Annotated in this window: 38 protein-coding genes (2 of these 38 only partly in view); 27 read left to right on the forward strand and 11 right to left on the reverse strand. The window is 69.8% G+C overall.

Features of this window, described 5'->3' with window-relative positions:
* The 4 genes from SSPS47_RS28790 to SSPS47_RS28805 form a co-directional block, all read left to right on the forward strand.
* Positions 1–151, forward strand: the end of a protein-coding gene (locus tag SSPS47_RS28790; RefSeq protein WP_164253489.1) for a PhzA/PhzB family protein. It extends 311 nt beyond the left edge of the window; the window shows 151 of its 462 coding nt (coding positions 312–462); its start codon lies off the left edge, out of view; its stop codon occupies positions 149–151.
* A 45-nt stretch (positions 152–196) separates the two neighbouring features.
* The gene (locus SSPS47_RS28795; protein ID WP_164253490.1) at positions 197–1,369 is read left to right on the forward strand and encodes a 3-deoxy-7-phosphoheptulonate synthase; all 1,173 of its coding nucleotides are present in this window, start codon (positions 197–199) and stop codon (positions 1,367–1,369) included.
* A gap of 115 nt (positions 1,370–1,484) precedes the next feature.
* Positions 1,485–2,108, forward strand: a complete 624-nt coding sequence (locus tag SSPS47_RS28800) for an isochorismatase family protein (protein WP_164253491.1) — start codon at positions 1,485–1,487, stop codon at positions 2,106–2,108.
* Positions 2,105–4,084, forward strand: a complete 1,980-nt coding sequence (locus tag SSPS47_RS28805; RefSeq protein ID WP_164253492.1) for an anthranilate synthase family protein — start codon at positions 2,105–2,107, stop codon at positions 4,082–4,084. Before SSPS47_RS28800 ends, SSPS47_RS28805 begins: the two co-directional genes overlap by 4 nt.
* A 77-nt stretch (positions 4,085–4,161) precedes the next feature.
* Here the strand turns inward: SSPS47_RS28805 and SSPS47_RS28810 are convergent, their stop codons facing one another.
* Positions 4,162–5,079, reverse strand: a complete 918-nt coding sequence (locus SSPS47_RS28810) for an aromatic prenyltransferase (RefSeq protein WP_164253493.1) — start codon at positions 5,077–5,079, stop codon at positions 4,162–4,164.
* A gap of 165 nt (positions 5,080–5,244) precedes the next feature.
* Positions 5,245–6,894 carry a prenyltransferase/squalene oxidase repeat-containing protein gene (locus SSPS47_RS28815; RefSeq protein WP_164253494.1) on the reverse strand — a complete coding sequence of 550 codons (1,650 nt, stop codon included), beginning with the start codon at positions 6,892–6,894 and terminating at the stop codon, positions 5,245–5,247.
* Between the two features lie 539 nt (positions 6,895–7,433).
* On the opposite strand from SSPS47_RS28815, the gene SSPS47_RS28820 reads away from it, so the two are divergent.
* The 4 genes from SSPS47_RS28820 (at position 7,434) to SSPS47_RS28835 (ending at position 11,054) form a co-directional block, all read left to right on the forward strand.
* Complete coding sequence (locus tag SSPS47_RS28820) at positions 7,434–8,753, forward strand: alpha/beta fold hydrolase (RefSeq protein WP_164253495.1); 1,320 nt, start codon at positions 7,434–7,436, stop codon at positions 8,751–8,753.
* Between the two features lie 261 nt (positions 8,754–9,014).
* Positions 9,015–9,647, forward strand: coding sequence for an MBL fold metallo-hydrolase (locus SSPS47_RS28825; RefSeq protein ID WP_147874934.1), 633 nt, complete (start codon positions 9,015–9,017; stop codon positions 9,645–9,647).
* Positions 9,648–9,722: 75 nt separating this feature from the next.
* Positions 9,723–10,502 carry an exodeoxyribonuclease III gene (locus SSPS47_RS28830; protein WP_147874933.1) on the forward strand — a complete coding sequence of 260 codons (780 nt, stop codon included), beginning with the start codon at positions 9,723–9,725 and terminating at the stop codon, positions 10,500–10,502.
* Positions 10,503–10,613: 111 nt separating this feature from the next.
* Positions 10,614–11,054, forward strand: a complete 441-nt coding sequence (locus SSPS47_RS28835) for a DUF6278 family protein (RefSeq protein WP_164253496.1) — start codon at positions 10,614–10,616, stop codon at positions 11,052–11,054.
* A 479-nt stretch (positions 11,055–11,533) separates the two neighbouring features.
* Here the strand turns inward: SSPS47_RS28835 and SSPS47_RS28840 are convergent, their stop codons facing one another.
* Together SSPS47_RS28840 and SSPS47_RS28845 are read right to left on the reverse strand one after the other, a co-directional pair.
* Positions 11,534–11,707 (reverse strand): hypothetical protein, encoded by a 174-nt coding sequence (locus SSPS47_RS28840; protein ID WP_164253497.1) that lies wholly within the window; start codon positions 11,705–11,707, stop codon positions 11,534–11,536.
* Positions 11,708–11,747: 40 nt separating this feature from the next.
* Positions 11,748–12,491, reverse strand: coding sequence for a hypothetical protein (locus SSPS47_RS28845; RefSeq protein WP_147874931.1), 744 nt, complete (start codon positions 12,489–12,491; stop codon positions 11,748–11,750).
* A gap of 203 nt (positions 12,492–12,694) precedes the next feature.
* Between SSPS47_RS28845 and ggt the strand changes: the two genes are divergently transcribed.
* Complete coding sequence (ggt, locus tag SSPS47_RS28850; protein ID WP_164253498.1) at positions 12,695–14,524, forward strand: gamma-glutamyltransferase; 1,830 nt, start codon at positions 12,695–12,697, stop codon at positions 14,522–14,524.
* 69 nt (positions 14,525–14,593) lie between these two features.
* On the opposite strand, the gene map is transcribed toward ggt, so the two are convergent.
* The gene (gene map, locus SSPS47_RS28855) at positions 14,594–15,361 is read right to left on the reverse strand and encodes a type I methionyl aminopeptidase (RefSeq protein ID WP_164253499.1); all 768 of its coding nucleotides are present in this window, start codon (positions 15,359–15,361) and stop codon (positions 14,594–14,596) included.
* Between the two features lie 42 nt (positions 15,362–15,403).
* On the opposite strand from map, the gene SSPS47_RS28860 reads away from it, so the two are divergent.
* The 7 genes from SSPS47_RS28860 to SSPS47_RS28890 all read left to right on the forward strand — a co-directional run bounded on the left by SSPS47_RS28860 (position 15,404) and on the right by SSPS47_RS28890 (position 22,929).
* Positions 15,404–15,655 (forward strand): helix-turn-helix transcriptional regulator, encoded by a 252-nt coding sequence (locus SSPS47_RS28860; RefSeq protein ID WP_147874928.1) that lies wholly within the window; start codon positions 15,404–15,406, stop codon positions 15,653–15,655.
* Between the two features lie 90 nt (positions 15,656–15,745).
* The gene (locus SSPS47_RS28865) at positions 15,746–16,126 is read left to right on the forward strand and encodes a PPOX class F420-dependent oxidoreductase (protein ID WP_164253500.1); all 381 of its coding nucleotides are present in this window, start codon (positions 15,746–15,748) and stop codon (positions 16,124–16,126) included.
* 283 nt (positions 16,127–16,409) lie between these two features.
* Positions 16,410–17,981, forward strand: coding sequence for a hypothetical protein (locus SSPS47_RS28870; RefSeq protein WP_239065099.1), 1,572 nt, complete (start codon positions 16,410–16,412; stop codon positions 17,979–17,981).
* A gap of 255 nt (positions 17,982–18,236) precedes the next feature.
* A complete protein-coding gene (locus SSPS47_RS28875) occupies positions 18,237–19,079 on the forward strand; it encodes a nitrilase-related carbon-nitrogen hydrolase (RefSeq protein ID WP_164253502.1) in 843 nt (280 codons plus the stop codon).
* A gap of 86 nt (positions 19,080–19,165) precedes the next feature.
* A complete protein-coding gene (locus SSPS47_RS28880) occupies positions 19,166–20,437 on the forward strand; it encodes an aspartate aminotransferase family protein (protein WP_164255128.1) in 1,272 nt (423 codons plus the stop codon).
* A 69-nt stretch (positions 20,438–20,506) separates the two neighbouring features.
* Positions 20,507–21,910, forward strand: coding sequence for a dihydropyrimidinase (gene hydA, locus SSPS47_RS28885; RefSeq protein WP_164253503.1), 1,404 nt, complete (start codon positions 20,507–20,509; stop codon positions 21,908–21,910).
* A gap of 20 nt (positions 21,911–21,930) precedes the next feature.
* On the forward strand, positions 21,931–22,929 hold the full coding sequence (locus tag SSPS47_RS28890) for a TIGR03842 family LLM class F420-dependent oxidoreductase (RefSeq protein WP_164253504.1): 999 nt from the start codon (positions 21,931–21,933) through the stop codon (positions 22,927–22,929).
* A gap of 96 nt (positions 22,930–23,025) precedes the next feature.
* Here the strand turns inward: SSPS47_RS28890 and SSPS47_RS28895 are convergent, their stop codons facing one another.
* The 3 genes from SSPS47_RS28895 to SSPS47_RS28905 form a co-directional block, all read right to left on the reverse strand.
* Positions 23,026–24,078, reverse strand: a complete 1,053-nt coding sequence (locus SSPS47_RS28895) for a biotin/lipoate A/B protein ligase family protein (RefSeq protein ID WP_164253505.1) — start codon at positions 24,076–24,078, stop codon at positions 23,026–23,028.
* Between the two features lie 110 nt (positions 24,079–24,188).
* Positions 24,189–24,857, reverse strand: coding sequence for a permease prefix domain 1-containing protein (locus SSPS47_RS28900; protein WP_164255130.1), 669 nt, complete (start codon positions 24,855–24,857; stop codon positions 24,189–24,191).
* Between the two features lie 41 nt (positions 24,858–24,898).
* Complete coding sequence (locus SSPS47_RS28905) at positions 24,899–25,249, reverse strand: helix-turn-helix transcriptional regulator (protein WP_164253506.1); 351 nt, start codon at positions 25,247–25,249, stop codon at positions 24,899–24,901.
* Positions 25,250–25,333: 84 nt separating this feature from the next.
* Between SSPS47_RS28905 and SSPS47_RS28910 the strand changes: the two genes are divergently transcribed.
* Positions 25,334–25,792, forward strand: a complete 459-nt coding sequence (locus SSPS47_RS28910) for a DUF2269 family protein (protein ID WP_164255132.1) — start codon at positions 25,334–25,336, stop codon at positions 25,790–25,792.
* A gap of 1,161 nt (positions 25,793–26,953) precedes the next feature.
* Here SSPS47_RS28910 and SSPS47_RS28915 read toward each other — a convergent pair.
* Entirely contained in the window at positions 26,954–27,931 is a 978-nt protein-coding gene (locus SSPS47_RS28915) for a hypothetical protein (RefSeq protein WP_164253507.1), read from the reverse strand.
* 223 nt (positions 27,932–28,154) lie between these two features.
* On the opposite strand from SSPS47_RS28915, the gene SSPS47_RS28920 reads away from it, so the two are divergent.
* Genes SSPS47_RS28920 through SSPS47_RS28945 form a run of 6 tightly spaced genes read left to right on the forward strand, consistent with a single transcriptional unit; the run spans position 28,155 to position 34,888 of the window.
* Entirely contained in the window at positions 28,155–28,874 is a 720-nt protein-coding gene (locus tag SSPS47_RS28920; protein WP_164253508.1) for a class I SAM-dependent methyltransferase, read from the forward strand.
* Positions 28,875–28,902: 28 nt separating this feature from the next.
* Positions 28,903–30,351 (forward strand): class I adenylate-forming enzyme family protein, encoded by a 1,449-nt coding sequence (locus SSPS47_RS28925; RefSeq protein ID WP_164253509.1) that lies wholly within the window; start codon positions 28,903–28,905, stop codon positions 30,349–30,351.
* 53 nt (positions 30,352–30,404) lie between these two features.
* Positions 30,405–31,208 (forward strand): alpha/beta hydrolase, encoded by an 804-nt coding sequence (locus tag SSPS47_RS28930; RefSeq protein WP_164253510.1) that lies wholly within the window; start codon positions 30,405–30,407, stop codon positions 31,206–31,208.
* 2 nt (positions 31,209–31,210) lie between these two features.
* Positions 31,211–32,239 carry a hypothetical protein gene (locus tag SSPS47_RS28935; RefSeq protein WP_164253511.1) on the forward strand — a complete coding sequence of 343 codons (1,029 nt, stop codon included), beginning with the start codon at positions 31,211–31,213 and terminating at the stop codon, positions 32,237–32,239.
* Positions 32,236–33,459, forward strand: a complete 1,224-nt coding sequence (locus SSPS47_RS28940) for an AMP-binding protein (RefSeq protein WP_164253512.1) — start codon at positions 32,236–32,238, stop codon at positions 33,457–33,459. The genes SSPS47_RS28935 and SSPS47_RS28940 overlap by 4 nt, the downstream gene beginning before the upstream one ends.
* Complete coding sequence (locus SSPS47_RS28945) at positions 33,449–34,888, forward strand: DHA2 family efflux MFS transporter permease subunit (protein ID WP_164253513.1); 1,440 nt, start codon at positions 33,449–33,451, stop codon at positions 34,886–34,888. The genes SSPS47_RS28940 and SSPS47_RS28945 overlap by 11 nt, the downstream gene beginning before the upstream one ends.
* Positions 34,889–34,981: 93 nt before the next feature.
* Here SSPS47_RS28945 and SSPS47_RS28950 read toward each other — a convergent pair whose 3' ends face one another.
* The gene (locus tag SSPS47_RS28950; protein ID WP_164253514.1) at positions 34,982–35,542 is read right to left on the reverse strand and encodes a TIGR00730 family Rossman fold protein; all 561 of its coding nucleotides are present in this window, start codon (positions 35,540–35,542) and stop codon (positions 34,982–34,984) included.
* A gap of 125 nt (positions 35,543–35,667) precedes the next feature.
* Positions 35,668–38,874 carry an amino acid adenylation domain-containing protein gene (locus SSPS47_RS28955; protein ID WP_275405176.1) on the reverse strand — a complete coding sequence of 1,069 codons (3,207 nt, stop codon included), beginning with the start codon at positions 38,872–38,874 and terminating at the stop codon, positions 35,668–35,670.
* A 217-nt stretch (positions 38,875–39,091) separates the two neighbouring features.
* Between SSPS47_RS28955 and SSPS47_RS28960 the strand changes: the two genes are divergently transcribed.
* The 4 genes from SSPS47_RS28960 to SSPS47_RS28975 all read left to right on the forward strand — a co-directional run.
* Positions 39,092–43,624 carry a non-ribosomal peptide synthetase gene (locus SSPS47_RS28960; protein ID WP_164253516.1) on the forward strand — a complete coding sequence of 1,511 codons (4,533 nt, stop codon included), beginning with the start codon at positions 39,092–39,094 and terminating at the stop codon, positions 43,622–43,624.
* A gap of 4 nt (positions 43,625–43,628) precedes the next feature.
* Complete coding sequence (locus SSPS47_RS28965; protein WP_164253517.1) at positions 43,629–46,163, forward strand: AMP-binding protein; 2,535 nt, start codon at positions 43,629–43,631, stop codon at positions 46,161–46,163.
* A 134-nt stretch (positions 46,164–46,297) separates the two neighbouring features.
* Positions 46,298–54,556, forward strand: coding sequence for a non-ribosomal peptide synthetase (locus SSPS47_RS28970; RefSeq protein ID WP_164253518.1), 8,259 nt, complete (start codon positions 46,298–46,300; stop codon positions 54,554–54,556).
* Positions 54,556–57,671 carry the 5' portion of a non-ribosomal peptide synthetase gene (locus tag SSPS47_RS28975; RefSeq protein ID WP_164253519.1) on the forward strand. The gene runs 892 nt beyond the window's last position, so only the first 3,116 of its 4,008 coding nucleotides appear in the window; the start codon lies at positions 54,556–54,558; the stop codon falls past the right edge of the window. Before SSPS47_RS28970 ends, SSPS47_RS28975 begins: the two co-directional genes overlap by 1 nt.

Here is a 57,671-nt window from a genome sequence, read left to right on the forward strand (position 1 = left end):
GGACGGTCACTACCGCAACCACTTCCTGCACTCGTTCCTGTTCGAGAACGGCAAGATCAAGCAGCAGCGCGAATTCATGAACCCCTGCCAGCAGTTCCGGGCGCTGGGCATCGAGGTCCCGGCGGTCCGCCGGGAGGGCATCCCGACCTGATGCCCGCCGTCCGACCGTAGATCCTCGACCACGCAGGGGGAGAACGTGCGTACCGAAGTCCAGGACATCCTCGCTTCACCAGCTCTCCAGCAGCCCCGGTGGGAGGACGCCGGCCCGGTACGACGGGTACGGGAGACCCTCGCCGCCTCTCCGCCCCTGGTCACCGCCGACGGCGCGGCACGGCTGCGGCGCCTGCTGGCCGACGTGGCCACGGGCGGGGCGCATCTCCTCCAGGCCGGCGACTGCGCCGAGGACCCGGCGGAGTCGACGCCGTACCACGTCCGGCGCAAGACCGCCCTGCTGGACGTGCTCGCCGACACCGTGGCCGCGGTCACCGGGGCACCGGTCCTCCGGGTCGGACGGCTGGCCGGCCAGTTCGCCAAACCCCGCTCCAAACCGGTGGAGGAGGTGGGCGGCATCACCCTCCCCGTCTTCCGCGGTCACATGGTCAACCGGCCGGAGCCGGACCCCGAACACCGGCGACCGGACCCGCGGGGCATCCTCCGCTGCTACCGGGCCGCCCAGGATGTGGTGCGGGAGCTGGCCGCCGTCAACGCCGGCCGCCCGGACGCCGAACACGTGTGGACGAGCCACGAGGCGCTGCTCTTCGACTTCGAGGCACCGATGCTCAGGCCCGTCGACGACGGCGGGCTGTACCTCGGCTCGGCGCACCTGCCGTGGATCGGTGAGCGGACGCGCCGGCCGGACGGCGTCCATGTCCGCATGCTCGCCGGCATCGTCAACCCGGTCGCCTGCAAGGTCGGTCCGGGCACCACGACCGAGGACATCACGGCGCTCGCCGCCCGGCTCGATCCGCTGCGGCTGCCCGGCCGGCTCGTCCTGATCGCACGCATGGGCACCGGATTCGTGTCGAGCCGACTGCCCCCGCTGGTGGCGGCCGTACGGGCGGGCGGACACCCCGCGGTCTGGCTCTGCGACCCCATGCACGGCAACACCATCACCAGTCCCGGCGGATACAAGACCCGGCTGCTGGACGCGATGACCGCCGAGGTGCACGGCTTCGGTGACGCCATGGCGGCGGCCGACGGCGTCAACGGCGGCCTGCACCTGGAAGTGACCCCGGACGACGTCACCGAGTGCGCCGCCGATGTCTCGGGGCTCGGCACGGTGGGCGAGAGGCACACCAGCTTCTGCGACCCCCGGCTCAATCCGGGCCAGGCACTGCACCTCGTCTCGGCGTGGACCAAGACGCTCTGAGCGACACCGCCGTGGTGCCGGACGCCCCGAAGTGCCCGCACGGCGCCGCCCGTTCCCCTCCGCATCCCGTTCCCCCCACCGCCTTTGAAGCCCCCTGCTCGAAAGGAGCCGACCGGTGCTTGGCATACCTGTCATCGCCCCGTACGTCCTGCCGACGGCGGACAGCCTGCCGGCCAACGTGGCCGGCTGGAAACCGGACCCCGAGCGCGCGGCGCTGGTGGTCCACGACATGCAGCGCTTCTTCCTCCGCCCGGTGCCCGAGCCACTGCGCTCCCAACTCATCGACAACGCCGTGCTGTTACGCAAACGGTCCGCCGAACTCGGCGTCCCGGTCGCCTACTCGGCGCAGCCCGGCGGGATGACACAGCAGGAGCGCGGACTGCTCCGGGACTTCTGGGGCCCGGGCATGCTCACCGCCGCCGGGGACCGGGAGGTCGTGCCGGAACTCGCCCCCGCCGACGGCGACTGGCTGCTGGTCAAGCGGCGTTACAGTGCCTTCTTCCGGTCCGACCTGCTGGAGAGGATGCGGGCCGCGAACCGGGACCAGCTCGTGCTGTGCGGCGTCTATGCCCACATCGGCGTACTGGCCACCGCGATCGACGCGTACAGCCACGACATCCAGGTGTTCCTGGCCGCCGACGCCGTCGCCGACTTCTGCGCCGAACGGCACCGTACCGCCCTGGAGTTCGTGGCCCAGCGGTGCGGCATGGTCGTCCCGAGCGCGGAGGTGTTCGGATGAACGCCCGTCACGGCGAGCGGCGGGTCCCGGACCCCGGCACCACCGGCGTACCGGCCGGGCGGGGCGAACCCGGTCTGCTCGACCGGGTGCTGGCCGGACCCACACCGCCCGACTTCGCTCTGCTGCACCGGCCGGAGACGGGCACCCCGGGCACGGTCGACCTCCTGCTGGGCGACGTCACGCACCCCGCCTCGCTGGACCGGCTGCCGCTGCCGGATCCCATGCGCCCGCCGGCCGCCACGACACACGGCGCGCTGGTTCTGGTGCCCTACCGGCAGCTCGCCGAACGGGGTTTCGCCGCCCCGGACGACGGGGCGCCCCTCATCGCCCTCACCGTCACGGAGCAGGCCGTCCTGCCGTTGGCGCAGACCCTGACCCGGCTGCCCGGCACCCCGGTCGCCCTCTCCGGGCAGCGCTTCGACCTGTCCGACGACGAGTACGCCGAGGTGGTGAGGCGCGTCGTGGCCGAGGAGATCGGCACCGGCGAGGGCGCCAACTTCGTCATCAAGCGCACGCTCCTGGCCGACCTCGGCGGCGATTCGGCGCACACCGCGCTGGCCGTCTTCCGGCGGCTCGTCGCGCTGGAGCCCAGCGCCTACTGGACGTTCGTCATCCATGTGAACGGCCGGACGTTCGTCGGGGCCACCCCGGAGCGCCACATCTCGGTGCGTGAGGGCCACGCCGTGATGAACCCCATCAGCGGCACCTACCGCTACCCGCCCGGCGGATCGACCCTGGACGGCCTCACCGCGTTCCTCGGTGACCGCAAGGAGACCGACGAGCTGTACATGGTGCTCGACGAGGAGCTGAAGACGATGTCCCGGATCTGCGAGGACGGCGGCCGGCTCACCGGCCCCGCCCTCAAGGAGATGGCGCGGCTCGCCCACACCGAGTACTTCATCGAGGGACGTACCCGCCGGGACGTACGGGAGATCCTGCGCGAGACCCTGTTCGCGCCGACCGTCATGGGCGGTCCGGTGGAGAGCGCGGCCCGGGTCATCGCCCGCCACGAGCCCGGGGGGCGCGGCTACTACAGCGGAGTCGCCGCGCTGATCAGCGACGAGCCGTCGGGCGGGCGTTCGATGGACTCGGCCATACTGATCCGCACCGCCGACATCGCTCGAGACGGTCGTCTGTCACTCGCCGTCGGAGCGACCTTGGTGCGCCATTCGTCGCCGGCGGCGGAAGCGGCGGAGACCCGGGCCAAGGCGGCCGGGCTGCTCGACGCCCTGGGCGCGGGTCCCGGTTCGGATCCGCTCGCGGGGCCGGCCCCCGTCGTCGCCCGCCGCTTCGCGGATCATCCGGTGGTACGGGACGCCCTGCGCGCCCGTAACACCGGCATCGCCGACTTCTGGCTGGCGTCCACGGCCTCCCGGCCGCTGAGCGTGCCCGAGCTGGAGGGGCTGAAGATCCTGGTGGTCGACGCCGAGGACGCGTTCACCGCCATGATGGTGCAGCAGCTGGAAGCACTCGGGCCCACCGCGGAGGTGCTGCGCTACGACCAGCCGTACGCCCTCGACGGGTACGACCTCGTCATCATGGGGCCCGGCCCGGGTGACCCCCTCGCCGTCGACGATCCGAAGATCGCGGCGCTGGACGCGGCCGTGGAGAGGCTGCTGGCCGACCGTATCCCCTTCCTGGCGGTCTGCCTGAGCCACCAGGTGCTCAGCCGCAGGCTCGGCTTCGACCTGTCGCGGCGGGCCGAGCCCAACCAGGGCGTGCAGCGCTCCATCGACCTCTTCGGCCGGCCCGAACGGGTCGGCTACTACAACACCTTCGCCGCCGTCAGCCGCACCGGCCACCGCGATGTGCCGGGGGTGGGACCGGTACGGGTCAGCGGGGACCCGGACACCGGAGAGGTGGACATGCTCCGCGGTCCGCACTTCGCCTCCTTCCAGTTCCACGCCGAGTCGGTGCTGACCGTCGACGGGCCCCGGCTGTTCGCCGACGCGCTGCGGGGCGTGCTCGACAGCTGAGGCACAGGACGCAGGGGACGCGCACCCTCGCTCCCGCGAGTGGTGCGCGTCCCCTGCGTCCTGTGCCCGGCGCCGCTCTAGTCCTCCAGAGCGTCGAACGCCTTCACCAACTTCCGCTGGTGATCGCTGATCTGGTAGTACGAGCCGAGCTTGATGTATTCCTTGGTGGGCGAAACAGCGAGACCGTAAATGAGCGTACGACTCTCTCCGGCGTACGCGTACGGCGCGTTGTTCGCGTACTTCGAGAACAGGGCGACATCCGATTCGACCCGGGTGGGTGCCAGCGTCGGATCCGTGCTTATCACGGCGAAGCAGATCCGCTCGATCCTCGACGAATCCCAGCTGAGGGTCGGATAGACCGCGAACGACTTCTTCACGAATTCCAGCCCCTCCTCGCTCGGCTCCCGCAGCCCCATCTCGCGGAGCATCGACCGGACCGTCTCCGGTTCGAGGGAGTCCGCGGGAATGTCACCGCAGTACAGATTCACCTGTTTGCGCTGGTAGTCGATCGAAATTCCCTGCACCTTGTCCAGACCGTACCGGGCGAAGAGTTCGGCGTTCTCCGCGACGGCCGGCGGCATGGACGGTACGGCGACGAGCTTCGACAGATCCAGCAAGTCGTTGATGGGGAAGGCCGCGTAGGTCTTCTTGAAGCCGCCGGAGACCTCGCCGTCGACGCCGTACATGGCGACGGGGCACCGCTCCCCGGTGTCCGAGAGCAAGGAGGCGATGGGATGGTCCGTCTCCGTCGGGATGCCCGTCGACGGACCGAAGGCGTACGGATCGACGTCCCCCGAAGGGATCGTGAAGCTGAAGTCGAGCTCCGCGGAGTGGTCGCCGCCGGACATCGAGAAGACGATCACCGAATCGGCGAGTGCCTCCTTGTACGCGGTCAGGATCGGCAGGATCTTCTCTCGTGCGCAGGTCAGGTCTAGCAGCCCAGCGGCTCTCTCCATGGCCGAGTAGACGCGTTCGACGTCAGCGGCTCCGGACATTGAATCCCCCACATGTCGGTCTTGGATGTCTGGTTCGATCGGGCCGGTCGGCCGCCGGTGCACGAGGAACATCGCCGTGGCGGTCCCGGCGCTCGACGTTTCCCAGTCTGGCTCCGCACCTTGGCCCCCACTGTGGCGCGAGTTGGCGCCTACTTGGCGGCGCGCTCAAGCCACCCCCTGGAGCCGGGCCGCCGCGCCCTGGACCCGGGAACGGACGTGGCCGAAGGCCAGGAGCACGGGAATGTCGGTGAGGACGGGCAGATGGTAGGAGAACGGACGGGGGCCGACCATGTCGGGCGGGCCGCCGTAGCCGCCGTCCGCCTGCTGCCGTGCCAGCAGCCAGGACAGGGCGCGCCCGACGGGGCGGGCCTCGGCCCCGTAGCACAGCGTGATCAGCCCGTAGGCCGTGCTGATGTCGTCGCTGGGATCACCGGGCTGCATGCCCCAGCCGCCGTCGTTGTTCTGCGTTTCGTACACCGAGCGCTCGATCCGCTCGGCCACACCGGCCGTACGGCGGTCGCGCGGGTCCGCGGTGCACGCGGCGAGACGCGCGCGGAACATCGTGTGCAGGCGGCTGCGGCTCCACCCCGGCTCGAAACCGCCGTCGGGCAACTGGCTGTCGGCGAGGAACGCCAGGGCGCGCTCCCGCGCGGGTGCGGTGGAGGGATGCGGGGCGAGCGCGTTGACGGCCGCGGCCGTCATGCACGGCTCGGAGGTGGCGCCGGCGACGTACGTCGGGAAGCCGCCGTCGGCGCCCTGGACGGCCAGCAGCGCGTCCACGCCGCGCCGCACGGTGCCGCCGAAGGCGACCGGATCGATCTCCTGGAGGAGTTCCAGGATGCACGAGGTGCAGTCGACATCGTTCTGCGCCACATCGGGGCCGATGGACCAGCCGCCGCTGAGCGTGGCACCACGGGAGAGGGAACGGCACAGGGAGCGCCGCGAGTCGTCGACCTGATGGGAGGCGAGCATCTTCGCCATGGCCATGGGCACGTCCGGTCCGGCTCCGGCCGCGGTCAGCGCTATCGCGGCCGTCGACGTGCACCAGTTCCGCATCTCCAGCACGAACGGGAAGCCGCCGTCCGCGCGCTGGTGCCGCAGCAGTGTCTCCAGGCCGACGCGCACCGTCGTCTCCTGCCCCGGAACGCCGGCGAGCGCGTGCAGCGACAGCAGGTCCAGCAGGACGTACCCCTCCCAGACCTTCGCCGCCGGCCGGATGCTGCTCAGCGTGCGCAGCGCGGCGTCGCCGGCCCCGTTGCTGACCCCCGTGGCGGAGGCGAGGATCAGCGTCACCGAAGCCTGCTGGACGGCCGCCCAGGAGTGGATGGGGTCGGTGGGCGCCCTCTCGTCGGCCGCCGGTACGACGCCGGGCGGCAGCGGGCACCCGAGCACCGACAGCACGGCGTACAGCATCCGGCGACGGCGGGCGGAGATGAACTCCGGTGCGGCGCCGAGCAGGGCGTCGGTCAGCTTGTCGATCAGGTCGGCGTCACCGGCGGACGCCCGGTCGGCGGCCCGCGCGACGGCGAGCGTGGCGAGGACGCGGTCGAACTCCTGCGGAGTGTCGAGGTGCGCCTTGAGGAAGGCGAGCGCGCTGTCCCGAGCCGGTGAGTTCACACCGGTACGTGTCATCAGCGTCAGCGCGAGCGCCGTCTCCAGTACCCGGCTCCGGCATTCCTCGCGTATCGCGCCGCCGGAATCGACCCTGCCGCTGACATGTGCGATCAGTCCGGATGTGGCCTGGCGGACGTGATCCGGGTCAACTTCCGCGGGCCACGGAATCGGGGCCGAACGCGGTGCATTCGGTGATCTCATGCCATGCTCCTGTCTGGATGCCTGGGCTCGGTGATGAGTCGCGTGCCATGACCGCCCGGTCGCGGAAAGCCCCGGGAACGGCACGTCGAATCGCGAACGGATTGCTCATCGAGGCGACGGCGGTACACATGCGCCGTGGGAATCAATGGGGCGGCGTCCCCCGACTGTGGCGCTCCATACAGCGAAGGTTCGGCCACGGAGCTTGGTCGGCACTGTTCCGCGACTTGGCGCCGACTTGCCAACAACTCGCGGCGGTCACAACCGGCGTGGGTGAACCCGGAATCGATGAATGGAAATTGCCGAATCACATCGGCCGCGAATGCTCTCCCGGTGTTCCGGAGCCGGCGTTCCGAGTCGCCGGACACCGGTCGGTCGGCCGCGAGGAGGCTGTCGCGGTGCGCGGCGCCGGGCCGCCGCGACCCGCGCGACCGGCAGGCCGTGTGGAGGATCTCCGTTCGGCGTGGCGGTGGTTGGGGAGGTCCCGCGAGTCTCTCCGCCCCCCTCCCGTCCGCGATCGAGGGGTGTGGGAGCGTGAGCGGGTGAGCGAGACGACCACGAAGACCTTGCAATACCGCGTCGACGGGCCAGAAGACGCACCGACCCTGATCTTGGGTCCCTCTCTCGGTACGACCTGGCACATGTGGGACAGGCAGACGCCCGAGCTGGCGAAACACTGGCGCGTACTCCGTTTCGACCTGCCCGGTCACGGCGGCGCGCCCGCGCACCCCGCCACCGGCGTGCCCGAGCTGGCGGACCGGCTGCTCGCCACGCTCGACGGTCTCGGCGTGCAGCGCTTCGGTTACGTCGGCTGCTCCATCGGCGGCGCGATCGGCGCGGAGCTGGCGCTGCGCCGCCCGGACCGGGTCGCGTCACTCGCCCTGGTGGCCTCGTCCCCGCGGTTCGGGACGGCGGACGAGTTCCGCCAGCGCGGCGTCATCGTCCGTACGAACGGACTCGACCCGATGGCCCGCTCGGCGCCCGAACGCTGGTTCACGGCCGGTTTCGCCGCCGCGCAGCCCGCGATCGTGGAGTGGGCTGTCCAGATGGTCCGCACGACCGACCCGGGCTGCTACATGGCCGCGTGCGAGGCCCTGGCGGCCTTCGACGTACGGGCGGAGCTGGGCCGGATAGGTGTGCCGACCCTCGTCCTGGTCGGCGCCGAGGACAAGGTCACCGGCCCCGCCGAGGCCCGCACGCTGGTCGCCGGGATACCGGACGCGCGGCTCGCGCTGGTGCCGGGAGCCTCGCACCTGGCGCCCGTCGAGCAGCCCGCCGCCGTCACGGACCTGCTCGTGCGCCATTTCTCCACCGCCTGGCAGAACCCCTCCGACACCTCGACCGGCCTGACGGTGCTGCCCGACTGGGCCACCTACCCGGGCCCGGGGACGCCCGCCGGCCCGCCGACCCTGTCGCCGATGACCGCCCCCGTCGCCGAGATCGCCTCCGCCGAGCAGCCGCAGGCTGTGGCGGCAGTGCGCCCGGATCAGTACGAGACGGGCATGCGGGTCCGCAGGGAGGTCGTCGGTGACGCCCACGTCGACCGGGTCATGGCCGGTACGGACGACTTCGCCGGCGACTTCCAGGAGCTCCTCACCCGCTACGCCTGGGGCGAGGTGTGGAACAGGGAGGGGCTGGACCGCCGCAGCCGCAGCTGTGTCTCGCTGACGGTACTCGTCGCGGGCGGGCACCTCGACGAACTCGCCGTCGAGACCAGGGCGGCGCTGCGCAACGGGCTGACCCCGGCCGAGATCAAGGAAGTGCTGATCCAGGCGGCCGTCTACTGCGGTTTCCCGGCGGCTACAGCGGCGTTCCGCGTCGTCGGCGCGGTCGTCCAGGAGGAGACCACTCCCGAGGGCTAGGGTCTGTCGTTCGGATCTTGCCGGGCTCGCGGTCCCTGGCACGCACGCCCGCCGCGTTGTCGTCGGTCGGCATGGCGCCCTCCTGCGCCTTGCGGTCGCACGCACCAGACCCCGCTCCCTGATCCGGCCTGATCCAAACGACAGGCCCTGGTCGCACCACTCCCGTTTGCCCTCGTGGTGGTGCGTGTCGACCATGGGATACGCGATACCGGTGGTTGTAACGGAACGCCGTCCAGGAATCCGCAACACGAGGTGGTCACGGTGAAGCTCACCAAGAAGTCCCACGCCTGTGTCCGGCTGGAGAAGGAGGGGCGCACGCTCGTCGTCGACCCCGGCGTCTTCAGTGAGGAGGACGCGGCGCTCGGCGCCGACGCCGTCCTCATCACGCACGAGCACCCCGACCACTTCGACGAGGGCAGGCTGCGGACCGCTCTCGAAGCGGACCCGGCCACCGAGATCTGGACCCTGCGCAGCGTCGCCGAGCAGCTCTCGGCGGCCTTTCCGGGGCGTGTGCACACCGTGGGGCACGGCGACACGTTCGCCGCGGCGGGCTTCGACGTACAGGTGCACGGCGAACTCCACGCGGTGATCCACCCCGATCTGCCGCGGGTCACCAACGTCGGTTATCTGGTGGACGGTTCGCTCTTCCATCCCGGCGACGCCTTCACCGTTCCCGACCGTCCCGTCGAGACGCTGATGGTCCCGGTGCACGCGCCGTGGAACAAGATCTCCGAAGTGATCGACTACGTACGCGAGGTCAAGCCGCGGCGCACCTTCGACATCCACGACGCGCTGCTCACCGATCTGGCGCTGCCCCTGTACGACGGCCATGTCGGGCGCCTCGGGGGCTCCGGCCACGCCAGGCTGGCGCCCGGTGAGGCCACCGAACTGTGAGGCCGGCGACCTGTGGCGCCGCCCCGGTGATCGCCGGAACGGTCACTGTCGGACCTCGCGGATAGGCTGTCGTCCATGCGCATCGCCACCTGGAACGTCAATTCGATCACTGCCCGGCTGCCGCGTCTGCTGGCGTGGCTGGAGAGCACGGGCACGGACGTGCTGTGCGTCCAGGAGACCAAGAGCACCCTGGAGCAGTTCCCCGCCGACGCCTTGCGCGAGCTGGGTTACGAGTCCGCGGTCAACGCGACCGGCAGGTGGAACGGAGTCGCGCTGATCTCGCGTGTCGGTCTCGACGACACCGTCAAGGGCCTGCCCGGCGGGCCGGAGTACGAGGGCGTCGAGGAGCCCCGCGCGATCTCCGCGACCTGCGGTGGCGTCCGGGTCTGGTCGGTCTACGTGCCCAACGGCCGCGAGGTCGCGCATGATCACTACGCGTACAAGCTGCGCTGGCTGGAGGCGCTGCGCGCGGCCGTCGCCGAGGACAGCGCGGGGCAGCGGCCGTTCGCCGTCCTCGGCGACTTCAACGTCGCGCCGACCGATCAGGACGTGTGGGACCCGGCGCTCTTCGAGGGCGCCACCCATGTCACCCCCGACGAGCGTGCCGCTCTCGCCGCTCTCCGTGACGGCGGTCTGACGGATGTGATGCCGCGACCGCTCAAGTACGACCAGCCGTACACTTTCTGGGACTACCGCGAACTCCGGTTCCCGAAGAACCGGGGTATGCGGATCGACCTCGTCTACGGCAACGGGCCCTTCACCGCCGCCGTCAAGGACAGTTATGTCGACCGTGAAGAGCGCAAGGGCAAGGGTGCTTCGGACCATGCTCCGGTCGTCGTCGATCTCGACCTCTGATGTTCCGGGGGCCGGGCCGGCATCGTCGGGTCTGGCCCTGGGCATTCTGCCTCTGATACCGCCCGCGTGCCCTGAGGTGCGCGGGTACGGGGAAATGGCAGGCTGAGTGGTATGAACATCCCTTTCTTGGACAACTGGCGCAAACGCAACGGTGCTGATGAGGGGGAGTCGTTGGCATCCGTCGTGGGCGGCGACGCGGAAGGCGTGGCCGAGCTGCTCTCCGAGTGTGAGCTCCTGCGTGTCCGGGCAGGGCGGTCCGGTCTCGAACTGGACGATTCCCCGGCTTCCTTGGAGGCTCTGGACCAGCTGCCGCCGCACTGGCGCGACGACCCGGAGGAGCTGCCCTGGCTCGGCAACGACGCGGGGCTGTACCTCGGTACGGTCATCGTGCGTACGGTCGAAGGGGCGGCGTGGCACATCTGGCCCGGTGGTCACCCCGTCGTACGGCTCGTCTCCGGCCGGGAGATCCAGGTCGTGGAAGCCGGTCTGGACTGGGCCGTCAACGGCGCCCCCGAACTGTCGCAGGTGTACGCGGAGGCGGCCGAGGCGTGAGCGCAACTCCACCCCTTGGGCGTTAATACGGCTTATGCCCGATTTATGCGTGTCGGGTGTGAAGTCCCTTGTCAGGCTGGATAGTTTGCGCTGACCTCGACATCGCCGAGAACGGGGAGGGCAGCGCATGGCCGTCGACCACGGTCCGACGGGCAGTCCGCGGCGGGAGCCGCGGTCGATCTCACGACCCACCCGCACACGGCCGAACGGATCCCCCGGTCAGGGAGTTCGGATGCGCGGACGAGCTCATCGCGCCGAATCTGGACTACGATTTGTCGTTCATCCCCATGGTGACGGTGGTCTCGACAGCAGAGACCACGGATGCCGCGCCGGTCTCGGGTGCCACCCGGGAGTCCGTACGCGTCCGCCGTGCCCCGCGCTCGCGGGGATGGTCCCGCCGCCGCCCGAGGTGCGGTAGCTCAAGGGACACGGCCCGCCTCCCGCCACTCGCGGGGGGACCCTCTGGCAGCAGCCGGAGATCACTTCTCGCGCCACGGGACCGACCGGCACCACGGGTCGGGCGTGGACGGGGAGAAGGTCAGCTGTGCGCCGGGAGGGCCGTGCTCGACATGGAGCGGGCCCGCGTCGTCGCCACGTACGACGAGGGTGTCGCTCTTGTCCCCCATCGATTCCCGCACCCATGTCGCATCCAATTCGCCTCCATTTCGCACCCGTCCCGCACCGGGCCGCGCCTCAGCCGGCTGCCCGGTGCGAGGTGCGTACGACAGGGGCGGGCTCCTGCGCCGCCCTGGTGACGTCCGAGACCAGCTCGACCACATCGGGACCGTACGCCTGCGAGTTGACGACCTTCAGCAGCAGACAGAACGAGTCGCGGCCGTGCTTCCGCGACAGCTTCTCGTGGTGCCTGGCCAGATAGCGCGAGGCCGCCTGGTTGGTGATGGCCCGCTGCCCGCAGAAGAGGAAGACCGGCCGGGACTCCTGACCGGCGGTCAGGCGCGCCAGGATGACGTACTCCGCGACCCCCGGCTCCGCGCGGTAGCGCTCGCTGCCTATCTGGAAGGCCCCGCGGTCCGGACCCGGATCCGGATCCGTGTTGATCTTCACGCCGGGCAGCAGTGAGGACAGATGGGCGGCCATCCGGCGGTTCGACGCCGGACCGCCCAGACAGAACTCCGTACGCTCCCCGAACCCCTGTTGCGCGGAGTCGTGCTGGACTATCTGCGCGTGCGCGCCGCAGTCCTTGATCAGCGCGGACATCTCCAGCAGCGCGAAGACGTCATGACGGTGGACGGCGCCGTCGCCGCCCGCCTCCCGGTTGACGACCAGCAGGCACTCGGAGTTGCCGGGCAACCCGAAGAACGCCTGCTTCCTGCGCAGCTTGCGGCGCCACAGATAGGTCCGGGCCATCCAGCCGAGGGCGGCGCTGATGCCGGTGGCGAGCACCCCGAGAACGATATTGCGTACGTCGTCTGTCATGGGCGCGCATGTTAGCGGGACGACGCCGTCCCGGACACGGCGCACGGGGTTCACGGGCCGCGGACGCGGCCCGTGAAGGAGATCGAGGACGAACCGGCCGGCGGACCTCCCCGGTGAACCCTTCATGTCGTAGCACCAATGGTTCTGGCGGGGCGCGAGCGGTGAAGTTACGCTCCGCGGACGGACGTCCACCGGAGGTACAGATGCCCCGCCCCGCCTCACGCACCGCACGCAACGTCTCGGTCGTGGCTCTCGCCGCCGCCATGCTCTCGGTGGGCGCCGCGGCGCCTCCTACGAAGGCGTCGGCGAAACCGCCGACCGGTACTCCCGCCAAGACGCCCTTCGCCGTCGGCTACGGCGGAGCCGTGTCGAGCGTCGACAAGGACGCGTCCGCGGCGGGCATCGAGGTGCTGCGGCGCGGCGGCAACGCCGTGGACGCGGCGGTGGCCACCGCCGCCGCGCTCGGTGTCACCGAGCCCTACTCGGCCGGTATCGGCGGTGGCGGCTACTTCGTCTACTACGACGCCGCGTCCCGCTCCGTCCACACCGTCGACGGCCGCGAGACCGCGCCCAGGTCCGCCGACGCCACCCTCTTCCAGGAGGACGGCAAGCCGATCCCCTTCGCCGAGGGCATGACGAGCGGACTCGGCGTCGGTACGCCGGGCACCCCGGCCACCTGGGAGCGGGCGCTCGACTCCTGGGGCAGCAGGCCGCTGCGGCAGTTGCTGGCGCCCGCCGAGCGGCTGGCGAAGGACGGCTTCACCGTCGACGAGACGTTCCGCTCCCAGACCGCGTCGAACCAGGCCCGGTTCGCCGACTTCCCCGCCTCGGCCGAACTGTTCCTGCCCGGCGGTCAACTGCCCGTGACCGGTTCGGTGTTCAAGAACCCCGACCTGGCCCGTACGTACGCGGAACTGGGCAGGCGCGGCACCGACGCGCTCTACCGGGGCGACCTCGCCCGCGACATCGTGCGCACCGTCCGCAACCCGCCCGTCGACCCGGACGCCACCCGCAACGTGCGGCCGGGCGATCTGACGACCGGCGACCTGGCCGCGTACCGGACGAAGCGGCAGGCGCCGACGAAGATTTCCTACCGAGGGCTCGACGTCTACGGTATGGCGCCGTCGTCCTCCGGCGGCACGAGCGTCGGTGAGGCGCTCAACATCCTGGAGAACACCGACCTGAGGCGGGCCTCGCAGAAGCAGTATCTGCACCGCTTCATCGAGGCGAGCCGGATCGCCTTCGCCGACCGGGGGCGCTGGCTCGGCGACCCGGCCTTCGAGGACGTCCCCACCAAGGGCCTGCTGTCGCAGCCCTTCGCGGACTCGCGCGAGTGCCTCATCAAGGACGACGTGGCCCTCAAGAGCCCGCTCGCGCCGGGCGACCCGGCAAACCCGGTGGCGTGCGCGCCGGGCGGTACGGCGGCGCCGACGACGTACGAGGGGGAGAACACCACCCATCTGACGGCCGCCGACAAGTGGGGCAACGTCGTCGCCTACACGCTGACCATCGAGTCGACCGGCGGCAGCGGCATCACCGTGCCGGGCCGGGGCTTCCTCCTCAACAACGAGCTGACGGACTTCTCGTTCGCCGCGGCGAACGCGGCCGTCCACGACCCGAACCTGCCCGGCCCCGGCAAGCGGCCGAGGTCGTCCATCTCCCCGACGATCGTGCTCGACGACCGTGACCGGCCGCTCGTGGCGCTGGGCTCACCCGGCGGCGCGACCATCATCACGACCGTCCTCCAGACGCTCACCGGTCATCTGGACCGGGGTCTGCCGCTGGTGGACGCGATCGCCGCGCCCCGCGCCAGCCAGCGCAACTCCGCGACGACGGAGCTGGAGCCGGGTCTCTACGACAGCCCGCTGCGCGGCCAACTCGAAGCACTGGGGCACGCGTTCACCAAGAACCCGGAGATCGGCGCCGCGACGGGCGTCCAGCGGCTGCCCGACGGCCGCTGGGTGGCGGCGGCGGAGAAGGACCGCAGGGGCGGCGGCTCCGCGATGGTGGTCCACCCGGCGAACCGGCCCTGACCCGCCTTTCCCCGGTCGCCGGACGGCTCATGAGCCCCTCCGGCGACCGGGGACGGCCCGGTCACGGACCTACAGCAGTGTCAGGATCCTTGGGCCCTCGTCGGTGATCGCCACCGTGTGCTCCGCGTGGGCCGCGCGGCTGCCGTCGGTCGTACGGATCGACCAGCCGTCACGCGCCGTGTAGTGGTCGTCCGTGCCGCCGGCGATCAGCATCGGCTCGATCGCGAGCACCATGCCGTGGCGCAGCGGCACGCCCCTGCCGGGCCTGCCCTCGTTGGGGACGCCCGGGTCCTCGTGCATCGTGCGGCCCACACCGTGGCCGCCGAAGCCGTCCGGGATGCCGTAGCCGGCCGTACGGCAGACGCGGCCGATCGCGTGGGCGATGTCACCGACGCGGTTGCCGACGACGGCCGCCGCGATGCCCGCGTCCAGCGCCTCGAAGGCGGTGTCGACGAGCCGGGTGTCGGCGGGGCGCGCCCGGCCCACGGTGAAGCTGATCGCCGAGTCGCCGACCCAGCCGCCCGACGAGGCTCCGCAGTCGATGCTGACGAGGTCGCCGTCGCGCAGCGCGTAGTCGTCGGGGATGCCGTGCACGATCGTGTCGTTGACCGACGCGCAGACGACGGCGGGGAAGGGGACCGGCGCCCAGTCGGGGCGGTAGTCCAGGAATGGCGACCCGGCGCCCGCCTCGCTCAGCACCGCGCGGGCGGTGCTGTCCAGCTCGCGCAGGGTCACGCCGACGGCAACCGACTCCCGTACCGCGGTGAGCGCCTGTGCGACGATCCGGCCCGCGGCGCGCATGGCGTCCAGCGAAGCGTCCGTTTTGATCTCTACCATTCCAATAACTATACCGGTCGGTAGCGGTATTACAATGACGCCATGGTACGCACCCCACTGACCCCGGAAGAGCGCGAGCGGGGCGAGCGGCTCGGCCGCCTGCTCCGCGAGGCGCGCGGTCCGCGCAGCATGGTCGAGATCGCCGCCGTCTCCGGGCTCTCGCCCGAGACGCTGCGCAAGATCGAGACCGGCCGCGCCCCCACACCCGCCTTCTTCACGGTCGCGGCGCTGGCCGGGGCGCTGGGGCTGTCGATGGACGAGATCGTGACGGCCTGCTCGCCGATGCCGGCCTGATCCCGCGAATCCGTCCGTCCCCCGATCCCCCAATCCCCGACCGTCATCCCGGAATCCGTCCGTCCGGTGGTGCTGCGTAGGCTCGTGGGCATGACTCTCGACGCGCTCCGCCGAAGCCGCTACGTCAGCCTCACCACGTACCGGAAGGACGGCACGGGAGTGGACACCCCGGTCTGGCACGCCGTGGACGGCGGTCTGCTCTACATCTGGACCCGCAGCGACTCCTGGAAGGTCAAGCGGCTCCGTAACAACAGCCGTGTCGTCGTCACGGCGTGCGACGCGCGCGGGCGCACCGCGCCGGGCGCCGCGACCGCCGAGGGCACCGCCCGGCTGCTCGAAGGCGAGGATGCCGCCCAGGTGAACAAGTTCCTCGCCCGCAAATACACCTGGCAGTTCTGGCTCGTCGCGAAGCCGGCCGCGCTCGTACGCCGCGGCAAGCGCGTGCACACGGGAATCGTGGTGAGTTTCTGACGCCTCGTCGGCGCGCCGACTTGTGAAACAACCTTGAGCAGTGACCACGTTTTTTCCTCGGAAACGTGACGTCGGCCACTCGGTGACCACATACTTGAGTGATCGCACCGCACCGTGCGCGAGAATCCCGCGTAGCCGTCACGTAACACGGCTGCGGTTTCATGCCGGCGGGCCGGACGGTTGGCTCAAGGCGGTGCGCGGCAGGGCAGGGGCGGGAAAGACAGCGATGACTAGGCACGAACTTCCGGCGGAAACAGGGGCTTTCGCGCGGTACTTCCGCGGGATGACGGCGCTCCTCGACCCGGACGGCGGCTGGTACGCCGTGTTCAGGCAGCGGGACCCCGAAGGGCTCAGGGCCTGCCTCGACGGTGCCGAAGTACCGCCGTGGGACGTCGTGGAGTCGCTGCTCCACGATCTCGCCGCGAGCCATGAGAACCGGCCGGTCGACCGCGAGACGGCGCGGGCGGGCAGACTGCACGCCGCGTCCGCCGCCGCGCACGACCGGCTCCCCGGCGGCTCCGACGCGCTGCGCGAGCGGCTGCGGCTGATGCAGCACGAACAGGCCACGGCCGCGAGCCGCGCCGACGAGGTGATGCGCCGCCTCCGGCTGGTGGGCGAGGGGTCGCCGGAGGCCGACCAGCTCGAATACGACCTGGCATGGGTCCGCGACGACTACGCGCGCGCCACCGCCCGCTGCGCCGAACTGCACGAGCGTCTGGCGGCCGTCACCGGGCCGCCGAACGCCCAGGCCACACACTCCCCGCAGTCCGCACACGGCACACAGGGCGCACCCGCCCCACGCTCCCCCTCGCCCACGCACGCGGCGCCGGCCGGCCCCGAGTACGGCTCCCCGCAGGCGAGACCCACGGCCGCCGACGGGTGGTACCGGGCCGAGGAGCCTACGGTCGACGACCAGTCGGTTTTCGGCCGTCCCGGCGGCGGCCGGCCCACCCCGCCCGACGAGTGGTTCCGCCCCGAGCCGGGCCGCACCGAGGCCGGTGGCCGGGACGGCCGGCGCGACTCCGCGGGCTGGGGCGGTCCGGACGGCCGCCGGGGTGCCGATGACGAGGGCGACACGGGCTCCAACCCGGCCGTCGGCCCCGAGGATTCACAGGAGATGGCGCAGGTGCCCGGCCAGCGCCGTAAGCAGCGCAAGCAGCGGGGCGTGCGCTTCGCCTTCACCGAAGGCACCGATCCGGCGTCCCCCACCCTCGTACCGCCCTCCGCCACCGCACCGCCGCGCGGTGCCCGCTTCGACGGCTCGTCGGGCTCCGAGCGGACCCGTACGGACGGGCCGGACAGCGGTCTGACGCGGGAGCAGGCCGAGGCGCGCCGCGCCGCCCTCGACACGGTGGCCGTGCTCGTACGGCTGCGGGCCGCCGGCCGCAGCGGTGAGGCGCACGTGGCGCTCTGCGAGGCGGCGGCCAGACCCGCCGAGCAACTGCCCTTCCTCGCCGCCGAACTGCACCGCGCCGAGCTGGGCGCCGACTGGGCGTCGGTGCTGTGGGAGGCGTCGTCGCTGCCGCCCGACCGGCTCGCGGCGGCGGCGAGCGCGCTCGCCATGGCCGGCCGCGACGCGGACTGCGGTGTACTGCTGCGCCAGGCCGTCTCCCGGCCCGCCGAGGACATCGGCGACGCGGCCCTCGCCCTCGGCGACGCGGGCCGCGCCGGGGAGGTCCAGGCGCTGCTCGGCGCGTTCGTCCGCGCCCGTTCGCCCGAGGACGCGGCACGCATCGCGGCGGCGGACCCGTCGCGCCTGGTCCCGTGGCTGCTCGAAGCGGCGCGAAACATCTCCACCGGGCACGAACGCGATCTTGCCCGTGCGCTGCGGAGCGCGGGCAGGGGCGGGGCCTGACGGGGCCGGGTACGCCGGGCTCCGGCCCGGCCGGACCGCTACGGCGGCGGCGCCCGGACGACCTGTGGACCGGGCGGGTGCGAATCATGATCGACTCTGCGGCTTGACAGCGATGGTCTTGCCCCCGTGGGACGGCGGGCTTAGGTTCTCCTCCTACGCACCATATCTACGGGCGTAGAAAGCGCTCGAAAGGCGCTTGGAACGCGCTCGGGAAACGCCCAGCAAACGCTCGACCTTCCGCCGAAGGAGCAGCTCGTGGCCAGAGTCGTACGCGCCGCACTCGTCCAGGCGACCTGGACCGGCGACACCGAATCCATGATCGCCAAGCATGAGGAGCACGCCCGTGAGGCGGCCCGGCAAGGCGCCAAGGTCATCGGTTTCCAGGAGGTGTTCAACGCCCCCTACTTCTGCCAGGTGCAGGAGCCCGAGCACTACCGGTGGGCCGAGGCCGTCCCCGACGGACCGACCGTGACCCGGATGCGGGCCCTGGCGCAGGAGACCGGAATGGTCGTCGTCGTGCCGGTGTTCGAGCTTGAGCAGTCCGGGTTCTACTACAACACCGCGGCCGTCATCGACGCCGACGGCTCGTACCTCGGCAAGTACCGCAAGCACCACATCCCGCAGGTCAAGGGCTTCTGGGAGAAGTACTACTTCAAGCCCGGAAACGCGGGCTGGCCCGTCTTCGACACCGCCGTCGGCAAGGTCGGCGTGTACATCTGCTACGACCGGCACTTCCCGGAGGGCTGGCGCCAACTCGGCCTGAACGGCGCCGAGCTGGTCTACAACCCGTCGGCCACCTCGCGCGGTCTCTCCAGCTATCTGTGGCAGCTCGAACAGCCCGCCGCCGCCGTCGCCAACGAGTACTTCGTCGCCGCGATCAACCGCGTCGGCCAGGAGGAGTACGGCGACAACGACTTCTACGGGACGTCGTACTTCGTCGACCCGCGCGGCCAGTTCGTCGGCGAGCCCGCGAGCGACAAGGCCGAGGAACTGGTCGTCAGGGACCTGGACTTCGGGGTCATCGACGAGGTCCGCCAGCAGTGGGCGTTCTACCGGGACCGCCGCCCGGACGCGTACGAGGGGCTGGTGCAGCCGTGACGGAGGCACCCGCCGGTCCGGCCGCCGTCCCGGCCGGCCCCGGTCCCTCGTCCCACGACGCGGCCGTACGCCTCCCCGCCACCGATCTGCACGGCAGGCACCGCGCCGTCCTCCCCGACTGGCTGGCCCTCTACTACCGGCGGCCCATCGAACTCACCCACGGCGAGGGCCGTCACGTCTGGGACGCCGAGGGCAACCGCTACCTCGACTTCTTCGGCGGCATCCTCACGACCATGACCGCCCACGCCCTCCCCGAGGTCACCAAGGCGGTCGCCGAGCAGGCCGGGCGGATCATCCACTCGTCCACGCTCTACCTCAACCGCCCGATGGTGGAGTTCGCCGAGCGCGTCGCCGCCCTCTCCGGCATCCCGGACGCGCGGGTCTTCGTCACCACCTCCGGCACCGAGGCCAACGACACGGCCCTGCTGCTCGCGACCGCGTACCGCCGCTCCAACCAGATCCTCGCGATGCGCAACAGCTACCACGGCCGGTCCTTCTCCACCGTGTCCGTCACCGGCAACAGCAGTTGGTCCCCGACGAGCCTCTCGCCGCTCCAGACGCTGTACGTGCACGGCGGTGTCCGCACCCGGGGCCCGTACGCGCACCTGTCCGACACGGACTTCATCGCCGCGTGCGTCGCCGACCTGGAGGACCTGCTCGGGCACACCCGGGTGCCCGCCGCGCTGATCGCCGAGCCGATCCAGGGCGTCGGCGGATTCACCTCACCGCCGGACGGTCTGTACGCCGCGTTCCGCGAAGTCCTCGACCGGCACGGCATCCTGTGGATCAGCGACGAGGTGCAGACCGGCTGGGGCCGCACCGGTGAGCACTTCTGGGGCTGGCAGGCGCACGCCGAGAACGGCCCGCCCGACATCCTCACCTTCGCCAAGGGCATCGGCAACGGCATGTCCATCGGCGGTGTCGTCGCCCGCGCCGAGATCATGAACTGCCTTGACGCCAACTCCATTTCGACCTTCGGCGGCAGCCCGGTCACGATGGCGGCCGGGGTGGCCAATCTCGCGTACCTCCTGGAGCACGACCTCCCCGGCAACGCGCGCCGCGTCGGCGGCCTGCTGATCGAGCGGCTGCGCGCCGCGGGCGCCGGCGTCCCCGCCGTACGGGAGGTGCGCGGACGCGGCCTGATGATCGGCATCGAACTCGTCAAGCCGGGCACCGACGAGGCGAACCCGGAGGCCGCCGCGGCTGTCACCGAGGCGGCACGCGAGGCCGGCCTGCTGATCGGCAAGGGCGGCGGGCACGACTCCAGCGTGCTGCGCGTCGCCCCGCCGCTGTCCCTCACGGTCGCGGAGGCCGAGGAGGGCGCGGCGATCCTCGAACGCGCCCTGGACAGCGTCTAGTCGCCGCCGTTCGCCGTTCGCCCCAGCCATGTCACGTTCACGTTCCGTCCTGTCACGGAGGGCCAAGTCATGAGTAAACGCACGCTCGTCCGCGGCGGTCTGGTCATCACCGCCGCCGACGAGGTCCACGCCGATGTGCTGACCGAGGACGGCCGTATCGTCGCACTCGCCGCGGGCGGCTCCGACGTCGCCGCGAGCTGGACCGCGGACCGGGTCATCGACGCCACCGACAGGTACGTCATCCCCGGCGGCGTCGACGGCCATACGCACATGGAGATGCCGTTCGGCGGGACCTTCGCCGCCGACACCTTCGAGACCGGCACCCGCGCCGCCGCCTGGGGCGGTACCACGACCATCGTGGACTTCGCCATCCAGTCACCCGGCCAGGCGCTGCGCGAAGGGCTCGACGCCTGGTACGCCAAGGCGGACGGCAACTGCGCCATCGACTACGGCTTCCACATGATCCTCGCCGACGTCAACGAGGATTCCCTCAAGGAGATGGACCTCCTCGTCCAGGAGGGCATCACCTCCTTCAAGCTGTTCATGGCCTACCCCGGCGTGTTCTACAGCGACGACGGCAAGATCCTGCGCGCCATGCAACGGGCTTCCCACAACGGGGGGTTGATCATGATGCATGCCGAGAACGGCATCGCGATCGACGTCCTCGTCGAGCAGGCCCTCGCCGCCGGCCGCACTGACCCCCGCCAGCACGGCGAGGTCCGCAAGGTGCTGCTGGAGGCCGAGGCGACACACCGCGCGATCCAGCTCGCCCGCGTCGCCGACGCGCCCCTGTACGTCGTGCACGTGTCCGCCGAGGAGGCCGTCGCCGAGCTGGCCGCCGCCCGCGACAAGGGACTTCCGGTCTTCGGCGAGACCTGCCCGCAGTACCTCTTCCTGTCCACCGACAATCTCGCCGAGCCGGACTTCGAGGGCGCCAAGTACGTCTGCTCGACCCCGCTGCGGCCCCGCGAACACCAGTCCGCACTCTGGCGCGGACTGCGCACCGACGACCTCCAGGTCGTCTCCACCGACCACTGCCCGTTCTGCTTCAACGGGCAGAAGGAGATGGGCCGCGGCGACTTCTCCAAGATCCCCAACGGGCTGCCGGGCGTCGAGCACCGGATGGATCTCCTCCACCAGGCCGTCGTCGACGGGCACATCTCCCGGCGCCGCTGGATCGAGATCGCCTGCGCGAGCCCCGCCCGGATGTTCGGTCTGTATCCCAAGAAGGGCACCATCGCGCCGGGCGCCGACGCCGACATCGTCATCTACGACCCGCACGCGGAACAGACCCTGTCCGCCCGGACGCACCACATGGACGTCGACTACTCGGTGTACGAGGGCAAGCGGATCACCGGACAGGTCGAGACCGTGCTCTCCCGCGGCGAGGTCGTCATCGACGGCCGCAAGTACACCGGGCGCCCTGGACACGGCAGTTACACCCCCCGCTCCACCTGTCAGTACCTCACCTGAATGTTGGGAGTGGCCCCGCCATGGATTTCGGACTCGTCCTCCAGACCGACCCGCCGGCGTCGGCGGTCGTCGGCCTCATGCGGCGCGCCGAGCGCAACGGCTTCCGGTACGGCTGGACCTTCGACTCCGCCGTGCTGTGGCAGGAGCCGTTCGTCATCTACAGCCGCATCCTCGAACACACCACCAAACTGATCGTCGGGCCGATGGTCACCAACCCGGGCACCCGCACCTGGGAGGTGACCGCGTCCACCTTCGCCACGCTCAACGAGATGTACGGCAACCGCACCGTGTGCGGCATCGGCCGCGGCGACTCCGCGATGCGGGTCGCCGGCCGCCCGCCCAACACGCTCGCGCGGCTCGGTGAGGCGATCGACGTCATCCGCGAACTCGCCGAGGGGCGCGAGGCGTTGGTGGACGGCAATCCGATCCGGCTGCCCTGGGTGCGGGACGGGAAGCTGCCGGTGTGGATGGCCGCGTACGGGCCGAAGGCTCTTGCCATGGCCGGCGCCAAGGCCGACGGCTTCATCCTCCAGCTCGCCGACCCCTATCTCACCGAGACCATGGTCAACGCCGTCCGTACGGCCGCCTCCGACGCCGGACGCGACCCGGACTCCGTCACCATCTGCGTCGCCGCCCCCGCCTACGTCGGCGACGACCTGGCGCACGCCCGCGACCAGTGCCGCTGGTTCGGCGGAATGGTCGGCAACCACGTCGCGGATCTGGTGAGCCGCTACGGCGAGCACTCCGACCTGGTGCCCGACGCCCTCACCACGTACATCAAACAGCGCGAGGGGTACGACTACAGCCACCACGGCCGCGCCGGGAACCCGTCCACGGACTTCGTGCCCGACGACATCGTGGACCGCTTCTGCCTGCTCGGCCCGGCCGAGGCGCACATCGAGAAGCTGAAGACGCTACAGGCCCTGGGTGTCGACCAGTTCGCCCTCTACAACATGCACGACGCGAAGGAGGCGACGATCGACACCTACGGCTCCGAGATCATCCCCGCGCTGGCCTGAGCCTCTGCCGGGGGCCCGTCCGACGGGCGCCGCGCGGTGACGGTCCACCGCGCGGCCGCGCCCCGGTGCCGGCGGGCCCGGCCGCCCGCGCCCCGGCTACGGCACGCGCGCCGTCCACCGGGCCGTGCCGAACTTCGTCTCGGCCAGCTCCCGCGCCCGTGCCATCTCCTCGTCGGTGACCTTCCCCTCCGTCAGGCCGTACCGCCCGCGGAATGACCCGACCATCCGCTCGATGACCGCCTCGCGCGGCAGCCCCGTCTGGCGGCGCAGCGGGTCCACCCGCTTCGCCGCGCTGCGCGTGCCCTTGTCGGAGAGCTTCTCCTTGCCGATGCGCAGGACTTCGAGCATCTTGGCGGCGTCGATGTCGTACGCCATCGTCACGTGGTGCAGTACGGCGCCGCCGCCCACCACCCGCTTCTGCGCCGCGCCCGCGATCTTGCCCGCCTCGGTGGCGATGTCGTTGAGCGGCTGGTACCAGGCCTTGACCCCCATGTCGCCCAGCGCGCCGAGCACCCAGTCGTCCAGATACGCGTAGCTGTCGGCGAACGTCAGGCCCTGCACGAGGGCGTCGGGGACGGACAGCGAGTACGTGATGGTGTTGCCGGGCTCGATGAACATGGCGCCACCGCCCGAGATCCGCCGTACGACCGTCACGCCGTGCCGCTCGGCCGCCGCCGGGTCCACCTCGTTGCGCAGCGACTGGAAGCTGCCGATCACCACGGCGGGGGAGGCCCACTCCCAGACCCGCAGGGTCGGCGCGCGGCGGCCGGCCGCGACCTCCTGCGTCAGGACCTCGTCCAGGGCCATGTGGAGCGCGGGCGGCTGCGGTTCCATGTGGACGAGCTGCCAGTCGTAGTCCGTCCAGTCGGTGGCGTGCGCCAGCGCGCGCCGGACGGCGATGCCGATGCCCTCACTCGTCAGCCCGTACATCTGGGTGCCGGGCGGCAGCGCCGTCTGGATACGGGCGCCGAGAGCGACCGCGTCGAGGTCGGCGGGCGCGCCTTCGAGCGCCCGGTCGATGGCGTGGATCGCCTCGTCCGGCTCCAGGAAGAAGTCCCCGGAGACCCGGACATCACGCAGGACGCCGTCCCTCGCGTCCAGATCAACCACGACGAGCTTGCCGCCGGGCACCTTGTACTCACCGTGCACCGCTCCGCCTCCACCTCTCGTTGTCTGTGCGCTGCAACGCCGACGGGCGGGCGGATCATCCCGTACCCGCCCCGGATGATCCGCCCGCCCGTCGGGCCGTCCGCACCGTGCTACGTCACCGGCAGGCGCGCGCAGCGGCGGCAGGCGCGGGCCGAGGAGGCCACCATGCCGTGCGAGAGGGCGGTGACCATGGCCGCGAGGGTGACCAGTGGCCAGTTGGTCGCCAGCGGTGACAGCACGGCGAGTGCGAGGGTGGCGACCACCATCGCCACACCCGCCGTCGTGCCGGCCCACGCGACCGCCAGTGGCAGCCGCTCCGGTGTCCGCAGCCCGCGGGCCAGCGCGCCCGTGGCGGCGAGCGCCGCCGCGGCGAGCAGCGTGGCGACGGCCGCGACGGCCGCGAGCTGGACGGCGAGGAGCTGCGCCGTGTGGTGGAGCTGCCAGCCTTGCCCCGCGCTCCAGATCAGATGCCAGCAGGCGATCAGGAACGGGACGGTGAGGGTGACGGACAGTGCGGTCCGCCGGGTCTGCGCGATGGTCAACTCCCGCTGGCAGCTGGGCGCCAACTCCTCGGGGGAGCCGAACTCCCGCACCGCCAGGCGGGCGGCCTCGTCGTAGGGCAGGCCGTCGCGGGTGTGTGCTTCCACCGTGTCGGTGAGTCCGTCCCGTATCTCCTCGATCATCCGGGACTTGGCCCCGACCGGGCCGTGCAGCGCGGCGGACAGGGTCGCGACATGGTCCGCGACCGGGTCGCCGGGTGCGGTGCTCAAGCCCTTCATGCCGTTCGCGTGGTTCACGTGGTTCACGTGGTTCACGTGGTTCATGTCGCGGGCCTCGGCGCCGGGGCGTCGGCGGCCGGGTTCAGGACCGAGCCGATCGCCGTCGTGAACTCGTGCCACGCCGTCCGTTCGCTCTGAAGACTGCCGCGCCCGGCGTCGGTCAGTCGATAGCAGCGCCGTCGCCGTTCGCCGACGGACTCCCAGCTGCTGCCGAGCAGTCCGAGCCGCTCAAGCCTGTTCAGGGCCGGATAGATCGTGCCCGTACGGAGCTGGAGCGCGCCCTCGCTCCGCTCCTGGACCGCCGCGATGATCGCGTAGCCGTGCAGCGGACCGGGTTCGAGCACGGCCAGCAGCAGTCCGTCCAGGTGCCCGCGCACCGCGTCTGTCTTCATGAGTAGACAGCCTACCTATAGAACGCATTGGCGTGGTACCTATTGGCAGCCAACTTATTCATGCGCTCCCCGAAGGGCCCCGCGGTGACCAAGCTGCTGCTGTCCATCCATGTCCTCGCCTCGATCCTGGTGGTCGGGCCGATCGCCGTCGCGGCGTCGATGTTCCCGCGCTACGCGCGCCAGGCGGGGGAGGAGGGACGCCCCTTTGCCGCCGCCGCGCTGCTCCACCGGATCTGCGCCGGCTACGCGATCGTCGGGGTCGCCGTCCCCGTGTTCGGCATCGCCACCGGCGCGCAGCTCGGCGTCCTCACCGACGCCTGGCTCATCGTGTCGATCGTGCTGACGGCGATCGCCGCCGCGATCCTCGCGCTGGCGATCCTGCCCGGCCAGGAGAGCATGATCGAGGCGTCCGAGAAGGGGGAGGGCGCAGACATGGCACGCGCCGCCGCCCGGCTCTCCGGGCTCACCGGCGCCTTCAATCTGCTCTGGGCGGTCGTCGTGGTCCTGATGATCGTGCGCCCCGGATCCACGACCAGCGCCTGATCCGGGGCCCGGTCCGGGAACCCTCGCCGAGTAGCCTGCCGGAGGAGCGGACGGAGGGGAGGGCCCGGCCCCGGGCCCCCGCCCGGACTCTCCCCAGGAACCGTCCCGCGCGCCGACCGGTCCGGCCAGGCGCGAGGAAACAACGAGGTGAGAAGCCGTATGTTCACCACCCGCCCCACCCTCCAGGGCACCTTCGGCATGAAGTTGTCCACCGGGTGGCGCTGACCTGCATCGATGCGGCCTTACCCGCCCCTGACCTGGGCGGATAGGTCTTTCAGCTCTTTCGGGATCGTGCTGCGTTACGCGGTCGATTCTCCCCACGCGCTCCCCAGGGCCGTCGATACTCCCCAGATTCTCCCCAGGAGGTGCCGTTGTGGCGGGGCATGGTGGCACGGGACGTCATGCCACTTGAAGTGCTGCCAAGGGTACGTTGAGCGACTGCCCGCGAGGGCGGGCTCGAGCCTGTCGAGCGAATGAGCGCCAGGCGTGAGCCTGGCTGTGCTTGAGCAGGAGGCAAGTTACAACCCTCCGTCGGAAGCCGACATCTTTCCGATGACGCACCACGTGGAGTGCGTGACGATCCTGGAGCCGGTGGGCAAGGGTGCCTGACCTGCGGTTTTATGCGTGCGCATTATGTGCGGTGTGGGCGTTACGGGCGATATCTTGACGCCGAAATGACGCTCGTGACGCTCATTTGACGCTCGTTCAGATGGTATGTCAGGCCATCCGTTGGGCAGGTCAAGCCCTGTGGGGGGCGTATATCGATGGGGTGCCGCAGGCAGGTGACGCTGGGCGCAGACCCATTGAGTCCTGCTGGTCAGATGTCGCGGAAGAGACCAGCTAGCGCGGTGACCTGCTGCGATGAGGGGTCTTTGGTCGCTGACCTGCTTGAATGGTCTTTCAGTTCTTTCATGCTCGTGCCGTTTGATGAAGCCGGAAGTCCCAGAAAAGTCCCAGAGGACTCCCACGGCTGACGGACGCCTTTTCGGTTCTGCTCATAGGGCAGAGCGCGGCGCAGGCCGGGGCTCTGCGCTGGAGGTCGGCCTTGTTCCTCTGCGGCAATGGGCGGCGCACTTCCGCTGGCGCGGAGAGCGCCGTATGCGGATAGGGGGCTCTGGCGCTGGGTGACGCAGCGAGGGGCGGTCAGCGGTGGCCGATAGATCACGCCTCATGTTTCCTGCGGCACGAGAAGTGCTCAGGCAGCCCTTCGGGTCCTGGAAGGCTTGCGGGCTGACCGCAGCCGAAGCGGCAGAGCGGGATCGCTTGACCCGACGCGTCGACCGGAACCCTGGCGGCCTCGGTTTCCCGGGGGCGGGACTCAAGGACGATGGCACGGCTGCCACGTCTCTGCTTCGGTTCAGCCCGCACCTGCGAAGCGGGACGGTCCTTGGTGCACCTGTCGTGCCGGTCCCCCTGTCGTACGGATGGCTGGGGCTCCTTGTCGTCCGGGGCGGGCCCGTTCGCTTCGAGGTACTGCTGCCACCGCTGCGCGGGGAGCCAACCGTGGTGGCCGCCGCGCTGGAACGGGATCCGCTCACCGGCTGCAGCTTCCACGATGAACCGGGTGAGGGTGAGGCCGCCTTCCCCTGTGAAGGTGCTTGACTGATGGGCGGGCATGAGGACGCGGTGCCAGCCTCCGCAGTACCCGGCGTCGGTCGGGTTCTCCGGGTCGTAGGGCTTCTCCGGGCACCGGGTGAGCGCGCCGTTTTGGCTGCACTGGCCCTCCTCCAGGACGAAGTTGCCGTCCTGGACCGCGATGGAGTTCTTCTGCACGCGGATGACGGAGGCCGGCAGGTTGGGCGTGCGGACGTAAGGAACGGCGCCGATGCCTGCGTGGTCGGGGTCGGCGAAGTCCCAGACCGACTGAATACCGCCGCGGCGCCGGAACCCCTCCCGTGCACGCATTCCGCGGGCTGTCTGGGCGCTCAGCTGCGGCTCGTAGCCCAGGACGATGCCGTTGGCTCCGTCGATGCGTACATCAAGGCGCGCGTGCCCGTCGGCGGTCTGCGACTCGATGTCGGCGTGGAAGCCGTGATCTTCGGAGTCCTTCGCGACGCGTTCCTTGCGTGCGAGGTGCTCGTCGGACTCGTGGCTGATGGGCTTCTCCCCAGGTTTCCGGTACTGCGGTTCACTCGCCAACTGCCGGTTCGTTGCCGGTTCGTTGCCTAGAACGCAGTGCCACGTACCTGCTGTACTTGCTGTTGCCTGCCAGTACGACGAGCGACAGGCGGCATGAACTGCGAGACCTACCTTGAGTGCAGTCACAGCGCGTGGTGATTCAAAGGCTTTCGGTAAAGCTGGGTCCGCGCTGCGGAAATCTCCGGTCCAACCCGGAGGCTGGCGTCAGCGGAAAGGAAATCTGATGGCCAAATCTTCAGATGTCGGTGAGCTTTGGGACGCGGAGTCCTTCGATGCTCTCCGTCGTCAGCTCATTCCGTCCTTCGATCTGCTCTACGACTGTGCTGCGGACGTCGTGGCATCGGGACGGACAGCAGACGGGGAAAGGGTCCAGGTGCTCGACTTGGGCGCGGGTACCGGTCTGCTGAGTGCGGCGGTGCAAAAGCGTGTCCCGGACTGTGACCTGGTTCTTCTCGATCTGTCCTCGAAGATGCTGAGGAAGACGGAACACCGTTTCACCAAGGACGCGACGGTCCAGCTGGTGACGGCGGACATGGCGGAAGACGCACTTCCCGAGGGCCCTTTCGATGCCGTGATCAGTGCACTCGCGATCCATCACCTGCCGCACGACGGGAAGCGGAAACTCTTCTCCCGGATTCTCGAGGTCCTGCGTCCAGGCGGGGTGTTCGTGAACGTTGATCAGGTGGTTGCCCCCAGCGCCCGTGTAGAGGAGCTGTACGACCGGCGTCATGAGGAGCACGTCCGGCTGTCGCAGACGCCTCCGCAGGAGTGGGCGGCAGGGCGTGAACGCATGAAGTACGACATCTGCGCGGACACCGAGAGTCAGCTCGGCTGGCTGCGTGAATGCGGTTTCGTCGATGTGGACTGCCTTGCGAAGGACTGCCGCTTCGTGACGTTCGCGGGCTGGAAAGACTCCGGTGGTGCTGAAGCCGTGACGAGGTAGCGCCGTGCTCTACCGGATGCTCGCCACCATGGCACACCGTCGCCCGGACGCCATCGCTGTGCGTACGGCGAACGGCGAAGCGGTGACATACCAGGAACTGCTGGCGCACGTAGACCGTATGGCCGAAGGGCTCGCGGCCCGACAGGTGGGCAGGGGAGATGTGGTCGCCTGCCGAGGGCTCCGCAACTCCACCGGGTACGTGGCCTTCATTCTGGCCGTCGCCAAGACCGGCGCCGTCTACGTGCCTCTCATCCGTGAATTCGACCGGGAGGGTCTGGACGAGGCGATCCGGCGGACCCGGCCCATGTTCGTGGTGACCGAGGACGAACACCATCTGGTGAGCCCGACGGTTGACTCTGTTGCTCTCAAGGAGCTCGAGTCGGCCGGCCCTCCGCCCGTCTCCTCACCGGCCGAACGGGACGCGGTCGACGGTCCGTTCCGCATCCTGTGGTCCTCGGGATCCACCGGATTTCCCAAGATGATCTCCTGGAGGCAGGACAAGCTTCTTCAGGAGCGGAAGCGGTGGGTGCGGCACATCGGCCTGACGGACACGGATGTGGTCTTCTGCGGCCACACACTCGATGTTGCCCACGCCACGGACCTGCACCTGTTCGCGGCCCTGCTCGCGGGCGCGCCGCTGGTGCTCGGCGAGCCGGAATCCGAGCCCGAGCGTCTGTTGGGAGAGCTCGAGGGGACGGGTGCCACCATGATGAGCGCTCTTCCGCGCCACTATGCGCAGCTGGCGGATGCCGCCGATACCCAGAAGGATGCCGAACGCCCAACGCTGTCGGCGCTGCGGCTCCCCCTGTGCGGAGGCACGTATGTGGGCTCCAACCTGGTCGCACGCTGCAGGCGGTCGCTGGGGATCGTCCTCTGTGAGATATACGGATCCACCGAGTTCGGCCTTGCGGCCGTCGATCTGCCGTCCGCCCCCGCGGTAAGCCGACACCTTCCGCTCGTTACGGGTGTGGAGGCGCGACTCGAGCCGATCGCCGGTGCCGGGCGGGACGAGGCCGGTGAGCTGGTGCTGAGCTCCCCGTGGACGAGCGAGGGGTATCTCCACAGCGAGGTCGCGCACCTGCGGACCTTCCGTGACGGGGAGTACTGGACCGGCGATGTGGCACAGCGCGACGACTCCGGCCGATACCGGATCCTTGGCCGGGTCTCCGAATCCCTCCCGGCAACCCACGGCCTGCTTTTCACACCCGGACTCGACGAGGACCTCGTCGCCCACTGCCCGGTGGCCGAGGCGGTCAGCGTCGTGGCGGACCTTGACGACCCGGACGTCCGGGTGCACGTGGTCGTACGTCCGGCACCCGGCCGGGCGGCCGAAGAGGTGCGTGCCGAGGTGCGTGCCCGGCTCGTCGGCCACCACGGCCTGACGGGCGACGTCGTCGTCACCGACACGATCCCCCGCACGGCGGTGGGGAAGCCGAACAAGGCGCTCATCCGGAGCAGGGCAGGAGCGGACCAGTGAACGGAACCAACGGCTCGGCACCCCACTGCTACGAGCGGGGAGAGGGGCGCCCGGTGGTGATCGTGCCGGGGCTCGGTGCCACAGCGGCTTTCCTGGAGGACACCGCCGAGCGCCTGGCCCGAAGCCACCGCGTCCTCATCGTGGAACTCCCGGGACACGGCTCGTCCTCGGGTGAAACGGCCGCCGCCGGCGCCCTCGGCGTGGACGCGGCAGCTCGCCGTGTGCTGCGCGGCTGCGAGCAGCTTGGATTGCGGGACGTGACGTTGCTGGGCTGGTCACTGGGGGCGACGGTCGCGTATTCCTGCCTGGCACAGGACCGGCAGTCACGCTTCGCCGCACTGGTCTCCGTCGAGCAGACGCCGAAGCTGACCATGGCGCAGGACTGGCCCCACGCCGCGTTCGGGCAGCTGGAGCCCGCAGGTGCCGCCGAACTGGCGGGCAGCATGGTCGATGATCCCGCAGCCTTCGCCCGCACCCTTCTGGGCAGTTCCTTCGCGGCGGGGAGGGAACCGGATCCCGGCCTGCTGGAACGCCTCGTCGCCGAGACGCTGCGGTGCGATCCGGTCGCGATGGCGGAGCTGCTGACCGACGTGGCCGGCCAGGACTGGCGGGAGCGGCTTCCGCGGACCGTCGACGTGCCCAGCCTGTTCATCCACGGTGCCCGCAGCCAGATCTACCCCACCGCCGTGGGGGACTGGTTCGCGCAGACGCTCACTGGATCCCGCCTCGAGCTCTTCGAGGAAAGCGGGCACCTGCCCTTCGTCGAGGAGCCGCAGCGATTCGCCGATGTGGTCCTCAAGTTCATCGCCGACGTGGCCGCGCCACACCTCAGTGTCAGTATTCCAGGAGGAGAGTAGACATGCGCGAGAACGACAACGGCTCCGGTTCGTCACTCACCCGGATCGCCTGGATCTATCCGGAGCGCAGAATTCCGGAGCAGCGGGACTTCGAGGAGAACGCCGTCTGGAGGCCCTACCAGAAGAAGGCGGCCGAGCTCGGGCTGGAGCTCACCGTGAACAAGCCCGAGGAGCTCGCCGTCGACATCACGAGCCGGGCCGTACCCCGGGTCTTCCTCAAGGGCGAGCAGGTCACACCCGAGGACACGCTCTTCGTCACCTCGCTGTACTCGCTGCCGCACCAGCTCCCGGACGTGCCGGCGCAGCTCCATTCCTTCACGCTGCTCGAACATCTCGGCTTCTACCTGCCCGTGCCGCCTGCCCTGTCCTACATCGGGGCCGACAAGGGGGCAACGGCCATCCGTCTGAAGGACTGCCCGGTTCCCGTTCTGCCGACTGCCCGCTTCACCAGCGGACGTGAGGCCATGTCGGGCCACTACGACCAGACTCTGGCCGATCTCGATTACCCGCTCATCGTGAAGCCGGCGACATGGGGGATGGGGCTCGGCGTTTCGGTCGTGCACAACATATTCGATCTGCGCGGAGTCATTGGGCTTGCCGGCGGATCAGACACCCCCCTGGTGGTCCAGCCCTATTTCCCGGGCATCCGCGAGTACCGGATCTTCACCATAGAAGGAAAGCCGCACACGACGCTCACCGGGATCAAGGACGGTTACTGCCTCGTCGCCATGAAATCCTCGGGAGGAAGTCTCGAGCGTGGCTATGTCGAACTGCCGGAGCAGTTGGCGGATGCGGTGCGTTATGTGTACGAGCGTGTCCCCGCCCCGTATCTGTGTGTTGACTTCCTCCAGGACGGCGAGCGGTTCTGGCTCTCGGAGATCGAGCTGGACGGGGCAGTGAGATTCACCGGCGACTCCGGCCAGGATGTGGTGGCAGAAAGCGTCGTCGAGGCGCGCTTTCGCGCGTACATGCGCGGACACGCCGAATTCACGGCACAGAGTGCAGTGGAAGAAATGGCCGGCGGACGGTGACCGTGCTGCGAGACCAGCACCGGGGCACGGGAGCGGAGCCGGGCGGAGAGACGGTCGGTGCCGTGCCGTGGGACGACATCCTCGCCCAGGCCCGGAAGCTGGAGGCATACGGAGGGCCCGCAGTCCCCGACGGAGCCTCGAGCCTGGCCGATCTGCAGGTGACGGGCGCCGACTGCATCTTCACCGTGTCGTGCGCGGGCGCTGCCGGAGACACCCCTGCCGTGATCCTCGCGAGCGGGGGGACAACAGGCTCTCCCAAACCGACGTACGTCCCCTGCCACCAGGCGCTGGACCGCCTGCTGCCGGAGTGGGCGCCACTGCGTCCCGGTGCGACGCTGCTCAACCTGTTCACTCCGGGCCGGCTGTGGGCCTCCCACTACTACATGCAGGCTCTCGCCGAGCGCAGCGGGAGCCACGTCCTGCCGTCCGGCCCTTACTCCCCGGCGGAGGTGGGGGCCTGGCTCCCGCTGCTGCACCGGATGAACGTCACTGCCCTGGCGGGGACCCCGACGGCACTCGCGGACTTTGCGGAGGGTCTGCTGGAGGCGGGGGAGAACCTGGCGGTCGACACCATCATCTGGATGGCCGAACCTTGGACTCCCGCCAAGGAAGCGGCAGTTCGCAGAGCGTTTCCGAACGCGGGCCTGTGGGGCAACTACGGGTCCGTGGAGACCTACGTGATCGGCACCAGCACTCCCACCTGTGATCTTGGGACACTCCATCTCATGTCCGATCAGGTGGTTGAGTTCGACGCCGCCGGTGCGCTCCTCAGCCGGGCGGGCGACGGCTGGACGGTACCCGTCGTCCGCTATCGCCTGGGCGACCGGCTGGCTGCCGCCGCGTGCCGGTGCGAACGTCCCCGGGCTCTGCGGGTGGAGGGGCGGGCGGACGACTCGGTGAAGCTGCACGGCACCCTGCTGAGCATCAGCGAGATCCTGGACGTCGTGACGTCACAGGCCGGCGTCACGGGAGCGCAGCTGGTGTTCACGGGTGCGCCGGGCGGCCAGCATGTGGCCGACCGGCTGACCGTGCGGCTGACCGGCGACGCCGATCCGGAGAGGATCTGTTCGGTGATGATGCGCGAGTTCTACAGCCTGGAGCTCGTCGTCGGGCAGAGCCCGGAACGGCTCGCGGTGTGCGCCGTCGGCCGGCTGGAACGGATCGACCGTACGAACAAGGTGCCGGCCGTCGTGTGGAGGGAAACCGAGCGTGCGGGCTGACCAGGACGAGCATCACAAGGCCGCGGACTCCGGTCGTACTCCGCGCAGCCACCCCGGCTTGATCCTCACCGTGCTGTGCCTTGCCTATTTCAAGGCTCAGCTCGACGGTGTGATCCTTCCCGTCGCACTGCCCCGTATCACCGACGATCTCAACGCCGACCTCCAGCAGACCGCATGGGTGATGAGCGCCTATGTCTTCACCCTGGCCGTGGCCCTGATCTCGGCCGGACGCCTCGGCGACCTCTACGGAAAGCGCCGCACCCTGCTCATCGGCGTCACGATGTTCACTCTGTGCAGCGTTGCCGGCGGGCTGGCTCAGAGCCCGGAGCAACTCATCGCTGCCCGAGGGCTGCAGGGGCTGGGTGCGGCACTGATCATTCCGCAGAGCATGGCGCTGCTGGTGGAGACCTATCCTGCGGAGCGGCGCGGCATGGCCCTCGGCATCCGGGGCGGTGTCGGAGGTGCCGCCGCAGTCGCCGGACCCGTGCTCGGCGGACTCCTGGTGTCGTTGGCGGACTGGAGGTGGATCTTCTTCCTCAACCTCCCCATTGGTGTGGCCATCCTGGTCCTTGCCTGGATCGCGATCCCCGTCACGGCGCCGCGCCCCCGCCGTCTGGACCTCGGCGGCGTCGCTCTCTCCTCTGGCGCGTTGCTGGCCCTGGCCGTCGGCCTCAACCAGGGCGAGAGCGCGGGATGGAGCGGGTGGATCTGGTGGACGCTGGCGGGAGCGGCAGGGCTCGGCGTGCTGTTCTGCCTCCAGCAGCGCCGGCGGCAGGACCGCGAACCCCTGGTTCCCGTCAGTATCTTCCGGGACTGGAACTACACGGTGATGAACGTCTACGCCGTCCTGGCCGCGGTCCTGATGGTCGGCCTGGTGCTCACGCTGTCCGTCTACTTCCAGAGCGTTCTGGAGTTCAGTGCGCTCCGCACCGGGCTGCTGCTCATGCCGGCCTCGTTGTTCTCCATGCTGCTCAGTCCGGTGGCGGGAAAGCTCAGCGACAAGGTGGAGGGACGCTATCTGCTGCTCGCCGGTGCCCTGGTGATCTCGGTCGGCATGCTGTGGGTGCTGGTGGGCATGGACCGGAACGCGAGCTGGCAGGACTTCGCGGCGGCTATGTGCTGCATCGGTATGGGCAACGCGCTCCTGCTCACGCCGCTCTCGGCGGTGGCGCTGTACCGGGTGACGCCGGAGTCGGCGGGTGCCGCCTCGGGCGTGCTGGCCACCAGCATGCAGATCGGTGTGATGGTCGGTGCGGCGGTGGTGGGGGGCATGCTGGGGGGCCGCGGTGCCACCGTGCTGGACGCCGGGCGGCTCATACTGACGGCACTGGTGTTCATCGCCGTGCTCGCCGGCGGGCTTTGCCTCATGGTCCGCAGAGTGCTCCCCGCGCCGGACTCGAAGACCCTTGCCGATCGACGGCCCGGGTGACTCTCGTAGACCCGAAGCATGCGGAACGGCCGCCCTGCTGACCGGCCAGGAAGCCAAGGCCAGCAGGGCGGCGGACACTGTCGGATGTTTGGCTCAGTCCAGGCGGAGGGCCTTGAGAACGCCCTCGACGGAGTCGGCGATCTGCACGAGTTCGCGGTCCTTGATATCGATGAAGCCGCTTTCGCGCGCCCGGTCGAACCACTGGATCAGCGGGTCGTAGTATCCCTCGACGTTCAGTATCGCTGTGGGCTTCTCGTGCAGCCCCAGCTTGGACCAGGTCAGCGTCTCCATGAGTTCGTCCATCGACCCGTAGCCACCGGGAAGGACCACGAACGCGTCGGCCAGCCGGTACATCAGGCTCTTGCGATCGTGCATCGACTTGACCAGGTAGAGCTGCGTGGCCTGGCCCGCCATCTGCTCCCGCTCGACCAAGTGGTGCGGGATCACGCCGATCACATCGCCGCCACCGTCGAGCACCGCCTTGGCCAGGACGCCCATCAGGCCCAGCCCGCTCGCACCGTAGACGAGGCCGATTCCCTTCTCGGCCAGTACCTCTCCCAGGGCATGTGCGGAGTCGGCGTAGGACGCTTTATCTCCCGGCCGCGCCCCGCAGAAGACGCAGACCCAACGCACCGGACGAGATTGTTCTGACATTGCCGCTCCCAAGTGTCCTGAGTCGTTAGTTGGCTGGCGGCTTCAGGTTCTGGTGGACCGGCCGCGTTCGGGGGTTCCTTGGAGGATCACGGACGAGCAGGTCGAGGCCGTGGTCGCCAGCTCTGCTAGGGCTGGGGACGGGTAGCACGGGGCCTCATCGGGCGGAGCGTCGGCTTGGCCGGCTCGAGGTCGTCGATGAGCAGTGCGAGTTCCGCCACGGTCGGTGCCGAGAACACCTGGTGTACGCGTATGTCGACGTTGAGGTGTTGGCGGATGGTGTTGGTGAGGCGGGTGGCGAGGAGTGAGTGGCCGCCGAGGTGGAAGAAGTTGTCGGTGGGGGTGGTGTGGGTGATGCCGAGGGTTTGGTTGAACAGGGTGCACAGGATGTGTTCGTGGGGTGTTCGGGGTGTGCGTGTGGGCTGGTCTGTGTGGTGTGTGGTTGGTGCGGGGAGGTCGTGGTGGTTGATTTTGCCGTTGGGGGTGAGGGGGAGGCTCTCAAGGATGGTGATGGTGGTGGGGAGCATGTAGGGGGGGAGGGTGGTGGTCAGGTGGGTGTGGAGTTGGTCGGGGGTGGGGGTTGGGGTGGTGTGGGGGGTGGGGACGGCGTAGGCGTGGAGCTGGGGGCCGGTGTGGGTGTTGTGGTGGGTGGTGACGACTGCTTGTTGGATGTGGGGGTGGGTGAGGAGGGTGTGCTGGATTTCGGCGGTTTCGATGCGGTGGCCGCGGATTTTGATCTGGTCGTCGGCGCGGCCGTGGAAGTCGAGGGTGCCGTCGGGGTTCCAGCGGGCGAGGTCGCCGGTGCGGTACATGCGGGTGCCGGGTGGGCCGTAGGGGTCGGCGGTGAAGCGTTGGGCGGTGAGGGCGGGCTGGTGGTGGTAGCCCTGGGCGAGGCCGGTGCCGGCGAGGTAGAGCTCGCCGACGGTACCGATCGGGGCCGGCGCCAGACCGGGACCCAGAACATAGGCGCGGGCGCCGTCCTGGGGACGTCCGATCGGGACTCTGGCGGCCGCTGGTCCCGGTTCCAGGGGGAACGCTGTCGCGAAGGTGGTCGTCTCGGTCGGCCCGTAGCCGTTGACCACCTGTGTGCCGGGGCAGGCTCGCTGGACGGCCTCGACGGCGGCCGGCGGTACCACGCTCCCGCCGGCCCAGACCTGGCGCACCGAGGCGAAGCACTCAGGGGTGTCGGCGGCCATGATGGTGAACAGACCCGCGGTGATCCATACGGAGTCGAGTTCGGAGGTGCTGATGAGGGTGGCGAGTTCGTCGGTGTGGAGGCGGTGCGGGGGTGCGATGACCGCGGTGCCGCCCGACAGCAGCGGCCCCCAGACCTCGAACGTGGAGGCGTCGAAGACCTGCGGTGAGTGCACCAGGACCCGCCCGGCGGCAGCCGCCGACAGAGCGGAGTCGGCCACCAGATCAACGACGGCCCGGTGGGTGACCACCACCCCCTTGGGCCGGCCCTGCGACCCGGAGGTGTACATGACGTAGATCGGCGAGTCACCGTCCACTGCTACCGCGGCGCCTGCCTGGACCTGCGCCAGTGCGTCGGCGGTGCCGGGATCGTCCAGCCACAGCGCCGGTACGTCACCATCCGGACCGGCATGCTCACGTACCTGGCCGATCAGTTCGGCGTGTTCGCCGACGCTGACGACCAGGACCGCTTTCCCTGCCATCGCCGCGGTGCGTGAAACCGGATAGCCGGGATCCAACGGTACGTACACCCCGCCGGCCTTGACCACCGCCAGCCACGCCACCACCATCTCCACCGACCGGGGCACCATCACCGCGACCGGATCGCCCGCACCCACACCACGCCCTGCCAGCAACCCGGCCAGCCGTCCCGCACGCTCGTCCAGCTCCCGGTAGGAGACCTGCTCCTCACCGGCGACCACCGCCACCGCATCGGGGACCCGCTCCACCACCCCTGCGAACACCCCGCCCACACCACCCGCGACACCGGGCGGACGGCTCACCTCACCACCACGGGCGAACTCCTCCAGCACCACCTTCCGTTCACCCTCGACGAGCACATCCGCACATCCCACACACCCATCACCCACCACACTCTCCAACACCCGCACAAACATCCCCGCAACCCGCTCAACCTCCCCCACACCGAGCAGGTCGGGCCGGAAGTTGAAGCGCGCGAGGATGGGCGGGCCCGGGCTGACCTGCACGCTCAGAGGCAGATGTGTCTGGTCCCGTGCGGCGACGACGCGGACCCGCAGATCTCCGAAGTCCACCGGGGCGGTGCCGAGATCGGCGGGGTAGTTCTGGAACGCGAACAGCGTGTCGAACAGCTCGCCAACACCCACCAGCCGCTGGACACGGGCCAATCCGACGTGCTGATGGGCCAGCACCTCCGCCTGCGAGTTGGCGAGGTCGCTGAGGAAGCGGTGGAACGACGCGGCTGGATCGCATCGGACTCTCACCGGGACGGTGTTGACGAGTAGCCCCACCATCCTTTCGGCACCGCTGAGTTCAGCCGGCCGCCCTGCGACTGTGAGCCCGAAGACGACGTCGTCGGACCCGGTGCGGTGGGCGAGCGTGACCGCCCAAGCGCCCTGGACCACGGTGTTGAGCGTGAGATTGCGGGCCCGGGCGAAGTCCGTGAGCCGCCGCGACAGGTCCTTGTCCACCGTGACGTCGATGGAGTCCGACCAGCCGGCGCCCTGCAAGGAACGCCCGTCCGGCTGGGCGAGCAGGGTCGGGCCGGTGACGCCGTCCAGTGCCGCCCGCCACGCGGCGTCGGACGCCTCGGCATCCTGCGCGGCCAGCCATGCCGCGTAATCGCGATAGGCACTCGCACGCGGCAATCCGGCCGCGGTGCCGCCTTCCGCGTAGATCTGGAACAGCTCCGGCAGGAGGATCGACGCAGACCATCCGTCCACGACGATGTGATGGGCGGTGAGGATGAGCCGGTGTTCACCCAGCCTCAGCCGGAGCAGGCTGCAGCGCAGCAGCGGAGGCTTGTCGAGGGCGAACGGCAGCTCACGATCGGCGTCGGCCAGCGCCCTCACCTTCGCCGGCTGCCGGTCCTCAGGCACGCCGGTCAGGTCGACCACCCGCCAGGAGGGCTCGACATGTTTCAGGATCACCTGTACGGGCTCACCGTCCGCGCGTGTGACGACGGCCGCGCGCAACGCGGCATGCCGGTTCACCAGGGCGGTGTACGCCGACCGCAGCGTCTCGTCGTCCAGTTCACCCTCTAGGCGAAGCTCCCACTGCGCGACGTAGATGTCCGGCCGCGACGAGTCGAACCCGGCGTGGAACCACATTCCCTCCTGAAGAGGGGTGAGAGGGAGAACGTCATCGATACGACTGGTTTCCATTACGTCGCCACACCAATTCTGTCGCTATTGATGCTGTGCCCGGCCGAGCGGCCCTGGCGTAAGCTAAATGAGCCGCTGGACGGACTGCGGCACTCGCGCCGGAAAAAAACAGGCAGTATTTCCCCCGCCACGCGAGCGGCAGTGGCAGCGGCAGTAGCACGGCAGCTCGTACCGATGCCACGCTGGGCGCAGATGGCGCCGGGACATACTCGTCGACATGCCGAGAACCGCATGGGGAGCGAACGAGTCCGTACCGCAGCCGAGTACGGAACACATCGCCAATACCACATTCCCCGTCCTGTTTGAAAGCCAGGTGAGCCGGACCGCGCGTGAGCCGGCTCTGGCCACGCCGGAACTCACCCTCAGCTACGCCGAACTCAACGAGCGGGCCAACCGCCTCGCGCGATACCTGATCGCACTCGGCGCGGGGCCCGAGCGGTTGGTGGCCATCATGCTGCCGCGTTCGGCCGAACTGGTCACGGCCGTACTTGCGATCTCCAAGACCGGCGCGGCCTATCTGCCGATCGACCCGGAGTACCCGCCGGAGCGCATCGCCTTCATGATCTCCGACAGCGTTCCGGTCCTGATCCTTACCGGTACGGCACTGGCGCACCTTGTGACCACCGCGCAGCACGGCACCGGCCCGGAGCCGGTCCTGTTGGACGACCCCACCGTTGAGGACACCCTCGGCGGGATCCCCGGGCACGACGTACTGGACACTGAGCGGATCTCCCCCCTGGACCCCCGGAACCCGGCATACACGATCTACACCTCGGGCTCGACGGGACGTCCCAAGGCGGTGGTGGTCACGCACACCGGGATCGGCGCCCTGGCCGCGACGCAGCGGACGGAATTCGGCGTCGGATCGGGGAGCAGGATGATCCAGTTCGTCTCACCCAGTTTCGACGTGGCGTTCCTGGAGCTGTGCACCCTGCTGGCCGGTGGCACGCTTGTGATCGTCCCGTCGGATCAGCTCCTCCGGGGCGACACCTTCCGAGACCACCAGATCACTCATGCCATGATCCCACCGACCCTGCTGGCTTCGTTGGACCCGGCGGACCTGGCCTCGGTGCGGTACCTGATGGTGGGCGGTGAGGCATGTCCGGCCCCGCTTGCGACGGTGTGGTGCGCCGGCCGCGAGATGCGCAACTCCTACGGACCGACCGAGTCGACGGTGACGGCCACTCTCTCGCAGCCGGTCGTACATGACCGGGTACCACCGATCGGGCGGCCGATCGACGGAACCCGGGTGCACATCCTCGACGAACTGATGCAGCCCGTTCCCGACGGCACCGAGGGTGAGCTGTACATCGCGGGTGTGGCCTTGGCGCGGGGCTATCTGAACCGCCCGGGGCTGACCGCCGGGCGCTTCGTCGCCAGCCCCTTCGACGGGCCGGGGGAGCGGATGTACCGGACGGGCGACCTCGTCCGGAGGAACGCGGACGGGGAGATCGAGTTCGCAGGACGAGTGGACGACCAGGTGAAGCTGCGCGGCTTCCGGGTCGAGCTCGGCGAGGTCGAGGCGGTGCTCGGCCGGCATCCCGCGGTCCGGCAGGTCGCCGCGGCGATACGCGAGGACCACCGGGGACATCCGCGCATGGCCGCCTATGTCGTGCTGGCCGAGGGCACGCGCACTGACGGCGGCCAGGCCGTCGTGGACACCTGGCGGACCGTCTACGACTCACTCGACCAGGACCGCGGGCCGAGCGCGTTCGGCACCGACTTCTCCGGCTGGAACAGCAGCTACGACGGCCGTCCGATCCCCCTGCCGGAGATGCGGGAATGGCGGGACCGCACGGTCGAGCGGATCCGGCGGCCCGGACCGGGCCGGGTCCTGGAGATCGGGGTCGGCAACGGGCTGATCCTCTCCGAACTCGCCCCGCACACCACGTCGTACTGGGGCACCGACCTGTCCGGCGAGACGGTCGACTCGCTGCGGCGGCAGGTCGACCGGATGCCAGATCTGGCGGGCAGAGTGGAACTGCGGGCCCGGCCCGCGACCGATGTCGAGGGCCTGCCCCGGAACCATTTCGACACCGTCGTGATCAACTCGGTGATCCAGTACTTCCCCGACGGCGACTACCTGCTGCGGGTCCTCCGCGCGGCGCTGGACCTGCTGGTTCCCGGGGGCACCGTGTTCCTCGGCGATGTCCGCAACCTGCGGCTCCTGCGCCACCTGCACACCGGCATCCAGCTGAGCCGGCCGGTCGCGGACGATGCGGAACCGGAGGAACTGTGGCGGGCGGTGGAGCGGACCGCCGCGGCGGAGCGGGAGCTCCTGGTGGACCCGGAGCTCTTCGCGGTCCTGCCGTCGTACCTCTCGGACGTGTCGCACGCCGAGGTGCAGCTCAAACGCGGCCACGCGCACAACGAACTGACCCGTCACCGCTACGACGTCGTGATCCACAAGGGTCCGGCGCCTGAGGCCGGCACTGTCGAGCCTCACCGGATGCACCGGCCGGAGGGTCTGGACGCGATCGCTTCCCTACTCAGGGACGCGCAGCCGGAGGCGGCGCGTCTCAGTGACATGCCGAACGCGCGGCTGGCCGGTGAGGCCGCGGCTGTGCGGGCCCTGGAGAACGGGTCGCCCGTGGCGGACATCCACCACGCGCTCACCCGCCCCGACCCAACGGCCGTCGACCCCGAGGAACTGGCCCTGCTCGGCGCGGACCTGGGCTACGAGGTGGACCTGACCTGGTCCGCCACGGCCGCCGACAGGTTCGACGCGGTCCTGACCCGTCCGGGCGTACGGACGGCTGTCTCCCCGGCGACGGCACCGCAGCCGCCCGGGATCGGTGCGGGAGCGGAGGGGCCTCCTCAACCGGTGAGTTCGCTGACCAACGATCCGGCCGAGGTGCACGGGCGGGTGGACCTCACCGGAACGCTTCGCGGCCACGCCCAGGAGTTCCTGCCCGACCACATGGTCCCGGCGACCTTCACCTTCCTCGAGGAACTACCGACCACCCCGAGCGGGAAGCTCGACCGGCGGATGCTGCCGTCGCCGGAACACCATGCGCCGGCGTCCTCGGGCTCGCTGCCACGATCGCACAAGGAAGCGATCATTTGTACGGCTTTTGGCGACGTGCTCCAGATCGGCGGTGTCGGTCCCGACGACAGCTTCATCCGGCTCGGAGGCGACAGCATCCTGGCGATCCAGTTGGCCGCCCGGATCCGTCAGATGGGTCTGAACACCGAGCCGAGCAGCGTGATACGTCTGCGGACGCCCGCGGCGCTGGCCGAAGCGGCAACGTTCGTGGAGGCGCCGGTACACGAGGACGACGGAACCGGAGACATAGATCCGACCCCCATCGCGTGGTGGCTGGCGGAGCAGGCCGGACTGACGGACGGCTTCAGCCAGTCGGTGGTGCTCCGGGCCCCGGCGGACCTGGAAGAGCAAGGACTTGTCACCATCGTGGGTAGTCTCCTGGACACCCACGACGCGCTCCGGCTGAGACTCGACCGGGCGCGCTGGAGCCTCCACGTCCAGCCGCGCGGGAGTGTGACCGCCGCGGAGCGGGTCACCCGGGTGGATGCGCGGCGGGTACCGGAAACGGAACTGTCCCGGTTCATCCCGCGCCATGTCGCCGCGGCACGGGAGAGGCTCGACCCCGGGACCGCGACGATGGTGGAAGTGGTCTGGTTCGACACCGGGCCCACCAGGGCGGGCCGGCTGGCGATCGTCGTCCACCACCTGGCGGTCGACGGTGTCTCCTGGCGGATCCTGTTCGACGATCTGGTGCGCGCCTGGAGCCACGTGGGCGGCGGCGGCGCCCCGGAACTCGATCCGGTCCCCACGTCCCTGCGTCGCTGGGGGCGGCTGCTGCGGGAGCGCGCCGCCGAACCGGTGCAGGAGAACGAGTTGCTGGTCTGGACCTCGGTACTCGGCCGTCACGCGACGGGCATCGCGACCGCGCCGCTCGACCCCGTCCGTGACTCCGTCCGGGAGTCGGGCATACTCACGCGCCGGCTGCCGTCCGACGTCGCCCGCCCACTGCTGGGCAAGGTACCGGGAAAGTTCAACTGCGGAGTCAACGACATCCTGCTGACGGCCCTGGCCCTCTCCGTTCCGCGGATTTTCGGCACCGGTGGCGACGCGCTGCGGTTGGAGCTGGAGGGCCACGGGCGAGAGGACCTCTTCCCGGGGGTCGACCTCTCCCGCACGGTCGGCTGGTTCACCAGTGCGTTCCCCGTGGTGCTGGCACCGCCGCCCGTCGACGAGGCCGATGTGTCCCGCGGCGGAATGGACCTCGGACGGGCGATCAAGGAGATCAAGGAGCAGCTCCGCGCCGTACCGGGCAACGGGATCGGCTATGGCATGCTCCGCTATCTCAACTCCCGGACAGCCGGCGAACTGGCGCGATATCCGGCGCCCCAGATGCGCTTCAACTACATGGGCCGGTTCCCTGCCGGCGGGACCGCCGACTGGTCGCTGGTTCCTGCGGGAGAGGCGTTCACCGACGACATCGCTCCGGAGGCCCCGCTCACCCATGCCATCCAGATCGACGCGGTGACGTGGGACCTACCCACCGGGCCGGAGTTCAGCACGACGTGGCGCTGGGCGCCCGGCGTCGTGGACACCGAGCTGGTCCGGGCGGCCTGCGACACCTGGCTCGATCTGCTGCGCGCGTGCACGCGCCACGCCGAGCGGCCGGATGCCGGTGGGCTCACGCCGTCGGACCTTGCTCTGGGATCACTGACCCAGGCGGAGATCGACGAGCTGGAAATGGACATTTGGACCGAGGAGGATTGAGCCGATGACCACGACGCCACGCCAGGCGATCGAAGACGTCCTTGCGCTGACCCCGCTGCAAGAGGGCCTGCTCTTCCACTCGCGATACGACGAGCGGGCCGGCAACCTCTACGTGGGCCAGCTGTCGGTCACGCTGACCGGCCCCCTCGACGCAGCCGCCCTGGAGGCTGCTGCCGCCTCCGTCGTCCAGCGGCACTCCGGCCTGCGCGCGGGTTTCACGCATCGCAAGTCGGGTCAGCCGATCCAGGTGATCCGCCGCGAGACAGTCGTGCCGTGGACATACGTCGACGTCCGGTCCGGAGGGCCCACGGAGACCGCCCGGATCCTCGATGCCGACTGGTCCAGGGGATTCGACCTGAAGCGGCCGCCGCTGCTGCGCTTCACCCTGGTCCGGCAGGGCGACGAGGACCACTTGCTGGTCCTCACGGCACATCACATCCTGCTGGACGCTCAGTCCTGTCACATACTGTTGAGCGAACTCCTGTCGGAGTACGCGACTCCCGGTGCCCATGCCGCCGTCCGGGCCCCCCGGCTCCGGGAGTACCTCGCGTGGCTGGACGGCCAGGACACAGAACGGGCGCTGGCCGCGTGGCGGACGGCTCTGCACGGCCTGGAGGACGGGACGAGGATCGCGCCGTCCCAGCAGACCGGCCCGGCGGTGCCGGAGGAGCTGACCATCGAGCTGCCGGCCGGGCTGAGGGCCGACCTGTCCGGGTTCGCCCGTGGGGCGGGCGTCACGCTCAACACGGTGTTCCAGGGCGCTTGGGCGGTGCTGCTGTCCCACTGGCTGGGTGCGGACGACCTCGTCTTCGAGACCCCGGTGTCGATGAGGCCGGCAGACCTGCCCGAAGCGCAGTCGATGATGGGCTTGCTGCTCAACACCGTTCCCGTCCGGATCCGGATCAGGCCCGCCGAGACCTTCTCCGAACTGTTCGCACGAGTGCAGGACGAGCAGGCGGCCCTGTCCGGCCATGGTCACGTCGGTCTGCGGGACATTCAGGAAGTAACCGGAGTGAGCGATGCGCTCACCGACGTGATCCTCTCGTTCGAGAACCACGGCGGTGCGGGCCAGCTGGCACCCGTAGCCGGTCTGGACATCGGCCGGATCCGGGTGCGCGAGCGCACGCACCATGCCCTCGCTCTCAACATCGCGCCGGGCGCCACGACCCTGATCACGCTGGGATACCGCAAGGACCTGCTTTCTGTGGGGGAGGTTGAGCGGGTTGCGGGGATGTTTGTGCGGGTGTTGGAGAGTGTGGTGGGTGATGGGTGTGTGGGATGTGCGGATGTGCTCGTCGAGGGTGAACGGAAGGTGGTGCTGGAGGAGTTCGCCCGTGGTGGTGAGGTGAGCCGTCCGCCCGGTGTCGCGGGTGGTGTGGGCGGGGTGTTCGCAGGGGTGGTGGAGCGGGTCCCCGATGCGGTGGCGGTGGTCGCCGGTGAGGAGCAGGTCTCCTACCGGGAGCTGGACGAGCGTGCGGGACGGCTGGCCGGGTTGCTGGCAGGGCGTGGTGTGGGTGCGGGCGATCCGGTCGCGGTGATGGTGCCCCGGTCGGTGGAGATGGTGGTGGCGTGGCTGGCGGTGGTCAAGGCCGGCGGGGTGTACGTACCGTTGGATCCCGGCTATCCGGTTTCACGCACCGCGGCGATGGCAGGGAAAGCGGTCCTGGTCGTCAGCGTCGGCGAACACGCCGAACTGATCGGCCAGGTACGTGAGCATGCCGGTCCGGATGGTGACGTACCGGCGCTGTGGCTGGACGATCCCGGCACCGCCGACGCACTGGCGCAGGTCCAGGCAGGCGCCGCGGTAGCAGTGGACGGTGACTCGCCGATCTACGTCATGTACACCTCCGGGTCGCAGGGCCGGCCCAAGGGGGTGGTGGTCACCCACCGGGCCGTCGTTGATCTGGTGGCCGACTCCGCTCTGTCGGCGGCTGCCGCCGGGCGGGTCCTGGTGCACTCACCGCAGGTCTTCGACGCCTCCACGTTCGAGGTCTGGGGGCCGCTGCTGTCGGGCGGCACCGCGGTCATCGCACCCCCGCACCGCCTCCACACCGACGAACTCGCCACCCTCATCAGCACCTCCGAACTCGACTCCGTATGGATCACCGCGGGTCTGTTCACCATCATGGCCGCCGACACCCCTGAGTGCTTCGCCTCGGTGCGCCAGGTCTGGGCTGGCGGGAGCGTGGTACCGCCGGCCGCCGTCGAGGCCGTCCAGCGAGCCTGCCCCGGCACACAGGTGGTCAACGGCTACGGGCCGACCGAGACGACCACCTTCGCGACAGCGTTCCCCCTGGAACCGGGACCAGCGGCCGCCAGAGTCCCGATCGGACGTCCCCAGGACGGCGCCCGCGCCTATGTTCTGGGTCCCGGTCTGGCGTGCGATCGGTACCGTCGGCGAGCTCTACTCGCCGTCACCGGCCTCGCCCAGGGCTACCACCACCAGCCCGCCCTCACCGCCCAACGCTTACTGCCGACCCTACGGCCCACCTGGCACCCGCATGTACTGCACTGGCGACCTCGCCTGCTGGAACCCTGACGGCACCTCGACTACGGCCGCGCTGACGACCAGATCAAAATCGCGGCCACCGCATCGAAACTGCCGAAATCCAGCACACCCTCCTCACTACCCCACGTCCAACAAGCGTCGTCACCACCCACACACACCCACATTTGCTCCGCCTGCATGTCCACCCACCACCTAACCCCACCCCCACGACTCCGCCCGACTACCCTCCCCTACATGCTCCACCGCCATCACCGTCGAGAGCCCTCACCCCTAACGGCAAATCAACCACCACGACCTCCCGCACCAACACGCACACAGACCAGCCTACGCACCCCCGAGCACCCAGAACGCCCCACGAACACATCCTCTGCACCCTGTTCAACCAAACCCTCGGCATCACCCACACCACCCCCACCGACAACTTCTTCCACCTCGGCGGCCACTCACTCCTCGCCACCCGCCTCACCAACACCATCCGCCAACACCTCAACGCCGACATCCCTGTCCGGATGCTGTTCGAGACGCCGACTCCCGCGGGGCTGGCGGCACGCCTCAAGGACGCGAGAGAGTCCACCAATCCCCTCCGGCCGGGCCGCCGCGCCGGGGCCACCGTCCCCGTCTCGTCCGGTCAACGACGGCTGTGGTTCCTGAATCGGCTGGATGCTGAGGACACCTACTACAACATGCCGTTTGCCTGGCGGGTGGACGGCGAACTGGACGAGCATGCGCTGTCGATGGCGCTCGACGACCTCGTGGAGCGGCACGAGATCCTTCGGACGGTGTATCCGGAGATCGAGGGCGAGCCGGTGCAGCGGGTGCTCTCCGGTCCCGCGGCGCGCCCGGACCTGGACGTGTTGCCCCTTGCCGACGACGACCTTCCGGCGGCGCTCGACGAGGCCGCCCGGCATGCCTTCGACCTGTCCACGGACACTCCGCTGCACGTCCGCCTCCTCGTGCTCGGACCGCGCAGCCGGGTACTGGTGTTGGTCCTGCACCACATCGCGGGCGACGGCGGCTCGCTCGTCCCGCTCCTCCGAGACCTGGAGGCGGCGTACCTGGAGCGCTGCGGCGGGCACGCCTCCGATCTGCCGCCGCTGCCCGTCCAGTACGCCGACTACACGCTGTGGCAGCGGGAGATGCTGGGCGAGGAGGATCAGCGGGGCGGGCTCGCCGCCCGTCAGATCGCCTACTGGACCGAGCAACTGACCGGCCTGCCGGAGGCACTGGACCTGCCGACCGACCGACCTCGCCCCGCGGAACTCAGCCGTGGTGGGGACGTGCTGCGGTTCCACATCCCGGCCGGGCTCCGAGCGGAGTTGTCACGGCTGGCGCTGGCGGAGGGGGCCAGCCTGTTCATGGCGACGCAGGCGGCGCTCGCGGTGCTGCTGACGCGCCACGGCGCAGGCACCGACATCCCGATCGGCACCGGGGTCGCGGGGCGCGGCGACGCCGCCCTGGACGACCTGGTGGGTTTCTTCGTCAACACTCTCGTGTTGCGCACCAACACCTCCGGCGCACCGACGTTCCGCGAGATGCTGCGGCGCGTTCGGGAGACCGACCTCGACGCCTTCGCCAACCAGAACCTGCCGTTCGAGCGACTGGTCGAGATCGTCAGCCCGCGCCGATCGCTCAACCGGAATCCACTGTTCCAGGTAATGCTGACCTTCAACAGCAATCCCCTGCCGCCGCTCGCTCTCGGTGATCTCGAGGTGTCCGACGAGCCGATCGGAACCGACCTGGCGACCTTCGATCTGTCCTTCACCCTGTTCGAACAGCGAGGCGACGACGGCGCGCCGCTCGGCATCGACGGTCACGTCGAGTACGCCACCGACCTGTTCGACCGAGGCACGGTGGAGCAGCTCTGCGAACGGCTGGTGCGGCTGCTGTCGGCGGCGGTCGCCGAGCCGGACGTCCCGGCTGAGCAGCTGGAGATGATCTCCGCGGAAGAACGGCACCGGGCCCTGGAAAAGTGGAACGACACCGCGCCGGTGCTTCCCGCGACCACGATGCCGGACCTGTTCGAGCAGCAGGTCGCGGACACACCCGGAGCGATCGCCGTCGAGTTCGCCGGTACGCAGCTCGACTACCGTGCGCTCAACGCGCGGGCGAACCGGATCGCGCGGGCACTGGTGTCCATGGGAATAGGTCCGGAGGACATCGTAGGGCTGGCGTTGCCGCGGTCCCCGGAGCTGATCGTCGCCATGCTGGGTGTGCTGAAGGCAGGCGCGGCGTACCTGCCGGTGGACCCCGAGTACCCGGTGCCCAGGATCACCGGGATGATCCGGGACGCCCGGCCCGCCTGCGTGCTCATGACCGCGGCCACCGCGGGCCCCCTGTCCGGCACCGGTGCCCGGATCCTCCTGGTCGATTCGGCGGACTGGTCCGCCACCCTGGACCGGCAGTCCACCGCCGACCTCACCGACGGCGACCGCCGGACCGCGCTGACGCCGCGCAGTCCCGCCTACACGATCTTCACTTCGGGTTCCACGGGCCGTCCCAAGGGCGTGGTGGTCACCCACGCGGGTGTCGCGGCCTTCGTCGCGAACCAGCGCGACAACTACCGCGCGGGTCCCGGCATGCGCGTCCTGCAGTTCGCCTCCCCGAGCTTCGACGTTGCGTTCTCGGAGCTCTGTCTGGCGCTGCTCTCCGGGGCGACGCTCGTCCTGCCGGGTGCCGGACTGTACGGACCGGAGCTGGGCAGGTTCCTCTCCGAGCAACGGATCACCCATGCCCACATCCCGCCCGCGGTGCTGACCGGGATACCCGTCGGCGAGTTCCCCGAGCTGGTGACGCTGGTTGTGGGCGGCGAGCAGCTCTCCACCGAGTTGGTTGCCAGATGGGCGCCAGGACGCCGCATGATCAACGGCTACGGCCCGCCGGAGGCCACCGTCGAGGTCACTTCGTGGTTGTGCGACCCGTCTGCCACGTCCATCCCGATCGGACGGCCCATTCCCAATGCGCGGGTGTACGTGCTGGGGGCGGGGCTTGCTCCCGTGCCGGTCGGCGTGGTGGGCGAGCTGTACGTCACCGGCCCGGGGCTGGCCCGGGGATATCTGAACCATCCGTCCCTGACTGCCCAGCGGTTCGTGGCCAACCCCTTCGGGCCCGCGGGGACACGGCTGTACCGCACCGGTGACCTGGCCCGATGGCGGACCGACGGACAACTGGAGTTCGCGGGACGGGCCGACGGCCAGGTGAAGGTCGGCGGCCACCGGATCGAGCCCGGTCGGATCGAGGCCGTGCTGGCGGCTCACCCCGGCGTCACCGGCACCGCCGTCGTCGTTCGGGAAGACCAGCCAGGGAGCCCGGAGCTGGTCGCGTACGCCGTCGCCGCGGCCGGCCACCATCTCGACCCGGACAAGCTGCGCGACCACCTGGCCGCCAGTCTGCCCGACCACATGGTGCCCGGCATGGTCGTCGATCTGCCGGCGCTTCCCCTCACCGTCAACGGGAAGCTCGACCGCAAAGCCCTTCCCGCGCCTCGGCGTCCTGCCGCCGGCCGGCCGCGCACACCGCTCGAAGAGATCCTCTGCGGGCTGTTCTCCGAAAGCCTCGGCGTCGCCGGAGTCGGCCCGGACGACAACTTCTTCGACCTCGGCGGCCACTCGTTGCTCGTGACCCGACTGGTGAACAAGATCCGGGTCGCACTGGATGCCGACGTGCCGGTGCGCGCCGTCTTCGAGCGCCCCACCCCCGCTCAGCTCGCGACGCGGATCCGGCAGGGGACTCGGGCCACCGACCCGGTGCGGCCGATGTCCCGGCCCGCGATCGTTCCCCTCTCGTTTGCGCAGCGGCGCATGTGGTTCCTGGAGCGGCTCGGTTCGCTGGGCAGTGCTTACAACGTGCCGCATGTGTTCCGGCTGCGGGGTTCTGTCGACCAGGATGCGTTGCGGGTGGCGTTCGATGATGTGTTGGAGCGTCATGAGGCGCTGCGCACCGTCATCGGGGAGGAGGACGACGGGACGCCGTTCCAGGTCATCAGGGATCCGCGGGCTGTCGGTTCGGTCCTGTCCGTTGTCTCGTGTGCTCCTGAGCGGGTGGACGGGTTGGTCGCGGAGGAGGCCGGCCGGGGTTTCGATCTGTCGGCGGAGTTGCCGATCCGGGTGACGCTTTTGGTTGCGGGTGCGGAGCAGGCGACGTTGGCGATCGTCCTGCATCACATTGCGACGGACGGGTTGTCGGTCGGGCCGCTGCTGCGTGATTTGCGTACTGCTTATACCGCGCGTGTCGCGGGGCAGGCGCCGGGCTGGGAGCCGTTGCCGGTGCAGTACGCCGATTACGCGCTCTGGCAGCGGGAGACGCTCGGGGAGGCCGCCGATCCCGACAGCGTCATCGCCAAGCAGACGCGGCACTGGGCCGATGTCCTGGACGGTGTCCCGGAAACCCTGGAACTTCCCGTCGACCGGCCGCGTCCTGCCGCCGCTACTACGGCGCCCGGCGATACCGTGCACTTCGCCATCGGGCAGGAACTCCACCAGGCTCTGGGTGAGTTGGCGGGGCGTTGCGGGGCGACGATGTTCATGGTGTTGCACGCGGGTCTGGCGGGTTTGCTGACTCGGTTGGGTGCGGGTAGTGATCTGCCGATCGGTACGCTGATCGCCGGGCGTTCCGATCCGGCGTTGGATGATCTGGTCGGTGTGTTCCTCAACACGGTGGTGCTGCGGACGGACACGGCGGGTGATCCGACGTTCGCCGAGTTGGTCGCCCGGGCGCGCCGGACCGATCTGGATGCCTATGCCAACCAGGACGTTCCGTTCGACCATCTCGTCGAGACGCTGAACCCGGCCCGTTCCGCCGGCCGGAACCCCCTCTTCCAGGTCATGCTCGAAGTGCATACGGGCCGGGTCGAGGACCTGTCCCTCGAGCTCCCGGGTGTGACGGCCGACGAGCAGCGGCCGGCTGTCGCCAACGCCAAGGTGGATCTGTTGTTCTCGGTGTTTGAGCGGCATGGTGGGGATGGGTCGGGGTTGGGTGCGGATGGTGCGCTGGCGTTTGCGACGGATTTGTTCGATCGTGGTACCGCGGAGGTGTTGGCGGAGCGGTTGGTGCGGTTGCTGCGCTCGGCTGTCGCGGGTCCGGACCGGCGGTTGTCGGAGTTGGAGGTGCTGTCGTCTGTCGAGCGGCAGCGGATTCTGCGGGAGTGGAACGGGGCCTCGCTCGCGCTGCCGGACCGTACTGTGCCGGAGTTGTTCACGGCCTGGGCGCATGCTGATCCCGATGGTGTCGCGGTGTATGCCGTGGACGGGAGCACGGTGAGTTACGGGGGGTTGAATGCCCGGGCGAACCGGATCGCTCATCACCTCATGTCCCTGGGGGCGGGGCCGGAGGGGCATGTGGGGGTCATGCTTGAGCACAGTGCGGATCTGCTTGCGGTGTTGTTGGGTGTGCTGAAGACGGGTGCGGCCTATGCGCCGCTGGATCCGGCGCATCCGGCGGAGCGCACGGCTTATGTGCTGGCCGACACCGCGGCGGCGCTTCTGGTCACGGACAAGGAGTTGCGGGGCGACGTTCCGGCGTCGTTCACCGGCCGGGTCGTCACGCTGGAAGAGGATGCCTTCGTCTCCTGTCCGGACGCCGATCCGGTGGTGGTGGTTGATCCGGAAAGTCTGGTCTACACGATGTACACCAGTGGTTCGACCGGTCGTCCCAAGGGTGTGATGGCTACCCACCGGTCGCTGCTGAATTATCTGTGGTGGGCCGTTGACGGTTACCGGGCCACTGCCGGCGGCCGGGGTGCGCCGCTGGTTGGGTCGATCAACTTCGACCTGTCGGTGCCCAACTTCTTCCTGCCTTTGATCTGCGGGGAGTCCGTCACCATCCTGCCGCCCGACCCGCACCTGGAGCATCTGGCGGGGCATCTTCAGCAGCCGAACGATTACAGCCTGCTGAAGATCACTCCCGGGCATCTGGACGCGCTGCGTGCCCAACTGCCGCCCGGGACGCGGCTGGACAGTGTGCGTACCTACGTCGTCGGGGCCGACGAGGTCCGTCCCGAGACGATCACCGCCTGGCAGCAGATCGCCCCCCGGGCGACGCTCATCAACGAGTACGGCCCGACGGAGACCATCGTCGGGTGCAGTATCCATACCATCGATGCCGCCTTCGATCCGCACCGGCCGGTGCCGATCGGCACCCCGATCGCCAACACCCGCATGTACGTCCTGGACCCGGCACTGCAGCCCGTCCCGGCGGGCACCAACGGTGAGCTGTACATCGCCGGGACCTGCGTGACCCGCGGCTACCTCAACCGCCCGGCGCTGACCGCGCACCGCTTCGTGGCCGACCCCTACGGCCCGCCCGGCACCCGCATGTACCGCACCGGCGACCTCGCCCGCCACTACCCCAACGGCCAGATCGAGTTCCTCGGCCGCATCGACCACCAGATCAAAATCAACGGCTACCGCATCGAACTCGGCGAGATCGAAGCCGCCCTCACCGCCCACCCCGACATCGCCGACGCCGTCGCCACCGCCCCCACCACCGTCGACGGACGCAAACACCTCACCGCCCACGTCGTCCCCAAACCCGGCACCAACCCCACCCCCACCACCATCCGCGACCACCTCACCCGCACCCTGCCCCACTACATGATCCCCACCACCTACACCACCCTCACCCACCTCCCCCTCACCACCGCGGGCAAGATCGACCGCACCCAACTCCCCACACCCGCAACCACACCCACAACCACAACCACCCAGCACACCCCACAACCCCCCCACCAAACCACCCTCACCACCCTCATCGACCAAACCCTCAACCTCCCCCCCGGCACCACCACACCCCACGACAACTTCTTCAATCTCCGTGGTGACAGCATCACCTCCCTCCAACTCGTCAGCGCCGCACGCAAAGCCGGACTCACCCTCACTGTGCGGGACGTGCATCAAGCAGTGGATGTCGCGGCACTGGCCGAACTCGCTGTGCCGATCGGCGACACCGGGCCGCGAGGTGATTCCGGAAATGGAATCGGCAGGGTGCCGGCGACTCCGGCGGTGCAATGGCTGCGCGAGCGGCACGGACCCACCGACGGGTACACCCAGGCGGTCTTGCTGCAGGTGCCGGGCGCTCTCGGGCTGGAGCGGCTCCGGACGGCGGTCCAGGCCGTGCTCGACAGGCATGACCTGCTCCGGTCCCGATGGGACTCCGCGGCGGGGCAGCTCGTGGTGCCGCCGCCCGGGACGGTGACCGCCGCATCGTGTACGACCCGGGTGGACCTCGAGGGCGAGGACCCCGCCCGGACGATCGCCGCGACGGCCGAAGAGGTCAGGGCAGAGCTGTCGCCCGAGGACGGGCGCATGCTCCGCGTGATCTGGTTCGACGCCGGACCGCAGAATCCGGGGCGGCTGCTGCTGGTCTTCCACCATCTCGTGGTGGACGGTGTCTCCTGGCGGATCCTGCTCCCAGACCTGCGATCGGCGTGGGAGCGGGCCACTGCGGGCGGGACCCCCGAACTGGATCCGGTCGGGACATCGTTCCGCGCCTGGGCCGAGCACCTGACCGGCATTGCACGGCAGCCGCAGCGCGTGGCGGAGTTGGAGACCTGGCGGGGCGTGCAGGCACAGGCGGCGGACCTTGTTCCCGGCGCCCGGCTGCGTCCCGGCCGCGACACCGTGGGCGCCGCCCACCACCGCGTCTTCCGGCTGCCGGCGGATGTGACCGAGCACCTGCTCACCACCCTGCCCGCGGCCTACCGCACCGGGGTCGCCGAGGTGCTGCTGACAGGCTTGGCACTCGCCGCTGCCGGCCGCGGTGACGCCGTCGGCACCGCGCTGGCGGTCGAGGTCGAGGGCCACGGCCGGGAGGATCTGCTGCCCGGCGGGGATCTGTCCCGCACCGTCGGCTGGTTCACCAGTACGTTCCCCGTCCGGCTGGATCCGGGGGAGCTCGACTGGACGCAGGTGTGGGACGGTGGCCCGGCCGCGGGCACGGCGCTGAAGCGGATCAAGGAACAGATCCGCTCGCTGCCCGGCGGCGGCATCGGCTTCGGCCTGCTCCGCTACCTCAACCCCGACACCGCCGGGATCCTGGCGGCCCTCCCGGGCCCGCAGGTGGGCTTCAACTACCTGGGACGGTTCGGAACCGGTGATCGGGACGCGCTCTGGGCGCCCGCTCTGGGCGAGGAGGCACCGGCCAACGGGCCCGAGGACGGGATGGCGATGGCGCACCTGCTCGAGGTGACCGCCGTGGCCACGGAGACCGGCCCCGACCCGGTCCTGGAGGTCCGGTTCGTCTGGGCACCTGAGTTGCTCCCGGACGCGAGCGCCCATGCCGTCGCCGGATCCTTCGAACGCGCGCTGACCGCGCTCGCGCGGCACGCCGGGCGTCCGGAATCCGGCGGGCGTACCCCGTCCGACCTGCCGCTCGTGACCCTGGATCAGCAGGAGATCGACCAGTTGGAAGACCTGTTCAGGAGCCAGTGATGGAAGGTGTCATGATTCCCCTCTCGTTTGCGCAGCGGCGTCTGTGGTTCCTGGAGCGGCTCGGTTCGCTGGGCAGTGCTTACAACGTGCCGCATGTGTTCCGGCTGCGGGGTTCTGTCGACCAGGATGCGTTGCGGGTGGCGTTCGATGATGTGTTGGAGCGTCATGAGGTGTTGCGGACGGTTATCGGTGAGGGCGACGACGGGACGCCGTTCCAGGTCATCAGGGATCCGCGGGCTGTCGGTTCGGTCCTGTCCGTTGTCTCGTGTGCTCCTGAGCGGGTGGACGGGTTGGTCGCGGAGGAGGCCGGCCGGGGTTTCGATCTGTCGGCGGAGTTGCCGATCCGGGTGACGCTTTTGGTTGCGGGTGCGGAGCAGGCGACGTTGGCGATCGTCCTGCATCACATTGCGACGGACGGGTTGTCGGTCGGGCCGCTGCTGCGTGATTTGCGTACTGCTTATACCGCGCGTGTCGCGGGGCAGGCGCCGGGCTGGGAGCCGTTGCCGGTGCAGTACGCCGATTACGCGCTCTGGCAGCGGGAGACGCTCGGGGAGGCCGCCGATCCCGACAGCGTCATCGCCAAGCAGACGCGGCACTGGGCCGATGTCCTGGACGGTGTCCCGGAAACCCTGGAACTTCCCGTCGACCGGCCGCGTCCTGCCGCCGCTACTACGGCGCCCGGCGATACCGTGCACTTCGCCATCGGGCAGGAACTCCACCAGGCTCTGGGTGAGTTGGCGGGGCGTTGCGGGGCGACGATGTTCATGGTGTTGCACGCGGGTCTGGCGGGTTTGCTGACTCGGTTGGGTGCGGGTAGTGATCTGCCGATCGGTACGCTGATCGCCGGGCGTTCCGATCCGGCGTTGGATGATCTGGTCGGTGTGTTCCTCAACACGGTGGTGCTGCGGACGGACACGGCGGGTGATCCGACGTTCGCCGAGTTGGTCGCCCGGGCGCGCCAGACGGATCTGGATGCCTATGCCAACCAGGACGTTCCGTTCGACCATCTCGTCGAGACGCTGAACCCGGTCCGCTCCGCCGGCCGGAACCCCCTCTTCCAGGTCATGCTCGAACTCCATGCCGCGCAGCGAGACGTTGGCCCGCTGCGCTTCGCTGGCCTGGAACTCGAGTCGGTCCCGATCCCGGCCACGAACGCCAAGGTGGATCTGTTGTTCTCGGTGTTTGAGCGGCATGGTGGGGATGGGTCGGGGTTGGGTGCGGATGGTGCGCTGGCGTTTGCGACGGATTTGTTCGATCGTGGTACCGCGGAGGTGTTGGCGGAGCGGTTGGTGCGGTTGCTGCGCTCGGCTGTCGCGGGTCCGGACCGGCGGTTGTCGGAGTTGGAGGTGCTGTCGTCTGTCGAGCGGCAGCGGATTCTGCGGGAGTGGAACGGGGCCTCGCTCGCGCTGCCGGACCGTACTGTGCCGGAGTTGTTCACGGCCTGGGCGCATGCTGATCCCGATGGTGTCGCGGTGTATGCCGTGGACGGGAGCACGGTGAGTTACGGGGGGTTGAATGCCCGGGCGAACCGGATCGCTCATCACCTCATGTCCCTGGGGGCGGGGCCGGAGGGGCATGTGGGGGTCATGCTTGAGCACAGTGCGGATCTGCTTGCGGTGTTGTTGGGTGTGCTGAAGACGGGTGCGGCCTATGCGCCGCTGGATCCGGCGCATCCGGCGGAGCGCACGGCTTATGTGCTGGCCGACACCGCGGCGGCGCTTCTGGTCACGGACAAGGAGTTGCGGGGCGACGTTCCGGCGTCGTTCACCGGCCGGGTCGTCACGCTGGAAGAGGATGCCTTCGTCTCCTGTCCGGACGCCGATCCGGTGGTGGTGGTTGATCCGGAAAGTCTGGTCTACACGATGTACACCAGTGGTTCGACCGGTCGTCCCAAGGGTGTGATGGCTACCCACCGGTCGCTGCTGAATTATCTGTGGTGGGCCGTTGACGGTTACCGGGCCACTGCCGGCGGCCGGGGTGCGCCGCTGGTTGGGTCGATCAACTTCGACCTGTCGGTGCCCAACTTCTTCCTGCCTTTGATCTGCGGGGAGTCCGTCACCATCCTGCCGCCCGACCCGCACCTGGAGCATCTGGCGGGGCATCTTCAGCAGCCGAACGATTACAGCCTGCTGAAGATCACTCCCGGGCATCTGGACGCGCTGCGTGCCCAACTGCCGCCCGGGACGCGGCTGGACAGTGTGCGTACCTACGTCGTCGGGGCCGACGAGGTCCGTCCCGAGACGATCACCGCCTGGCAGCAGATCGCCCCCCGGGCGACGCTCATCAACGAGTACGGCCCGACGGAGACCATCGTCGGGTGCAGTATCCATACCATCGATGCCGCCTTCGATCCGCACCGGCCGGTGCCGATCGGCACCCCGATCGCCAACACCCGCATGTACGTCCTGGACCCGGCACTGCAGCCCGTCCCGGCGGGCACCAACGGTGAGCTGTACATCGCCGGGACCTGCGTGACCCGCGGCTACCTCAACCGCCCGGCGCTGACCGCGCACCGCTTCGTGGCCGACCCCTACGGCCCGCCCGGCACCCGCATGTACCGCACCGGCGACCTCGCCCGCCACTACCCCAACGGCCAGATCGAGTTCCTCGGCCGCATCGACCACCAGATCAAAATCAACGGCTACCGCATCGAACTCGGCGAGATCGAAGCCGCCCTCACCGCCCACCCCGACATCGCCGACGCCGTCGCCACCGCCCCCACCACCGTCGACGGACGCAAACACCTCACCGCCCACGTCGTCCCCAAACCCGGCACCAACCCCACCCCCACCACCATCCGCGACCACCTCACCCGCACCCTGCCCCACTACATGATCCCCACCACCTACACCACCCTCACCCACCTCCCCCTCACCACCGCGGGCAAGATCGACCGCACCCAACTCCCCACACCCGCAACCACACCCACAACCACAACCACCCAGCACACCCCACAACCCCCCCACCAAACCACCCTCACCACCCTCATCGACCAAACCCTCAACCTCCCCCCCGGCACCACCACACCCCACGACAACTTCTTCAACCTCGGCGGCGACAGCATCACCTCCCTCCAACTCGTCAGCGCCGCACGCAAAGCCGGACTCACCCTCAC

Origin of the sequence: Streptomyces sp. S4.7 (assembly GCF_010384365.1) — a bacterium.
GTDB lineage: Bacteria > Actinomycetota > Actinomycetes > Streptomycetales > Streptomycetaceae > Streptomyces.

What these genes read in the sequence shown, in the direction of transcription:
- SSPS47_RS28805 (WP_164253492.1), top strand. Translation starts at nt 2,105, where the DNA reads ATGAACGCCCGTCACGGCGAGCGGCGGGTCCCGGACCCCGGCACCACC.
- SSPS47_RS28810 (WP_164253493.1), bottom strand. Translation starts at nt 5,079, where the DNA reads ATGTCCGGAGCCGCTGACGTCGAACGCGTCTACTCGGCCATGGAGAGA.
- SSPS47_RS28815 (WP_164253494.1), bottom strand. Translation starts at nt 6,894, where the DNA reads ATGAGATCACCGAATGCACCGCGTTCGGCCCCGATTCCGTGGCCCGCG.
- SSPS47_RS28830 (WP_147874933.1), top strand. Translation starts at nt 9,723, where the DNA reads ATGCGCATCGCCACCTGGAACGTCAATTCGATCACTGCCCGGCTGCCG.
- SSPS47_RS28835 (WP_164253496.1), top strand. Translation starts at nt 10,614, where the DNA reads ATGAACATCCCTTTCTTGGACAACTGGCGCAAACGCAACGGTGCTGAT.
- SSPS47_RS28845 (WP_147874931.1), bottom strand. Translation starts at nt 12,491, where the DNA reads ATGACAGACGACGTACGCAATATCGTTCTCGGGGTGCTCGCCACCGGC.
- ggt (WP_164253498.1), top strand. Translation starts at nt 12,695, where the DNA reads ATGCCCCGCCCCGCCTCACGCACCGCACGCAACGTCTCGGTCGTGGCT.
- map (WP_164253499.1), bottom strand. Translation starts at nt 15,361, where the DNA reads ATGGTAGAGATCAAAACGGACGCTTCGCTGGACGCCATGCGCGCCGCG.
- SSPS47_RS28860 (WP_147874928.1), top strand. Translation starts at nt 15,404, where the DNA reads ATGGTACGCACCCCACTGACCCCGGAAGAGCGCGAGCGGGGCGAGCGG.
- SSPS47_RS28865 (WP_164253500.1), top strand. Translation starts at nt 15,746, where the DNA reads ATGACTCTCGACGCGCTCCGCCGAAGCCGCTACGTCAGCCTCACCACG.
- SSPS47_RS28870 (WP_239065099.1), top strand. Translation starts at nt 16,410, where the DNA reads ATGACGGCGCTCCTCGACCCGGACGGCGGCTGGTACGCCGTGTTCAGG.
- hydA (WP_164253503.1), top strand. Translation starts at nt 20,507, where the DNA reads ATGAGTAAACGCACGCTCGTCCGCGGCGGTCTGGTCATCACCGCCGCC.
- SSPS47_RS28890 (WP_164253504.1), top strand. Translation starts at nt 21,931, where the DNA reads ATGGATTTCGGACTCGTCCTCCAGACCGACCCGCCGGCGTCGGCGGTC.
- SSPS47_RS28900 (WP_164255130.1), bottom strand. Translation starts at nt 24,857, where the DNA reads ATGAAGGGCTTGAGCACCGCACCCGGCGACCCGGTCGCGGACCATGTC.
- SSPS47_RS28905 (WP_164253506.1), bottom strand. Translation starts at nt 25,249, where the DNA reads ATGAAGACAGACGCGGTGCGCGGGCACCTGGACGGACTGCTGCTGGCC.
- SSPS47_RS28920 (WP_164253508.1), top strand. Translation starts at nt 28,155, where the DNA reads ATGGCCAAATCTTCAGATGTCGGTGAGCTTTGGGACGCGGAGTCCTTC.
- SSPS47_RS28925 (WP_164253509.1), top strand. Translation starts at nt 28,903, where the DNA reads ATGGCACACCGTCGCCCGGACGCCATCGCTGTGCGTACGGCGAACGGC.
- SSPS47_RS28935 (WP_164253511.1), top strand. Translation starts at nt 31,211, where the DNA reads ATGCGCGAGAACGACAACGGCTCCGGTTCGTCACTCACCCGGATCGCC.
- SSPS47_RS28950 (WP_164253514.1), bottom strand. Translation starts at nt 35,542, where the DNA reads ATGTCAGAACAATCTCGTCCGGTGCGTTGGGTCTGCGTCTTCTGCGGG.
- SSPS47_RS28955 (WP_275405176.1), bottom strand. Translation starts at nt 38,874, where the DNA reads ATGGAAACCAGTCGTATCGATGACGTTCTCCCTCTCACCCCTCTTCAG.
- SSPS47_RS28960 (WP_164253516.1), top strand. Translation starts at nt 39,092, where the DNA reads ATGCCGAGAACCGCATGGGGAGCGAACGAGTCCGTACCGCAGCCGAGT.
- SSPS47_RS28965 (WP_164253517.1), top strand. Translation starts at nt 43,629, where the DNA reads ATGACCACGACGCCACGCCAGGCGATCGAAGACGTCCTTGCGCTGACC.